This is a genomic window from Paenibacillus sp. JT31N7 (assembly GCF_059692095.1).
This window is the reverse complement of record NZ_JCAUAT010000003.1, coordinates 286,712-344,382: the sequence shown is the minus strand read 5'-3', so window position 1 is coordinate 344,382 and position 57,671 is coordinate 286,712. Positions and strand designations below refer to the sequence as shown.

General features: G+C 52.9%; 48 protein-coding genes and 2 pseudogenes (1 of these 50 cut by a window edge). 12 read left to right on the top strand and 38 right to left on the bottom strand.

The window, feature by feature from the left end; genetic code table 11:
• The 7 genes and pseudogenes from AC58P5_RS16155 to glgB form a co-directional block, all read right to left on the bottom strand.
• Positions 1 to 23, bottom strand: the 5' end (the start) of a protein-coding gene (locus tag AC58P5_RS16155) for an NUDIX hydrolase (protein ID WP_497388173.1). It extends 595 nt beyond the left edge of the window; the window shows 23 of its 618 coding nt (coding positions 1-23); the start codon lies at positions 21 to 23; its stop codon lies beyond the left edge, outside the window.
• 132 nt (positions 24 to 155) lie between these two features.
• Positions 156 to 1,409, bottom strand: coding sequence for a hypothetical protein (locus AC58P5_RS16150; RefSeq protein ID WP_497388171.1), 1,254 nt, complete (start codon positions 1,407 to 1,409; stop codon positions 156 to 158).
• 269 nt (positions 1,410 to 1,678) lie between these two features.
• Positions 1,679 to 3,367, bottom strand: a pseudogene (locus AC58P5_RS16145) (glycoside hydrolase family 13 protein); the annotation flags it as partial.
• Positions 3,368 to 3,598: 231 nt separating this feature from the next.
• Positions 3,599 to 5,020: pseudogene (gene glgA, locus AC58P5_RS16140) on the bottom strand (glycogen synthase GlgA); the annotation flags it as partial.
• 108 nt (positions 5,021 to 5,128) lie between these two features.
• Complete coding sequence (gene glgD, locus AC58P5_RS16135; RefSeq protein ID WP_497388169.1) at positions 5,129 to 6,238, bottom strand: glucose-1-phosphate adenylyltransferase subunit GlgD; 1,110 nt, start codon at positions 6,236 to 6,238, stop codon at positions 5,129 to 5,131.
• Positions 6,239 to 6,245: 7 nt separating this feature from the next.
• Positions 6,246 to 7,394, bottom strand: a complete 1,149-nt coding sequence (locus tag AC58P5_RS16130) for a glucose-1-phosphate adenylyltransferase (RefSeq protein ID WP_497388167.1) — start codon at positions 7,392 to 7,394, stop codon at positions 6,246 to 6,248.
• Positions 7,384 to 9,333: a 1,4-alpha-glucan branching protein GlgB gene (gene glgB, locus AC58P5_RS16125; protein WP_497389096.1), complete on the bottom strand. Its 1,950-nt coding sequence runs from the start codon at positions 9,331 to 9,333 to the stop codon at positions 7,384 to 7,386. The genes AC58P5_RS16130 and glgB overlap by 11 nt, the downstream gene beginning before the upstream one ends.
• Before the next feature lie 251 nt (positions 9,334 to 9,584).
• Between glgB and AC58P5_RS16120 the strand changes: the two genes are divergently transcribed.
• Positions 9,585 to 10,451 carry a class I SAM-dependent methyltransferase gene (locus AC58P5_RS16120; protein WP_497388165.1) on the top strand — a complete coding sequence of 289 codons (867 nt, stop codon included), beginning with the start codon at positions 9,585 to 9,587 and terminating at the stop codon, positions 10,449 to 10,451.
• A gap of 3 nt (positions 10,452 to 10,454) precedes the next feature.
• Positions 10,455 to 11,192 (top strand): RluA family pseudouridine synthase, encoded by a 738-nt coding sequence (locus tag AC58P5_RS16115; protein ID WP_497388163.1) that lies wholly within the window; start codon positions 10,455 to 10,457, stop codon positions 11,190 to 11,192.
• Here the strand turns inward: AC58P5_RS16115 and AC58P5_RS16110 are convergent.
• Positions 11,157 to 11,561, bottom strand: a complete 405-nt coding sequence (locus AC58P5_RS16110; RefSeq protein ID WP_497388161.1) for a MarR family winged helix-turn-helix transcriptional regulator — start codon at positions 11,559 to 11,561, stop codon at positions 11,157 to 11,159. The genes AC58P5_RS16115 and AC58P5_RS16110 overlap by 36 nt on opposite strands.
• Before the next feature lie 457 nt (positions 11,562 to 12,018).
• Here AC58P5_RS16110 and AC58P5_RS16105 point away from each other — a divergent pair, with 457 nt between their 5' ends.
• Positions 12,019 to 12,186: a hypothetical protein gene (locus tag AC58P5_RS16105; RefSeq protein ID WP_497388160.1), complete on the top strand. Its 168-nt coding sequence runs from the start codon at positions 12,019 to 12,021 to the stop codon at positions 12,184 to 12,186.
• A gap of 18 nt (positions 12,187 to 12,204) precedes the next feature.
• Here AC58P5_RS16105 and gyrA read toward each other — a convergent pair whose 3' ends face one another.
• The 5 genes from gyrA to AC58P5_RS16080 are packed head-to-tail and all read right to left on the bottom strand — an operon-like array spanning position 12,205 to position 19,513.
• Positions 12,205 to 14,667, bottom strand: a complete 2,463-nt coding sequence (gene gyrA, locus AC58P5_RS16100; protein WP_497388158.1) for a DNA gyrase subunit A — start codon at positions 14,665 to 14,667, stop codon at positions 12,205 to 12,207.
• A gap of 24 nt (positions 14,668 to 14,691) precedes the next feature.
• Positions 14,692 to 16,665 (bottom strand): DNA topoisomerase IV subunit B, encoded by a 1,974-nt coding sequence (parE, locus tag AC58P5_RS16095; protein WP_497388156.1) that lies wholly within the window; start codon positions 16,663 to 16,665, stop codon positions 14,692 to 14,694.
• 48 nt (positions 16,666 to 16,713) lie between these two features.
• The gene (locus AC58P5_RS16090; RefSeq protein ID WP_009675515.1) at positions 16,714 to 17,706 is read right to left on the bottom strand and encodes an ABC transporter permease; all 993 of its coding nucleotides are present in this window, start codon (positions 17,704 to 17,706) and stop codon (positions 16,714 to 16,716) included.
• Positions 17,699 to 18,688 carry an ABC transporter ATP-binding protein gene (locus AC58P5_RS16085; protein ID WP_497388154.1) on the bottom strand — a complete coding sequence of 330 codons (990 nt, stop codon included), beginning with the start codon at positions 18,686 to 18,688 and terminating at the stop codon, positions 17,699 to 17,701. Before AC58P5_RS16085 ends, AC58P5_RS16090 begins: the two co-directional genes overlap by 8 nt.
• Positions 18,689 to 18,703: 15 nt before the next feature.
• Positions 18,704 to 19,513 carry a GDSL-type esterase/lipase family protein gene (locus tag AC58P5_RS16080; RefSeq protein WP_497388152.1) on the bottom strand — a complete coding sequence of 270 codons (810 nt, stop codon included), beginning with the start codon at positions 19,511 to 19,513 and terminating at the stop codon, positions 18,704 to 18,706.
• A gap of 256 nt (positions 19,514 to 19,769) precedes the next feature.
• On the opposite strand from AC58P5_RS16080, the gene AC58P5_RS16075 reads away from it, so the two are divergent.
• A complete protein-coding gene (locus AC58P5_RS16075; protein WP_497388150.1) occupies positions 19,770 to 20,453 on the top strand; it encodes a hypothetical protein in 684 nt (227 codons plus the stop codon).
• Between the two features lie 71 nt (positions 20,454 to 20,524).
• Here AC58P5_RS16075 and AC58P5_RS16070 read toward each other — a convergent pair whose 3' ends face one another.
• The 11 genes from AC58P5_RS16070 to leuC all read right to left on the bottom strand — a co-directional run bounded on the left by AC58P5_RS16070 (position 20,525) and on the right by leuC (position 38,048).
• Positions 20,525 to 21,661 carry an acyltransferase gene (locus AC58P5_RS16070; RefSeq protein ID WP_497388148.1) on the bottom strand — a complete coding sequence of 379 codons (1,137 nt, stop codon included), beginning with the start codon at positions 21,659 to 21,661 and terminating at the stop codon, positions 20,525 to 20,527.
• A 210-nt stretch (positions 21,662 to 21,871) separates the two neighbouring features.
• Complete coding sequence (locus AC58P5_RS16065) at positions 21,872 to 23,722, bottom strand: ABC transporter ATP-binding protein (RefSeq protein ID WP_497388146.1); 1,851 nt, start codon at positions 23,720 to 23,722, stop codon at positions 21,872 to 21,874.
• Positions 23,715 to 25,499, bottom strand: a complete 1,785-nt coding sequence (locus tag AC58P5_RS16060; RefSeq protein ID WP_497388144.1) for an ABC transporter ATP-binding protein — start codon at positions 25,497 to 25,499, stop codon at positions 23,715 to 23,717. The genes AC58P5_RS16065 and AC58P5_RS16060 overlap by 8 nt, the downstream gene beginning before the upstream one ends.
• Before the next feature lie 350 nt (positions 25,500 to 25,849).
• Entirely contained in the window at positions 25,850 to 29,635 is a 3,786-nt protein-coding gene (locus AC58P5_RS16055; RefSeq protein WP_497388142.1) for a dynamin family protein, read from the bottom strand.
• Positions 29,636 to 29,824: 189 nt separating this feature from the next.
• Positions 29,825 to 30,103 carry a hypothetical protein gene (locus AC58P5_RS16050; protein WP_009675599.1) on the bottom strand — a complete coding sequence of 93 codons (279 nt, stop codon included), beginning with the start codon at positions 30,101 to 30,103 and terminating at the stop codon, positions 29,825 to 29,827.
• Between the two features lie 29 nt (positions 30,104 to 30,132).
• Positions 30,133 to 30,792 (bottom strand): endonuclease III, encoded by a 660-nt coding sequence (nth, locus tag AC58P5_RS16045; RefSeq protein ID WP_497388140.1) that lies wholly within the window; start codon positions 30,790 to 30,792, stop codon positions 30,133 to 30,135.
• A 154-nt stretch (positions 30,793 to 30,946) separates the two neighbouring features.
• Positions 30,947 to 33,634, bottom strand: a complete 2,688-nt coding sequence (locus tag AC58P5_RS16040) for an S-layer homology domain-containing protein (RefSeq protein ID WP_497388138.1) — start codon at positions 33,632 to 33,634, stop codon at positions 30,947 to 30,949.
• Positions 33,635 to 33,672: 38 nt separating this feature from the next.
• A complete protein-coding gene (locus AC58P5_RS16035) occupies positions 33,673 to 34,257 on the bottom strand; it encodes a GerMN domain-containing protein (protein ID WP_497388136.1) in 585 nt (194 codons plus the stop codon).
• Between the two features lie 21 nt (positions 34,258 to 34,278).
• Positions 34,279 to 35,685 (bottom strand): N-acetylmuramoyl-L-alanine amidase family protein, encoded by a 1,407-nt coding sequence (locus AC58P5_RS16030; RefSeq protein ID WP_497388134.1) that lies wholly within the window; start codon positions 35,683 to 35,685, stop codon positions 34,279 to 34,281.
• A 297-nt stretch (positions 35,686 to 35,982) separates the two neighbouring features.
• A complete protein-coding gene (gene leuD, locus AC58P5_RS16025) occupies positions 35,983 to 36,591 on the bottom strand; it encodes a 3-isopropylmalate dehydratase small subunit (protein WP_497388132.1) in 609 nt (202 codons plus the stop codon).
• 35 nt (positions 36,592 to 36,626) lie between these two features.
• The gene (leuC, locus tag AC58P5_RS16020) at positions 36,627 to 38,048 is read right to left on the bottom strand and encodes a 3-isopropylmalate dehydratase large subunit (RefSeq protein ID WP_497388130.1); all 1,422 of its coding nucleotides are present in this window, start codon (positions 38,046 to 38,048) and stop codon (positions 36,627 to 36,629) included.
• 130 nt (positions 38,049 to 38,178) lie between these two features.
• Here leuC and AC58P5_RS16015 point away from each other — a divergent pair, with 130 nt between their 5' ends.
• From AC58P5_RS16015 to AC58P5_RS16000, 4 genes are all read left to right on the top strand, one after another.
• Complete coding sequence (locus AC58P5_RS16015; protein WP_497388128.1) at positions 38,179 to 39,093, top strand: LysR family transcriptional regulator; 915 nt, start codon at positions 38,179 to 38,181, stop codon at positions 39,091 to 39,093.
• 100 nt (positions 39,094 to 39,193) lie between these two features.
• Positions 39,194 to 39,454 carry a GlsB/YeaQ/YmgE family stress response membrane protein gene (locus AC58P5_RS16010; RefSeq protein ID WP_497388126.1) on the top strand — a complete coding sequence of 87 codons (261 nt, stop codon included), beginning with the start codon at positions 39,194 to 39,196 and terminating at the stop codon, positions 39,452 to 39,454.
• A gap of 79 nt (positions 39,455 to 39,533) precedes the next feature.
• On the top strand, positions 39,534 to 39,899 hold the full coding sequence (locus AC58P5_RS16005; RefSeq protein WP_369995602.1) for a YtxH domain-containing protein: 366 nt from the start codon (positions 39,534 to 39,536) through the stop codon (positions 39,897 to 39,899).
• A gap of 126 nt (positions 39,900 to 40,025) precedes the next feature.
• On the top strand, positions 40,026 to 40,355 hold the full coding sequence (locus AC58P5_RS16000) for a DUF5665 domain-containing protein (RefSeq protein WP_326053215.1): 330 nt from the start codon (positions 40,026 to 40,028) through the stop codon (positions 40,353 to 40,355).
• A gap of 408 nt (positions 40,356 to 40,763) precedes the next feature.
• Here the strand turns inward: AC58P5_RS16000 and AC58P5_RS15995 are convergent, their stop codons facing one another.
• From AC58P5_RS15995 to AC58P5_RS15970, 6 genes are all read right to left on the bottom strand, one after another.
• Positions 40,764 to 41,078, bottom strand: coding sequence for a hypothetical protein (locus AC58P5_RS15995; protein ID WP_497388124.1), 315 nt, complete (start codon positions 41,076 to 41,078; stop codon positions 40,764 to 40,766).
• Between the two features lie 147 nt (positions 41,079 to 41,225).
• Positions 41,226 to 42,167 carry a magnesium transporter CorA family protein gene (locus AC58P5_RS15990; protein ID WP_497388122.1) on the bottom strand — a complete coding sequence of 314 codons (942 nt, stop codon included), beginning with the start codon at positions 42,165 to 42,167 and terminating at the stop codon, positions 41,226 to 41,228.
• A 93-nt stretch (positions 42,168 to 42,260) separates the two neighbouring features.
• Positions 42,261 to 43,040, bottom strand: a complete 780-nt coding sequence (locus AC58P5_RS15985) for a sigma-70 family RNA polymerase sigma factor (protein WP_497388120.1) — start codon at positions 43,038 to 43,040, stop codon at positions 42,261 to 42,263.
• Complete coding sequence (rsbW, locus tag AC58P5_RS15980) at positions 43,037 to 43,486, bottom strand: anti-sigma B factor RsbW (protein WP_497388118.1); 450 nt, start codon at positions 43,484 to 43,486, stop codon at positions 43,037 to 43,039. The genes AC58P5_RS15985 and rsbW overlap by 4 nt, the downstream gene beginning before the upstream one ends.
• Positions 43,487 to 43,506: 20 nt before the next feature.
• Positions 43,507 to 43,842, bottom strand: coding sequence for an STAS domain-containing protein (locus AC58P5_RS15975; protein WP_009675595.1), 336 nt, complete (start codon positions 43,840 to 43,842; stop codon positions 43,507 to 43,509).
• A 148-nt stretch (positions 43,843 to 43,990) separates the two neighbouring features.
• Positions 43,991 to 44,449, bottom strand: a complete 459-nt coding sequence (locus AC58P5_RS15970) for a DUF948 domain-containing protein (protein ID WP_497388116.1) — start codon at positions 44,447 to 44,449, stop codon at positions 43,991 to 43,993.
• 195 nt (positions 44,450 to 44,644) lie between these two features.
• On the opposite strand from AC58P5_RS15970, the gene AC58P5_RS15965 reads away from it, so the two are divergent.
• Complete coding sequence (locus AC58P5_RS15965; protein WP_497388114.1) at positions 44,645 to 45,106, top strand: Dps family protein; 462 nt, start codon at positions 44,645 to 44,647, stop codon at positions 45,104 to 45,106.
• Positions 45,107 to 45,146: 40 nt separating this feature from the next.
• Positions 45,147 to 45,305 (top strand): hypothetical protein, encoded by a 159-nt coding sequence (locus AC58P5_RS15960; RefSeq protein ID WP_009675476.1) that lies wholly within the window; start codon positions 45,147 to 45,149, stop codon positions 45,303 to 45,305.
• Between the two features lie 376 nt (positions 45,306 to 45,681).
• On the opposite strand, the gene AC58P5_RS15955 is transcribed toward AC58P5_RS15960, so the two are convergent.
• The 7 genes from AC58P5_RS15955 to AC58P5_RS15925 form a co-directional block, all read right to left on the bottom strand.
• Positions 45,682 to 46,311, bottom strand: a complete 630-nt coding sequence (locus tag AC58P5_RS15955) for a hypothetical protein (protein ID WP_497388112.1) — start codon at positions 46,309 to 46,311, stop codon at positions 45,682 to 45,684.
• A 107-nt stretch (positions 46,312 to 46,418) separates the two neighbouring features.
• Positions 46,419 to 46,811, bottom strand: coding sequence for a general stress protein (locus AC58P5_RS15950; RefSeq protein WP_497388111.1), 393 nt, complete (start codon positions 46,809 to 46,811; stop codon positions 46,419 to 46,421).
• A 14-nt stretch (positions 46,812 to 46,825) separates the two neighbouring features.
• Positions 46,826 to 48,007 (bottom strand): glucose-1-phosphate adenylyltransferase, encoded by a 1,182-nt coding sequence (locus AC58P5_RS15945; protein WP_497388109.1) that lies wholly within the window; start codon positions 48,005 to 48,007, stop codon positions 46,826 to 46,828.
• 345 nt (positions 48,008 to 48,352) lie between these two features.
• Positions 48,353 to 49,537, bottom strand: a complete 1,185-nt coding sequence (locus AC58P5_RS15940) for a response regulator (RefSeq protein ID WP_497388107.1) — start codon at positions 49,535 to 49,537, stop codon at positions 48,353 to 48,355.
• A 46-nt stretch (positions 49,538 to 49,583) separates the two neighbouring features.
• Positions 49,584 to 50,453, bottom strand: coding sequence for a CheR family methyltransferase (locus tag AC58P5_RS15935; RefSeq protein WP_497388105.1), 870 nt, complete (start codon positions 50,451 to 50,453; stop codon positions 49,584 to 49,586).
• Positions 50,454 to 50,537: 84 nt separating this feature from the next.
• Positions 50,538 to 54,218 carry a response regulator gene (locus AC58P5_RS15930; RefSeq protein ID WP_497388103.1) on the bottom strand — a complete coding sequence of 1,227 codons (3,681 nt, stop codon included), beginning with the start codon at positions 54,216 to 54,218 and terminating at the stop codon, positions 50,538 to 50,540.
• Between the two features lie 50 nt (positions 54,219 to 54,268).
• Positions 54,269 to 55,408, bottom strand: a complete 1,140-nt coding sequence (locus AC58P5_RS15925; protein ID WP_497388101.1) for a SpoIIE family protein phosphatase — start codon at positions 55,406 to 55,408, stop codon at positions 54,269 to 54,271.
• Between the two features lie 454 nt (positions 55,409 to 55,862).
• On the opposite strand from AC58P5_RS15925, the gene AC58P5_RS15920 reads away from it, so the two are divergent.
• Together AC58P5_RS15920 and AC58P5_RS15915 are read left to right on the top strand one after the other, a co-directional pair.
• The gene (locus AC58P5_RS15920) at positions 55,863 to 56,300 is read left to right on the top strand and encodes a YflT domain-containing protein (protein ID WP_009675603.1); all 438 of its coding nucleotides are present in this window, start codon (positions 55,863 to 55,865) and stop codon (positions 56,298 to 56,300) included.
• 80 nt (positions 56,301 to 56,380) lie between these two features.
• Entirely contained in the window at positions 56,381 to 56,545 is a 165-nt protein-coding gene (locus AC58P5_RS15915) for a DUF1328 domain-containing protein (RefSeq protein ID WP_042228371.1), read from the top strand.
• A gap of 99 nt (positions 56,546 to 56,644) precedes the next feature.
• Here AC58P5_RS15915 and AC58P5_RS15910 read toward each other — a convergent pair whose 3' ends face one another.
• A complete protein-coding gene (locus AC58P5_RS15910) occupies positions 56,645 to 57,460 on the bottom strand; it encodes a carbon-nitrogen family hydrolase (protein ID WP_497388098.1) in 816 nt (271 codons plus the stop codon).
• Between the last annotated feature and the right edge of the window lie 211 nt (positions 57,461 to 57,671).

Genomic DNA, 57,671 nt, shown 5'->3' with positions numbered 1-57,671 from the left:
CATTCCAGCCATTTGGCGCTCATGTTGTTGTCCCTCCTTCTTGTATCGTTGATCTAGCAAAAAAAGACGAGCACCGGGTTATCAGGTGTCGTCTCGCAAGTAGGTCTATTTTAGCATGGCAGCTCTTCAAATAAAAATGAACCTTTCGTTCCGCTTTACCCGGAAACCGCTGTATTCATTTCCGGCTCTGCAGGCTGTTTGGCGGGTTCTTCGGCATCATTCTCGGGAATCCACCAGTCGTCCCAGGTACCGTGAACGTGATACCAGGTTATCCCTTCGGGAGACGTCCACTTTTCGAAAGCTTTGACGGTCTGCGGGGCAAAAAAACCCTTCATGTTGTGGATGCGGCTCCAGTCCGGATACTTGTACGTTGCCGAACGCGGAGTGAGCAACACGTCTTCGTCTGCCGGAATAATGCCGGCAGGCCGCACTTTAAGCGCCAGCCCGGGATTGACCCATAACGCTTCGGATTCCGTACGGATGTGCACCCACTCAAGCTCTCCGTCTTTCCACGTTTCAAAAGCGTCGTAACTGCCCGGAGCAACCCCGGCAAACTCTTCATTCTCGTAATAAGTAGGCTTGCCGAACCCTTTTCCGCCGGTCGGTAGCTCCACTTTCCCGGTCGTTTCCTGGACGCCTGCCAGCTCACCCTCGGGTAAAATCCAGCGTTCCCCTTCCGGAAGGGAAACTTTATACCAGGTCGGACTGCCGTCACCGATCGTAGGCGGAAGCTCCCACAAGGCCGTCACCGGATACCTCCCGGGTTTCAGCGATCCCGTTTTGGCCGAACCCGTGTAAGGCAGCTCGAAGCTGTCCGTATCTTTGAAAAGGTCGACGGTAGTGGAGACCGCTTTTTCCTGAACGGCTTCCTTATAAAAGCTGTCGTAGATCCACTTGTCTCCCAGCCATGTCTGAATGCGGGTAAATTTTACCGTCTGTGGAGGCCCGAAGTCCGCTCCATCCCATTCGAGCGTTCCCGTGACATTTACCTGCTGCGGGGAAATGACCGTTCCGCTGGCCGATTCCTGCAGAGGCTCGTCGTACAGCTCCTGCTTATCCACCAGAGTGATCGTCCCGGTTTCTGCCTTGTACTTGCCGGGAATGACCGTTTCCGGATCGGCTTTGATCCATTTCTCCCCCTGCCATGTTTCTATAAGGTATCCCTTTTCTTCCGGATTCTCGGCCGTGTCCCACTGGCTGTCTCTCTTCGCAATATGGACGGTCTGAAGAGGAGCGAGGCTGCCCGCAGGCTTGGTGAACGTTTCGTCTTCGTACAAAATCGTCTCCCGGATCAGCGTCACGTCCCACGGAACGTTTATCATCATAGCCTTCGCCCGGACTGGAGCCAGAATGGAGGCGGAACTTGCGAGCAGCAGAAAAGCCGCACCAGTCATCAGCCACTTTTTCAACGGTATTCCTCCTCCTTCAATGGATATTTATCCAGAACATTCTTAAGAATCTTGAAAATGGCCGGATGCCCCGTGCGCCACAACCCGCTTGTTCATCCCGGGTGGCGCGGCTTGAGGCAAGCCTTAATCGACGCGATTGCGCTCATGGAACACGCGATCTATGCGAATCCCCTCCACCTTTTTCTGTTAAAAAGCACCTGAAACCGCCGAGGTCTCAGATGCTTTCAACAGGATGCGGAAGCGGTTTACGCAGAGTAGCAAGGCGCCTCCTAGACAGCCTTCAGCAGATAGACCCTGGCTTCATAGGGACGAAGCCGAAGCTCCGCGTCCAGACCGCTCGTCTCGCTTCCTTCCCCAACGGGGTAGTTGGCGATCAGCAGCTCACCGCCGCCTCCCGCCAGAAGCGGGTAAGGGCTCGCAAAGGAAGCCGTTTCTCCGGTAAAGTTCAGCAGGACGAACAGCCTGTCGTTTCCGAGCGTGCGGGTATACGCGTAAATGCGCTCGTCTTCCTCGGCCACAATCTCATAGCTGCCGTACACGATCACCGGATGAATTTTGCGGAGCGCGATCAGCTTCCGGTAATAATGAAAAATGGAGTCCGTATCGGCCAAGGCCGCTTCCGCGTTAATCTCCGTATAGTTCGGATTGACGCAAAGCCACGGCGTTCCGGTCGTAAAGCCGGCGTTCTCCTCCGCGCTCCACTGCATGGGAGTCCGGGCGTTATCCCGCCCTTTGACGCGGATCGCGTTCATGACCTCGTCGTGATTGCCGCCGCCTTCCGTAACGCGTTCGCGGTACATGTTCAGCGTTTCGACGTCCCGGCAATCCTCAATCCCTTTGAACGGTACGTTCGTCATGCCGAGCTCTTCGCCCTGGTAAATGTAAGGCGTCCCTTGCAGCGTATGAAGGAACGTCGCCAGCATTTTGGCCGATTCGACGCGGTATTCGCCGTCGTTGCCGAACCGGGAAACCATTCTCGGCTGATCATGGTTGTTCAGGTACAAGCTGTTCCATGCGCGTCCGTGCAGACCCGTCTGCCAGCGGCCGATCGTCGCTTTCAAATCCTTCAGCTTCCAGGCGCACGGGTCCCACTTGCCGCCCCAGCCGCTGTCCAGCTCCATATGCTCGAATTGGAACACCATGTTGAGCTCGGTGCCGTCCTCATTCGCATAACGCGCCGCGTCGTCGGGGGTGACGCCCGGTGTTTCGCCGACCGTCATGATGTCGTAACGGGAAAGCACCTTTTCGTTCATCTCCCGCAAAAACTCGTGAACCCTCGGACCGTTCATAAAATAGTCCCCGCCCCACGCATACCGGTCTCCGCCTGCGCTGGGAAGCCCTTCTGTTTTGGAAATCATGTTGATGACGTCCATGCGGAACCCGTCGATTCCCTTATCCAGCCACCATGTCATCATGTCGTAGATTTCCTCGCGCACTTTTGGGTTCTCCCAGTTCAAATCCGGCTGCTTGCGGCTGAACAAATGTAGGTAGTACTCGCCGGTTTGCTCGTCATACTCCCATGCGGGACCGCTGAAGATGCTCGTCCAGTTGTTCGGTTCCTGTCCGTCTCGGCCCGGCCTCCAAATATAATAATCCCGGTAGTGATTCTCTTTGGACGAACGGGATGCCAGGAACCAGGCATGTTCGTCCGACGAATGGTTCACGACGAGATCCATAATAAGCTTCATGCCTCGGACGTGCACTTCCGCGAGCAGCTTTTCCCAGTCGGCCATCGTTCCGAAGTCGTCCATAATCCCGCGGTAATCGCTGATATCGTAGCCGTTATCGTCATTCGGCGATTGATAGACCGGAGACAGCCAAATGACGTCGACACCGAGCTCCTTTAAATAATCCAGCTTCGAAATGATTCCCGGAATGTCTCCGATTCCGTCTCCGTTGCTGTCTTTAAAGCTGCGCGGATAAATCTGGTAGACGACGCTCTCTTTCCACCAGGCTCTGCCTCCGGGAACCTCGCCGCCGTCGTCTTCTCCCGCCTCGCCGACGGAAGCGGACTTCGGTCCGGAGGAGGTCCGGCCGCTCGCCGTTACCGGAGCCGCTTCCCTCAGCTGTGCCGCATGAGCCGCAGCGACCCGGAGCTGGGCTTCCTGTTCGCCGCGCCGCCGCGCCGCCTCCTGCCAGGCTCTCTGGCGCTCTTTCGCTCCATCCGCCGCCTCCCGGATGAGTTCCTGATACAGCGACTTGTACTGCAGAGCCGATTTTTTCCAGCTGAAATCGGTCTTCTTGATATTCGCCATCAAGTTGCGCCAGGCGTCTTGGTCATGGAGATAGAAATGCACGGCACGTCTGACCGTATGCAGCATATCGTGAGCGTTATACGAGTTGAAGCTGAAGCCCGTGCCTTCGCCGGTAAACTCATTGTAAGGCTCCACCGTATCTTTCAAGCCGCCCGTCTCGCGGACGATCGGCACCGTCCGGTAACGCATCGCGATGAGCTGTCCGATTCCACAGGGCTCGAAGAGCGACGGCATTAGGAAGAGGTCCGAGCCGGCGTATACCTGACGGGCAAGCCCGTCGTCGAAGGCGATGTACGCGGCCAGCTTGTCGGGATGCTGAGCCGCCGCCTCGCGGAACAGCTGCTCGTATTCGTGATCTCCGGTTCCCACGATCACCCACTGGGCATCCAGGGACAGCAGCTCCGGCAGCACGTGACGGATCAAATCGATCCCCTTCTGCTGCACCAGCCGGGTCACGAGCGAAATAACCGGCACGTCGTCGCGGACCGGCAGTCCCAGCCGCTGCTGAAGGTGCGTTTTATTCAGCCGCTTTTTGGACAAGGAGTCCCGGTACGTGACAGCCAGATGGGAGTCGGTCATCGGATTAAAAAGATCGTAGTCGATGCCGTTGACGATGCCCAAGGTCGCCGCGCTGCGGTAGCGGAGCAGGCTGTCCATATGCTCACCGAAGAACGGCGTGCGGATCTCCTCCGCGTAAGTCGGGCTTACCACCGTAATGCGGTCGGAATACAGCAGTCCGCCTTTCAGGAAGCTGCCGCCGTCGTACATTTCGAGCTGCTCCCCGTTGAAATAGCCGGCGTCCAGACCGAACAGATCCATCATCGTCTCTTTGGAGAAAAGCCCCTGGTAACGCAGGTTGTGTATCGTAATGACCGTTTTGATATCTTCATAGAACGGATAGTACGGGCTGTACTGCGCTTTGAGCAAAACCGGAATCATGCCCGCCTGCCAGTCGTGGCAGTGAATCACATCGGGTTTGAAACCCAGGTGCGGAAGCGAGTCGATTACGGCCCGGCAGTAAAACGCGAATCTTTCCGCATCGTCGCCGTATCCGTAATGCCCGCTTCTGCGGAAATAAAACTCGTTGTCCACGAAATAAAACGTGACGCCTTCGTGTTCCAGGGTTTGTATGCCGCAATACTGCGAGCGCCAGCCCATATTTACGCGGAACGTGACGAGGTTCGCCGTCTCCATCTTGTCTTTGAATACTTGGGGAATCTCGTCATATTTGGGCAGAATGACCCGGACATCCGCTCCGTTGCGTTTAAGTTCTTTGGGCAGGGACCCGATTACATCTCCCAGTCCGCCCGTCTTGGCGAAAGGCGCCGCTTCCGAAGCCGCAAACAAAATGTTCATGCACGTCTCCACTCCCGTCTTCTAAGTTTCTTCTACATTTCTATTTGAAAAAGCCAAACCGGAAGCGCTCGCGGCGTCCGGTTACGGCTTTTGATTGTCAAACCCGTTTTAGATGACCTTCATTTTCGCCGCGATGAACGGCGCCCGGACATCCCCGGTCAATACACGTCCCCGGCTGATGAACACGTCCTTGTCGAGAATGGCGTTCTCGATCACGACATTTTCTTCAATGGAGCAGTTCTGCAGGATAATGCTGTTTTTCACGACAGCCCCCTTGCTGATTTTCACACCCCGCGACAAAATGCTGTTATCGACCTTGCCTTCAATGACGCAGCCGTTGGCGATCAGGGAATTGCGCACGCTCGCGCTCGCCTCGTAACGGGCAGGCGGTTCGTCCTTTACCTTCGTGTAGATGAGATCCTTGCGGAAGAACAGCTCCCGCAGCACGGACGGGTCCAGAAGCTCCATGCTATGCCGGTAGTAGCCCTGGATCGAATTCACGATCCCGAGATAGCCGTCATGGCGGTAGCCGACCACGTTCAGCTTGTCGACGTTCTTCATGATTCCGTCCCGGACCAGATGATCGTAGCCCTGTGCCAGGCAGGTCTCCACCATGTCCAGAAGCAGCGACTTGCTCATGATATACATTTCCATAGACACGTTATCCGTACGCAGACGTCCGGTCTGGTCCTCTATGACCGTCACTCTGCCGTCCGGACGTACCGCAAGGCGGCGGTAGCTGCCCGAGTATTCTTCTTCCGCCTCTTTATAAATGACGGTCACATCCGCTCTCATATCTTCATGATAGCGGACGGCGTCTTCGAAATTAATGTTGCATACCATATGGCTGCGTCCGATGATGACCAGCTCTTCCCGGCCCCGGTAGAAATAATCGCGGTGGGAGTAGAACTGGAACAAATCTCCCCGCGACATGCCCGCCGGATCGTCCTGGACGGACGGCAGTACGAACAGGCCGCCTCTCTTGCGGTCGAGATCCCATTCCTTGCCTGAACCCAGATGATCCATCAGGGAACGGTATTTGTGCTGGGTGAACACCGCCACGTTGCCGATAGAGGAGTTCACCATGTTGGATAAAACAAAATCGATCAGCCGGTACCGGCCTCCGAACGGAACCGAGGCCGCACAGCGGTGAAGCGTAAGCTCTTCCAGATCGTCCGGCTCGTTCACCAGATTGATAACGCCCATTACATGCTTCATGCTACCCTCATCCTTTCGATTCCGTAGTCGCCCGTATGTGTTCTCCTGCGCCGATCAGCACGATTTCTTCCCCGTCTCCGACGGACGCCCCGTCATCCACGACCGTATTTTCCCCGATGATCGCTTTGCGGATGGTGACATTGCTGCCGATTCTCGCTCCAGGCATGATAACGGAATCCCGGATCACGCTGCCTTCGCCGATATGGACGCCATAGAAGAGCACGGAGTGGTCCACATCCCCGAACACGGAGCACCCTTCGTTCACGAGTGAACGGCGTACTTTGGCCCCGTTCGAAATAAACTGGGCAGGCTGATAAGGCGTCACGGAATAGATGCGCCACGATTTATCGTTCAGGTTCAACTGGGTCGGATCGTCCAGCAGGTCCATGTTCGCTTCCCACAAGCTCTGTATGGTGCCGACATCTTTCCAGTAGCCCTGGAACGGGTAAGCTACGAGGTTCGCCCCTTCTTCAAGCATCGCCGGAATGATGTCCTTGCCGAAATCTTTGCTGGAGTCCGGATTCTCTTCATCCTGAATCAGATATTTTTTCAGCGCTTTCCAGCTGAACATATATACGCCCATGGATGCGAGGTTGCTTTTGGGTTCTTTCGGTTTTTCCGCGAACTCCGTAATTTCGCTGTCTTCGTTTACGCTCAGAAGCCCGAAACGCGACGCCTCTTCCCACTTGACCTCGATCACCGCGATCGTGGCGTCGGCCCCTTTCGTTTTGTGATACGTAAGCAGCCGGTCGTAATCCATTTTATAAATATGATCCCCCGAAATGATCAGCACGTACTCCGGCTCATAGCGGTCGATAAACCCGATATTGCGGTAAATCGCGTTCGCCGTCCCCTGGTACCAGTCTCCGCCGCCCTGCTCCATGAAAGGGGGCAGCACCGTTACGCCTCCGTTTTTACGATCAAGGTCCCAAGCTCCGCCTATGCCGATATAAGAGTTGAGCACGAGCGGCTGGTACTGGGTAAGCACCCCCACCGTGTCGATGCCCGAGTTGGTGCAGTTGCTGAGCGTGAAATCGATAATGCGGTACTTTCCGCCGAAATGAACGGCAGGTTTCGCGAGCTGCTGGGTGAGCACACCAAGTCGTTTGCCCTCTCCTCCGGCAAGCAGCATGGCAATACATTCTTTACTTCGCATCTTTCGATTTCCCCTTTCGTCGCGAGGTTCGTTCGGCTTGTGATCGTTTCAGATAAACTGCGGCAAGCGGCGGTACGCGAAGCGACAAGCTGTGGTCGAAACCGTGCGCCGGAACCGCTTCGCTCGCGAGCGGCTGCCGGTTAGCCTGGCCCGATCCGCCGTAAGCTTCGTCGTCGCTGTTGAAGATTTCCGTATACGTCCCCGTTCCGGGAACGCCGATCCGGTAATCCGGATGGACGACCGGCGTGAAGTTGCACACGACGATGACATCGTCCTTGGGCTTCTTGCCCTTGCGGATAAAAGCGACGACGCTTTGGCTGGAATCGTCGGGCGAAATCCACTGGAACCCGTCGTGGCCGTGATCGTTCTGCCATAAGGCAGGCTGCTCCAGGTAGAACCGGTTCAAGGCCCGGACATAGGTCTGCATTTTGCCGTGCAGCTCATAGTCCAGCAAAAACCAGTCCAAATCCTCCAGGTCCTTCCATTCATCGAACTGGGCGAATTCGCCTCCCATGAACAGAAGCTTTTTCCCCGGATGACCGGACATATAACCGTAAAGCACGCGGGTATTGGCGAACTTCTGCCAGTAGTCCCCCGGCATTTTATGCAGAATGGACCGCTTGCCATGCACAACTTCGTCATGCGAAAGCGGCAGCACGAAATTTTCGTTGAATGCGTACATAAACGAGAAAGTGATCAAGTTATGATGATGTTTCCGGTGAATCGGGTCCATTTTCATATAGTTCAGCATGTCGTTCATCCAGCCCATGTTCCACTTGTAATTAAAGCCGAGCCCGCCCGCATCGGCAGGCGCCGTGACTTGAGGCCAATCGGTGGAATCCTCGGCCATCATCAAGGCGTTCGGATAGGAGCCGAAGACGACGGTATTTAATTTTTTCAGAAATCGGATCGCGGCCGGATTTTCGTCTCCCCCGCGCTCGTTCGTTACCCACATGGACTGCGGCTTGCCGAAATTCAAATACAGCATGCTCGCTACCGCATCGACCCGGATGCCGTCAATGTGGTATTTGTCCATCCAGAACATCGCGTTGGAGATGAGGTAGCTGTGGACCTCCGGCTTGTTGAAATCGAAAGCCAGCGTCCCCCACTCCGGCTTTTCGGCCAGATTGGGCTGATCCGGTTCGTACAGCGGTTGTCCGTCAAACTGGCGCAGGCCGTGGGCATCCTTGCAGAAATGACCCGGCACCCAGTCCATGATGACGCCGATGCCCGCCTGGTGACAGCGGTCCACGAAATACATAAAGTCTTTCGGTTCGCCGAACCGGCTCGTCACCGAAAAATAGCCCGTCGCCTGATAGCCCCAGGAACGGTCGAAGGGATGCTCCGCAAGCGGAAGCAGCTCGATATGGGTATACCCCATTTCGGTCACGTAGCTGACAAGTTCGTCCGCCAGCTCGCGATAGGAGAGGAGCTCATCCTCTTCGCGGTTTTTCTTCTTCCAGGTTCCGAGATGAACCTCGTAAATGTTTAAGGGCTGATCGTATGCCGGTTTACGGGCGCGCTGGCGCCGCCAGTTCTGGTCTCCCCACTTGTAACCGTCCAAATTATAAAAGCGGGAAGCGGTGCCCGGACGAAGCTCCGAATAGACGGCATAAGGATCGGCTTTCAGGATGATCCCGCCGTCCGGTGTGCGGATTTCATATTTGTATAGGGAGCCTTCCGCCAGACCGGGAACCGCAAGCGTCCAGATGCCGCCTGATTCAGGCACGGTCTCCATGCGGTGGTTTTCTCCATTCCATTCGTTAAAATCGCCGACGACGCGCACTTCTCGGGCATGAGGCGCCCAAACGGTAAAGCGTACGGCCGTTGTTTTACCCCTTTTCTCTGCGTGTGCCCCGAATAGGCGATAACTGTGATAAGAAGTTCCTTCATGGAACAAGTAGATGTCTTCGGAGCCGGGGATCTGTTTACCCGCCATATGCTTCAACCCATCCCCCTCTTGTATAGTCATCTTTTTGTACCCGATTCGGCACTCCGTGAAACGAAAAGGCGCTTTATCGGGCACACTCCTTATATTGGCTTCCATCAAGGGATGTTGTACAATAGATGCTTAGAAGAAAACGGTGTTAAAAACCGCAAGTTATACCGGCATCCGCCCGCGGACGGATTGCTGTTTTTGAATGAGGAACCGCTGTACATTTTGACGCGAGGAAAGAAGGAAATGAACCGATGTATGTAGCTAATCGCTGGAACGACTATGAACTCCTGGACACCGGCGGAGGAGAAAAACTCGAACGCTGGGGTTCTTATGTATTGCGGCGTCCCGACCCGCAAATTATTTGGCCGCTGACGGCCGAAACGGCAAGCTGGAAGCAGGCCGAAGGACATTACCGGCGCAGTTCTTCCGGAGGCGGCAACTGGGACTTCCGCCAGACCTTGCCGGAACGCTGGACGATCTCGTATGACAATAAACTCCGGTTTCATATCAAACCGACCGGGTTCAAGCATACGGGCCTCTTCCCCGAGCAGGCCGCCAACTGGGACTGGATGATGGACAAAATTAGCAAGGCCGGCCGGCCCATTAAAGTATTGAATCTGTTTGCTTATACGGGTGGAGCTACCGTCGCCTGTGCCTATGCGGGCGCTTCGGTCGTTCATGTCGACGCTTCGAAAGGCGTTGTGCAGTGGGCCAAAGAAAACCTTGAGCTGTCCGGCCTTACAGACCGCCATGTGCGATTCATTACGGACGACGTATTCAAGTTCGTTCAGCGCGAGCAGCGCCGCGGCAACAAATACGACGCCATCATCATGGACCCTCCGTCCTACGGGCGGGGACCCAACGGGGAAACCTGGAAGCTTGAGGACGATTTGTATCCGTTCATCGAGACATGCATGACGATCATGTCGGACAACCCGCTGTTCCTGCTCGTCAATTCGTATACGACCGGCATCTCTTCCACGGTGCTGAAAAATATTTTGACCCTGGCGATGCACAAGCGTTACGGCGGACATATCACCGCAGGCGAAATCGGGCTTCCGATCACCGCAAGCGAGCTGATGCTGCCCTGCGGGATTCTCGGCCGCTGGGAGGCGTAAGCCATGGCTGGACCGAAGCATGCGGCGGACGGGGAGGCCATTCCCGTCCTCTACGAAGACAATCACGTGCTCGTCGTGGAAAAGCCTGTCAATATGCCGACGCAGGAGGACAGCTCGCGCGATCCCGATCTTCTGAGCGTGCTCAAGGAAGACCTGAAGCGCCGGCATCATAAGCCGGGCAACGTCTTCCTCGGGCTCGTGCACCGGCTGGACCGCCCTGTCGGCGGCGTTATGGTGTTCGCCAAGACGTCCAAGGCGGCTTCCCGCCTCTCCGACAGCGTGCGAACACGGACGTTCGACAAGACGTACGCGGCCGTCGTACGCGGCAGACCCAAGGAGCCGCAGGGCTCTCTGCGGCACTGGCTGCTCAAGGATACGCGGACAAACACCGTATCCGTGGTCAAACCCGGCAAGGACGGCGCCAAAGAGGCGCTCCTTGACTACCGGGTGCTCGGCAGCGCCGAAGGGCTCAGCCTCGTCCTGGTGCAGCTGCACACGGGCAGGCCGCATCAGATCCGCGTACAGTTGGCGGCCATCGGCTGCCCTCTGTACGGGGATCAGCGGTACGGTGCCGGAGCGAATGAACCGGGGCAGCAGCTTGCCCTCTGGTCGGCCCGGTTGTCCTTCCCGCACCCGACGCAGCAGGAGACGCTGACCTTCCGGTCGTTTCCTCCCGAGCGCCACCCCTGGTTCTTGTGGCAGGAGCTAATTCGCAACCTTCCCGAGCAGGTAAACGAGTAGCTGCTGATTGTGGGAGGAAATGCGGCTGAGATACGCGTCCAGCACTTCCTCGCGGATCTGCAGACCGCGCTCCCGCTCGAATTTCCCTTTGTCCGTCACGTCGACCCAAACGACGCGGCGGTCTTTTTCATCCCGGCTCCGGGTAATAAGGCCCGCCCGTTCCATGCGGTCCAGGAGAGTCGTCACGGCCGCCGGCGTCGTAGCCAAATATTCAATAAAATCGGAAGGCTTCATCGTGCCGTTCGCCGCAAGCAGCTCCAGCACGTGAAGCTGGCCTTCCGTAATCGTCGGTGCAAGCTGGTCTTCCATATTGGATTTGAGCTCCTTGGAAAGCTTCGTCCACAGTTTCGCAAATTCTACCGAATACAATTGCAATCACTCCTCCGATTCAAGGCTCATCCACTCTTCTATCCAAGTATATCACGTGTCCAATGGCGAAATATAGGTTAATGCCGTTAATACTTTAAGACAATAAAACGGGCATTTCGCGTCTTTTCGCTAAGTTACGGGCTCCGCGGACGGAAAAGTTGTCCGAATTGCGAGAACCGGCGTCTGCGTCTTTAGCCTCGTTTTTGCACTTCTTTTTTTCTCGCGTCCACTAATTCAACTTCACAAAATTAAATAATAAACCAAAATAAAGATGTATACATGACTTCAAAACAAGATAGATCGATAATTCTGTTCAAGCTAACCGGGTAACCCGACTCTTTCAAATACCCTTGAGGAACTTGGTGGACGAAAATCCCCTGCTGCCGCAAGCCTGTCCTGCACATTTCTGGGCGGATGCACATATGCTGTAAGTAAACGGCAGAAAGAGGGATTGCCCGTGAACATAAAAAAAAGCGCGCTGGGACAGCGCGCACTTGATCTTGGTTTATTGAAGGACCCGGGCTGGCTGGATCGTCTGGACGAACAAGTGCCCTTGTGGGTCGTACTGGAAATCGCATTTCAGCTCATGGAAACGATGGATCCGCCTACCACCAGCTATGATTGAAACTTAAAGGGAGATGTGTCACGCGTTCGGCGGACGTTTATCCAGGCTTGCGTTCTTGACAAGGGCGGCAAGGCTTTCGCCTTTGGAAACCGGCACAAGCTGCTTTCCAATCGATTTACGATCATCAAGCGGGGCCTGGTTGGTTTTGAAAACAGTTTTCTCTCCGCTGCTGTTCCAGGCAGTAATTTCGTAGTCCTGTTTGAAATAGAACATGCCGACCAGCTCGCTGCCGTTAGATTTCACGCGCTTGCCTTCCTTAAATTCAAACGTGCCGATCCCTTTGCCTCCGCGTCCCTGCAGCGGATAATCCACCAGCAGTGTACGTTTGGCATAGCCGAGATCGGAGATCACGAGCACCTCGCCCTCATCTCCGTATACCCAATCCGCCGCAACCACTTCGTCGCCTTCCCGCAGCTGAAGCCCGCGGACTCCCGCCGCGGCTCGACCCATCGGATTGACTTCCTCCTCGCGGAAACGGATGCTCATCCCCTGCTTCGTCGCCAGCATGATATCCTTCGTTCCGTCGCTAAGCTGGACATGCAGAATCTCGTCGCCGGCTCCTACTTTACAAGCGACAATGCCGCTGGAGCGGTTCGTGTAATACTCCTTAAGGTCGGTCCGTTTGACCTGCCCTTTACGGGTAATGAAGACGAGCGATTTGCCTTCTTCGTTAAAATCCTTCACGGGGATCATGTCCACGATCCGGTCATCTTTCGCTATCGGAATAATGTTCACGATGGCGGTACCGTTGTCTTTCCATTTGTACTCCGGAATGAGATGGATGGGAAGAAGGAAATACTGCCCCTTGTTTGTGAAAATGAGCAGGCTTTCGATCGTATTGACTTCCTTCAGATGGCGGAGATAATCGCCTTCCTTAAGTCCTGTATTGTCGACCGTGCCACCCGATCTTGTATAAGAGAGCATACTTGTCCGCTTGATATACCCTTCATTGGACAACGTAACGAGAACGTCCTCCGGCGTCACCATCACTTCCAGGTTAACCTTGATTTCCTCAACCTCGTTCTGGATATCCGACCGGCGCTCAATGCCGTACTTGGTACGGATTTCGTTCATTTCGTCCTTGATCACGCCGAGAAGCTTCTTCATGCTTCCCAGAATGCCGCGCAGATGATTAATCGTTTTCTGCACGTCCTTCAGCTCTTTTTCCAGCGAAGTAATTTCCAGGTTGGTCAGCCTGTAAAGCTGGAGAACCAGAATCGCATCGGCCTGGCGCTCTGTGAAACCGAACAGGTTGACGAGATTTTTCTGGGCATCGAGACGGTTTTTGGACGCTTTGATGGCCGCGATGACTTCGTCCAAAATGTTCAGCGCCTTGACAAGCCCTTCCAGAACGTGCGCACGGTCTTCCGCTCTCTCGAGATCGTACTGGGAACGGAACGTGACGACTTCCTTCTGGTGCTCGATGTAGGCCGACAGCATGTCTTTCAAACCGAGCTGCTTCGGCGTCTTGTTCACAATAGCCACCATATTGAAATTATAGGTGACCTGGAGATCGGTCTTTTTCAGCAGATAAGCCAGAATCCCTTGGGCGTCGGCTTCTTTCTTCAGTTCTACGACGATACGCATGCCGTCTCTTCCGCTCTCGTCGCGGACTTCCGCAATACCTTCGACTTTTTTCTCCAGACGGATATTTTCCATGGCGGTAACCAGTCTCGACTTCACGACCTGGTACGGAATTTCCGTCACCACAATCTGCTGCCGGCCCGCTTTAAGGTCCTGAATCTCCGTCTTGGAACGCACGTAAATCCGTCCCTTGCCCGTATTGTACGCATCCCGGATGCCTTCCTCGCCCATGATGATGCCCCCCGTCGGAAAATCGGGGCCTTTCATATAGCGCATCAGCTCTTCAATGCCGATTTCCGGCGCATCGATCAGCGCTGTGCACGCATCGATCACCTCACGCAAGTTATGCGGCGGAATCTCGGTCGCGAATCCGGACGAAATCCCGCTTACGCCGTTAACAAGCAGGTTCGGATAACGGGAAGGAAGAACAACGGGTTCTTTGGTCGTATTGTCGAAATTATCTTTAAAAAGAACGGTCCTCTTCTCGATATCCCGAAGCAGTTCCATCGCAATGGGCGATAGCCTTGCTTCGGTATACCGCATAGCGGCGGCCGGATCGTCGTCGATCGAACCCCAGTTGCCGTGGCCGTCGACGAGCACGTGGCCCATTTTCCAAGGCTGTGCCATACGCACCATGCCCTCGTAGATGGGACTGTCACCGTGAGGATGATAGTTACCCATAACATCCCCGACCGTCTTCGCTGACTTCCGGTACGGTTTGTCCGGCGTATTCCCGGAATCGTACATCGCATACAAAATCCGGCGCTGCACGGGCTTAAGTCCGTCACGGACATCGGGAATCGCCCGGTCTTGAATAATATATTTAGAGTAGCGGCCGAACCGGTCCCCTACTACTTCTTCCAGAAACGCGGGTAAAAACTGTTCCAAACTACTCAACTCGGTTCACCTCTAGACGTTCAGTCACTCTTCGGATTCGGTAAAGTCTACATTTTCGATAATCCAGCGTTTGCGCGGATCGACTTTGTCGCCCATCAGCGTCGATACCCGGCGCTCCGCCTTGGCCGCATCCTCAATCTGCACCTGCAGCAAAGTACGGCTTCCCGGGTCCATCGTCGTTTCCCACAGCTGGTTCGGGTTCATTTCTCCCAGTCCTTTATAGCGCTGCAGTTCGACGCCTTTGCCCAGCTCCTTATGGAGCGCCTGCAGCTGATCATCGGTCCAAGCGTAGTGTACCGTGCTGTTTTTGCCTGCTTTCTTGGTCACTTTAAATAGCGGCGGCTGCGCGATATAGACTTTGCCGTTATCTATTAAAGGTTTCATGTACCGGTAGAAAAACGTCAGCAGCAGCACCTGAATATGGGCGCCGTCCGTGTCGGCATCGGTCATGATAATGATTTTGCCATAGTTGCTCTCCTCGATGGCAAATTCGGAGCCGACTCCCGCGCCGATCGTCGCAATGATTGCCCTATATTCGTCGTTCTTGAGAATATCGGCAAGCTTCGCTTTCTCGGGGTTGAGCGGCTTCCCTTTCAGAGGCAGAATCGCCTGATGCTTCGAATCGCGGCCCTGCTTGGCCGATCCGCCTGCGGAATCGCCTTCCACGATGAACAGCTCGTTGCGCGCGTAATCTTTCGACTGTGCCGGCGTCAGCTTGCCTCCAAGGTTGGAGCTTTCGCTGCGGCCTTTCCTGCCGCTGCGCACTTCCTCGCGCGCTTTGCGGGCCGCTTCGCGGGCTTTGGCCGACTGGATCGCTTTTTTCAGCATGCTTTGGGCGATTTGCGGGTTTTCCTCCAGGAATACGGCCATTTTCTCCGAAACGATAGCGTCCACGGCGCTTCTCGCCGACGCGCTGCCGAGCTGGTCTTTCGTCTGGCCCACGAATTCGACCTCGCCCATCTTGATGTTGATAACCGCCATCATGCCTTCCCGCAGGTCGGTCCCGTCGAGATTTTTTTCTTTTTCCTTCAAAATGGCGGTTTTCCGGGCATATTCGTTCATCGCCCGCGTATAGGCGATTTTAAAACCGGTTTCATGGGTCCCGCCGCCGCGTGTCGGAATCGAGTTCACGAACGAAGCGATCGTTTCCGTGTAGCCGTCGTTATACTGGAGCGCGACCTCCACTTCGATGTCGTCCTTCTCGGATGCGAAGTGGATCACGTCGTGCATGACCGATTTGCCTTCGTTGAGGAACTTGACGAACTCGCTCGCTCCGCCGTCGTATTTGAACGTTTCGGCCTGATCCGTGCGCTCGTCTTTCAAAATGACCTCCAGCCCGGAGTTCAGAAAAGCGATTTCCTGAAGCCGTTCGGCAAGGGTATCGTAGCTGATCGCAATGCCGTTCTGGAAAACACGGCGGTCCGGCTTAAAGGTAACGCGCGTACCTGTTTTGTTCGTGTTCCCCGTCACCTCTAGCCCCGTTCTCGGTTCCCCTACATGCTCTACGCCCTTCTCATCGACCCAATATTCGAAACGCTGTTTATGTATCTTGCCGTCTCGAAAAATCGTGACTTCCAGCCACTCGGACAGAGCGTTCGTTACGGAAGCGCCCACGCCGTGAAGGCCGCCGGATTTCTTATATCCGCCACCGCCGAATTTACCTCCGGCATGAAGGATCGTAAATACAACCTGCGGCGTTGGTATGCCGGTCTTATGCATGCCGGTCGGGATCCCCCGGCCGTTATCCTGTACGGTGACGGATCCGTCTTTATGAAGCGTCACGTCAATTTTGGAACCATGCTTCGCGAGGTGTTCATCGACCGCGTTATCGACGATTTCCCAAACCAGATGATGCAGTCCCGAAGTACTGGTGCTGCCGATGTACATGCCCGGCCTTTTGCGGACAGCCGTCAGCCCCTCCAGTACCTGAATCGCATCGGCATCGTACTCCGCCGGCTGGTTCGGTTGATTCGTCATCATCTCTAGCTGCTCGGTCATCGAAGCGCCTCCTTCTTTCCTTTTTCCATTCCCGAACGGGTTCATACGTTAATTTAAAATATCTTTACGGGTAAATACCCCAAACGAAACAAAAAGTGAGATCACAGCCCAGACCGACAGAACGGCCAGCGAAAACCCGAGGCTCATGCCTTTAATCGGAGGCAGCGCGCCCGTCATGTAATCGGTCAGCTTCAGATTCACCATAAACAAATACTTGGCCGCTTCCCAAGAGGATACCATATTGGTCAGGATCGTGCCCGAAATAAGCACGGCCAGCATAATTCCCATTCCGGCCGCCGTCGAACGGATGAGCACGGATAGCATCAGGGAAAGAATGGCGACCACTATGCCGACGAACCAGACAAGTCCGGTTTCCATCAGCAGGTATTTCCACTGGTCGATGGCATGGACCCCGCTAAGATCCACGTCTCCTCCGCTCGTTTTGAAGCCGACAAAGACCGGCATGTTCCATCCCCCGTACCCGAAAACAAGCCCGGATATGAGATAACTGAGTGCGGCGGTTGACAAAACAACGAGTGAAACGAACAGAATCAGCGTGATCAACTTGCTCATTAGGATTTTCCATCGCTTTACGGGTCTTGTCAACAACAATTTGATGGTGCCGCCCGAATGCTCGGATGAAATGATATCCGCCGCGATGACCATAATGATGAGCGGAATGAACAGCGAGATGGAGTTATTCAGAAATTCTCGGGTGAAAGTGACACCGTTGGGCGATTGCGGATTAATATCATGATCCAGATAATACTGTGATATTTTTATTTGTGCCCGCCTGAACTCTTTCCATTCCTCGGGAACACGGGCGGAGCTGAGACTCCGCTGGTAATCCACGATTTTCTGACGCTCCGAAGCTCTCCAATCCGTCGTACCGAATTGCTTGATTGTATTCTGGGAGACGCGCATTTGTGCATAAGTAAACATAGGAATGAGAGCGAGCAGGATCAGGATGACCACAAGAAAACGCCGTTTTTTAACCATTTTGATGCTTTCATTCTGGACTAGCGCCGCCAAGTTACCCAATTTTCTCACCCTCCGTCAGACTCAGGAACAGATCCTCCAGTGTCGGATGTTTCATTTCGATAGCGTAGATCCGGATTCCTGCGTCCACCAGACCGCGATTTATTTCCGGAATCCGTTCTTCGCTCAATTGAGTGACAATCGTTCCCGCCCTTTCCCCGGCATGAAGCGAAGCTAACGCTGCAGGCTCGTCTTCCTCATCCGACAGCTCTTCGCGCCGGCCGAGCACCGTGACTCCCTGCTGCCTGCCCAGCCATGCCTCAGCTTCGTCAGCCGGATCCACGGACCAGAGCACGGTACTGCCGGACTGCACGATCAGCTCGTCCACTTCTCCAACCGCAATTACCTGGCCTTTGCTGATAATGGCGACACGGTCGCAGAGCTGCTGGATTTCGCTGAGCAGATGGCTGGATACGAACAGGCTCAGCCCGCCTTTGGCAAGTTTGCGGATAAAGATCCGCATCTCCTTGATTCCCTGCGGGTCCAGCCCGTTGGTCGGCTCGTCCAGAATAAGCAGCTTGGGCCTGGCCAGAAGAGCCTGGGCGATTCCGAGACGCTGGCGCATGCCGAGCGAGTAGGTTTTCACCTTATCGTGGATACGCGCATCCATTCCTACCAGCTCGACGACTTCCCTGATTCTCTCCTCGCCCGTATCGGGGAGCATCCGCGCGAAGTGCTCCAGGTTCTCCCAGCCCGTCAAATAGCCGTAAAGTTCAGGATTCTCCACGATACAGCCTACGTACTGCATCGCTTCGTTGTGCTGCTTCTGGACATCGAAGCCGCAGATCGTCACTTTCCCCGAGGACGGCTTAATGAGATCCACGAGCATCCGGATCGTCGTCGTTTTGCCCGAGCCGTTGGGCCCGAGGAAACCGAAAATTTCGCCGCCGTACACATCGAATGAAATGCCCTTGATAATTTCCTTGCCGCGGATGCTCTTTCGGACATCCCGGACAGACAGCACCGGTTCCCGGTCACCAGCCACAGTTCACTCCCCCTGTCATTTCAAAATTTGCGCCATCCGGCTTGCTATCCGCTCATATCCGTCCTGATTCGGATGAAAATGATCCGTAAACAAATATTTGTTCAAATTCTGTTCGAACAAATCGTAAGTGGGCACGAAAACGGCGTTCGGAAACCGGTTCGTCAGCGCGAAAGCCCCGTCGTTAAACTTCTGGACGATCAAGGAACCGGCTTTCTTCGGATCGAGATCCAGAAAGGGGTGATACAGTCCCACGTACATCACCTTCGCATCCGGATTCGCCTTGTTGATATCGGTCAGAATCTTGTCGAGATTGGCCAGAGTAGGCTCGACGCGTTTGGCTGCCGCTTCCGGATTGTAGCCCTGGTCATTGTTTGTGAAAATGTCGCTGCCGCCCTGGAAGATATCGTTGCCGCCAATCGTAAGCAAAATAAGATCCGCCTGCTTCAGCGCATCTGTCGTCTTCTTGCCGTCCCATTCCTTAAGCAGCGCATCGGTGGTGGCACCGGGAATAGCCAGATTATTCAGCACGTAAACGGGTTTGCCTGTCTGTTCCTCCAGCTTTTCCCGGAATCGTCCCACATATCCTTTGCCCGTACCGTCTCCGGTGCCCGCCGTAAGCGAATCGCCCAGGGATACGAGCTGAATTTTATTTTTTCGGTCCAATTCGTTCACGGCCGACGTTTCTTTCGGAGCCGCTGTCAGCTGCTCCCCGCCGGAACCCGGAGAAAGGACATCCTTGACCGCATATCCGAAGCCTCCGGCAAACAGCAATGTGGAAATCAGGCCGGTTGTTCCGACAACAAACCATAACGTTCGCGATTTCATAGGTATAGAGGCCCCCTCGACTTGTCCGTTCGTTCCTACTTAAAAGAGTATCCGTTCGCCCGTCTATTTGCAAATGGGAAGCGGACAAGACAAAGCTGCGCTCTGACATGATTTCTTTATTATAGAACACATGTTCCCTAATTTCAAAGGATATTTCGATCTTCTTGAACTCTTCCTGGAAATATTCTGGAGAATATGGTAATTTAAAAAAGATTTATTTCGTTTTTATCTCTACTAGCAAAGGAAGAACCCATTTATGCGTCTCATAAAAGTACGGAACCGATTGACGGGCTTGTTGATGCTGGCTTTGCTGGCAGGCGGCTGTTCCGCTCCAACTGTTTCGCCTCCGTCCGAAAGCCCTTCCCCGCTCCCTTCCGCAGCAGGCCCGGAACAGTTGATTGTGGAGCCGGCCGATCTATTCGCGGGAGACGCCGACAAATTCAGCCCTTTCCTCGGCAGTTACGCGGGCAGTGTAAGGGTGCGCTACAAAGGCGACAAAAAACAGTTGAGAATTTCCTACAAGGTATGGGAAAACGGGAAGACATCCGAGAATGTGGTCTCTCAAATTTCGCTGCCTATGGGAGGCAGTAATGTGAATCCGCAAAAGGACTACAACGGAGAGTTCATCGTTTCGGTACATGAGGTTAAAGACGATAAAGACGAAAACGTCCTCAAATCCTATGCCGTAACGTACAGCCTTAAGGACCCGGGAGGCTCTTCGACCTCAAGCTTTAACGTACCCGTTAACCGCAAGCACTTTACCCAATCCCACTTATTGAAGCTCCAGGAGAAAATTACGATTCCCGACTCCACCCCGACTGCTGTCTGGGGATTTGCGGCTTCGGACGCCAATGCCGTCACGGTTACTTCCGGAAAATTGCCGGAAGAAGAGGCCTCTAAATCGCCCTACGCTTTTGTTCTCTACCTCACCCTCGATTAAACGTCTGTGCACGCTCACGCCAGAAAAAGAAAATCACGCCCGTACGGACGTGATTTTCTATGCGAGAGCCTTTAGCCGCTCATCGGAACGTTGCCCGGCGAGGCTGGCTTGCTTTTGCCGGGCTTTAATGCACGGGCGGCTTTCCGGTAAAGAACGGCGGCCAGCAGCGATCCGAGCAAAGCGCTCAGGAAGCTGAGCACCACATATAGATCGTGAGCCGCCATACCGCCCGGCGCGGGAATTTTCAGCTTAAACGCCGTTAGAATCATCGGGTGCATCAAATAAATGCCGAACGAGTAAGAACCGAGCGGCAGCATCCATTTCGCGGCGGCCGGCAGCTTGTCCAGAAGCCATTTACCCGCTCCGAGCAGGACCACCGAGATAGAAGTCGCGTAAAACAGCATGGCGATAACATACCAGGTATTCTCAAACATCCGGTTATCGTACCGGTTAAGCAGGAACATCTCCACGTACGTTCCGCCGGACACCAGCATAACGAGCAGGGCCCACGATACGACGCTTTTCATTTTTTGACGGAAGAAATCGTAATACAGTCCTATAAACCCGCCCGTCAGGAAGAAACTGAAATAGGTCGGCGCCAGCGAGGGAGAATGATCGATAACCGCTACCCAGTGGTTGTAGGAATAGAAGCCCAACTGGATCAAAATACCGAGCGGGACCATCGAAACACGGAACCATTTATACTTCGCGAGGAACATCAGCACCGGAAAGATCACATAAAACTGCAGGATAATGATCATAAAATAAAGATGATACCCCGTATCCGCCCACTGGATATCCCCCAGAAACTCCCTCGCATCCAACTCTACGGGCTGCCCGGAAATCCACGGGTTGTATATATAATAAAAAAGAGACCAGATCAGATAAGGGACGACAACGCTCCATAACCGGCGTTTGTAAAATTGGACGGCCGTCTTCACGCTCCAGCTTCCCGAGTATCGATAGAACAGGACAAGCCCGCTGATCAGAATAAAGACGGGTACCGCAAACTGGCAGGCCCGGTTAAGGGTGAACAAAATGATCTGGGACAAACTTCCCTCGTCCGGAACGACCTGCCCCTCCCACGGATACACAGCCGCTTCGGTTGTCGAGTGGATGAGTACGACGGCCATAATGGCGACAGCACGCACGATGTCCATTTCAAAAATTTTCGCTTTACTCATTTTTGTAGTTATCTGGCGGTTCAAACAAATCCTCCTTCACTCGTATTCCATCCAATTAATTACCCTATCACGACTTGCCTCTATCTGTCGAGCGAGGACAATTAACATTATTTTCCTCTAGCAGTATTCGCCGGAATTGCTCACCCATTTTTACCCTCAACAAAAAGAACTCCCGGAGGAGTTCTCTTGATTCGTCTTGATTTATCTTGATTCGTCTTGATTCATGCAGACCGATTAAATCGCATCCTGCAAAAATTTATATTGGGCCTGAATCAGCCCGTAATAAATGCCCTGGTGCCTCATCAGCTCGTCGTGATCGCCGGTTTCCATCATCCGTCCGTGATCAAGGACGATGATCTTATCCGCACCGCGAATCGTAGACAGACGGTGGGCGACCATGAAGGAAGTTCGGCCTTTCAATAACGTTTTTAACGCTTCCTGGATACGCAGCTCCGTCTCGGTGTCGATGCTTGCCGTCGCTTCGTCCAGAATCAGGATAGCGGGGTTCGCAAGCAGCGCCCGGGCGAACGAAATGAGCTGCCGCTGCCCCATAGAGAGCGCGTTCCCCCGTTCCTGGACTTCCGTATCGTAGCCGAAAGGCAGCTTCATGATGAAATCGTGGGCGTGCACCGCTTTGGCTGCCATTTCCACTTCTTCATCCGTCGCATCGAGTCGTCCGAAACGGATGTTGTCGCGGATCGTTCCCGAGAAAATGAACGTATCCTGCAGGACGATGCCGATCTGGGACCGCAGGCTTTGCAGCGTAACGTCCCGGATATCCGTCCCGTCGATACGTACGCTGCCTTGGGCCGGATCATAGAAGCGGCAGAGCAAGTTAATGATCGTGCTCTTGCCCGAGCCCGTATGACCGACAAGGGCGATGCTCTGCCCCGGCTGCACGTCGAGATTAATGTTGTGCAGGGCGGTACGGCCTTTCTCATATTCGAATACGATATTCTCGAAACTGACATGCCCGCGGATCGGCGGCAGCGCGGCCGCGTTGTCCTTCTCGCCGACGGTCGGCTGCTCATCCATAAATTCGAAAATACGCTCGGCCGAAGCCATTGCCACGAGAAGCTGCGAATACATCTGCACCATGCGGTTGATCGGCTCCCAGAAGTTGCCGATATAGCTCGCGAAGGCGACGAGAAGACCGACTGTGATCTCACCGGACTGGATCAGGCTCGCTCCGTACCAGAACAGGATAAAATACCCGATCGCACCCGTAATTTCGATGATCGGCCCGAAGCTCTGGTTCAGCTTGGAAGCCCGGTTCCACGCCAGCTTGTTATCTTCGTTCATCTGCTCGAAGAAACGGATATTTTCCTTCTCCTGCGTATACGCCTGGGTGACCCGGATCCCTTGGATACATTCGTTGAGATGCGCGTTTAGGCGGGACTGCTTGATATTTACCGTCTGCCACGAACGTCTGACCCGTTTGCGGAGCTGGGACGAAACGATAAACATCAGCGGAACCGTAATGATAATCGCCGCTCCCAGTTTGAAGTTGATCGTCAGCAGAATAATCACGATCCCGATAAGCTGGACACAGTCGATCATCATGTTGACCACACCGTTCGTGAACAAATCCTGAAGAGAGTTCACGTAGTTCGTTACTCGCACAAGCACCGAGCCTGCCGGCCGCTTATCGAAAAATTCGAAGGACAGCCGCTGAATGTGCCGGAACAGGTCGTGCCTGAGGTCGTAAATCACGCGCTGGCCGATTACACTCGTATACTTGATGCGGTATTTATTCGCCAGCCACTGGATGATATACACTCCGAGCATTAAAGCGACCATGCCGAACAAAAATTTAGCGTCCCCGCCGACATGAAGCGACGAATCGATCGTCGTACTGATGATAAGCGGGATCGACAGCTTCGTTACCGCTCCGACGATCATCATGACGATTACGATCGGAATAATCTGCTTGCTGTAAGGCTTCATGTAAACGGCAAGCCGTTTAAACTGCCCCCAGTCAAACGATTTCTCGAGCATTTCGTCGTCCTGGTAGACGAACCGTTCGCCGCTCCCGGCTCCTTTGCCGTTCATTTTCTCTTCGGACTGCCGCTGCCGGTTATTCATGGACTGCCGCCCTCCTTTGCTTCACGTCCGCCGCTCCCGCGACATCGGGATGATCCGAATATTGGATGCGGTACGTTTCCAGATAAGGGCCTTCCTGACGGATCAGCTCCGAGTGAGTCCCTCTTTGTACGACGCGCCCTTTATCCAGCACGATAATTTCGTCGGCGTGCTTGAGCGAAGAAATACGGTGGGCGATAATAAACGTCGTCCTTCCCCGCATCACTTCCTTGAAGCCCGCCTGGATTTCCTGTTCCGTCTCCATATCGACCGCACTGGTCGCATCGTCCAGAATAAGAATTTTAGGATCTTTAATCAGAGCGCGAGCGATGGCGATTCTCTGTTTTTGTCCGCCCGAGAGGCCCATTCCCCGCTCACCCACGACCGTGTCGTATCCGAGAGGCATCTCCATAATAAAATCATGGGCTTTCACCAGCTTGGCCGCGCGGATAATCTCGTTCATCGTAACGTCTTTGCGCCCGTAGGCGATGTTGCCCTTGATCGTCGAGGAGAACAGGAACGTTTCCTGAAAAACCGTCGCAATCTGGCTTCTCAGGCTATCCAGCCGAATGTCTTTAATATCCGTACCATCCAGCGTGATCTGTCCGGTTTTCACGTTGTAGGCCCGCATTAGCAGGGAAATAATCGTCGATTTCCCGGACCCCGTTCCGCCCAGAAATCCGATGACGGTTCCGGGAGGCGCGTTCAGGCTGAGGTCATGGATAGCGGCCTCCGCATCCGGATAAGCGAAAGTCACCCGGTCGAAGTGAACATGCCCTTTTACAGTATCGGGGCTCAGTTCAACTGCACGCTCCCCGTCCTTTACATGAACGTACTCATGGAGAATTTCGAGAATTTTTTCACCCGACGCTTTGGATTGCGTATAGTTATTAATGTGAAACCCGATTCCCCACATAGGCCCGATGATATACCAGACTAGGCTGAAAAATGCGACGAGTTCTCCCACGGACAGCGATCCGAGGATAACCATGTAACCGCCTACACCGAGCAGAATAACGGCGCTCAGATTCGCGATCAGCTCCATCACCGGGAAATACTTGGACCAGATCTCCGAGGTAATGACGTTGTTCGCCCGGTATTCCTCGTTGCGGAGTGTAAATTTCTCGACTTCGTAAGGTTCGCGGGCAAAAGATTTCACCGTCCGCACCCCTGTGATATTTTCCTGCACAGCCGTCGTCATATTGCTCATGGAAGCCCGGAGCGAACGAAAGGCCGGATGGATTTTTCCTTCAAAACGGATGGCAGCAAAAGCCAGAAAAGGCATCGTCAGCATCGTCAGAAGCGTCAGTTTCCAACTGATCGAGAACATCATGACCATTCCGAAAAGGACCATAAGAAACACGTTCAAAATTTGCGCAAAGCCAAAGCCTACAAAGTTCCGGATCGCTTCAAGATCGGCCGTCAGCCGGGACATCAGATCTCCGGTCCGGGCCTTGTCGTAGTACTGGAAAGACAAGTACTGAAGCTTCTCGTACATCGCTTCCCGCATGTTGTAGGCGACCCGGTTGCCGAGCCTTCCCCCGCTGAATCCGTGCAGAAACTGGAACAGCGCTTTGACCGCAATTACCCCTACAACCAATAGCGCCAGTACCGGCACCTGATCGTAGCGCTTCACCGCGATAACGTCATCAATGAGATAACGCAGCAGGTTCGGGTACACAAGCCCCAGGGCCGTCGTGCAGATCAAGCAAAAAATAGAAGCGAAAAGCAGCTTCCGTTCGGGCCAATAAAACCGTTTGAGCCCCTTAAAAACTTCCATAGCATCCTCCTGGACATGGGCCAAGTTCACCGAATTTTAAGCAATGCCTTACCTAGCAAACCTTAATGAATCTTAACACCATCCCCGTAGGGCGGCAACGAGTGGAAAAAGGCTGATTTCCCCTTAACCTTTCATTTGTTCACGAATTAGACACCTGAGAGTTGCTATCCTTGTAAATCATCAAATTTCCCATCAATGAAAGCGGTATCATAACAAACCTAACTAAACCCGTTTTTTTCTTTAATCCGTCTTTAAATGCGTGCCGCTGATTCTCCCTTTTACTGTAAAAAAGAAAGACCTTCACCCGGAAATCAGTGAAGGTCTGTTTCTTATAGAAAGTATGAATCCTGTTAATGCCCGGCTGCAATTTCTCCGCTGCGCGCCGGAATCCATTTGGCGAGTTCGTCGCGCTTGGAGGCCAGCACGCCGACGTCCGTCCGCATTTGGAGCGCGTCTCTCATGCCTTCCAGATGCTCGCGGTAGCTCTCAAGGTGTCTTTCTTCCAGTACGAGGAACGTATCGGACAGATGTGCCGCATACAATTCCTTCAGCATCGCTACGGCGCTTTCTACGAACCGTGCGACCGGATCGTTCAGTCTGCCCTCCAGCTCCGCCCTTAGCTTGCTTTTTCCTTCACCCTCGAAGAAATGCTTGGCGCTCTTGAAATGAGAAGCAAGCACTTTATCCGTTACATCCGGAGCTTCCAGCGGCAGCTTGTTATCCGGCGTGTCGAAAGAAACGGATTCGTACGCTTCGAATTCGTAGCTTTCCAGCAGCTTTCGGAGACTGTCCCCCCAAGATTCGTAAGTCCCTTTCGCAAGCTTGTTCAGAAACTGCTCGATCCGCAAACTGGTCGCCAGCACTTCCTGCTGAAGATCGAATTCGATCATCCGCAGGAGGTCGCGCCAGCTCTCGCGCAGGGCGGCTTTAGGGTCTCCGCCCCCTTCCCGGAAGGAAGCCGGGTTGAAGGAGGCGTTGTACAGTTCGCCGAAGCGGTACATCGTCCGCTGCTTCACGTAGTAGAGCAGCTCCTGAATTTCCTTCGCCAGCTCGCGCTGCACAGGCGCGGGGTCCGTATCCTTCAGGAGACGGACGGCCGCTTCCTCGGCACGCTCCAGCGCCTGCAGACGCACCTTGCGCGCCTCTTCTCCCTGCTGCGCTCCTTCGATACGCTCCTGGAGAACGTGCAGAGCCCGCTCAAGCTCCTGGTCGGCGGAACGCAGCGAAATATCCGTCAGCTCCTCCAGCGTGAAGCGGATAAAGTCCCTTTCGAACGGAACAATACCGGAAGCCTCCAGCTTCTTGTCGTCCCGGGACAGCTTCCCTTCGGCGGCCAGATGGCTCGACACCGGGTAAATCCTCGGATGACGGATTCCGTGCTGAAGCAGGTTCGTTTCAATGTGACGGACAACGCCCTGCAGCTCTTCCTCACTTGCGGCCAAATCCGCGGCATTGACGAGAAAGAACATTTTGTCGAGTTCAAAGCTGTCTTTAACCCTTCCGAGCTGCAGCAAAAACTCACGGTCCGCCTGGGAAAAGGCATGGTTATAGTAAGTCACGAACAAAATCGCGTCCGCGTTCTTGATATAGTCGAAAGCGACGCCCGTGTGGCGCGCATTGATGGAATCCGCTCCCGGCGTGTCCACGAACACGATTCCCTGTTCCGTGAGCGGCGTGGAATAATGCAGCTCGATGTACTCGACGAAGCACGATTTGGATTCTTCCGCCACATAGCCGGCGAATGCATCCTCTCCGACTCTCTGCTGCGTTCCCAATAGAGGTGCGGCTTCAGGCCAGCCTTTGGCAACCGCTTTGAGGAACGTAAAATGCGGTTTGCCCTTGGCCGTTACGCTTTCCGGCGTAAGCCCCCGGATTGCGGACAGCGCCTCTTCCATGGCGGCTGCCCGGACGCCCAGCATATCCAGGGAGAATAGCACGTCCTGGAGCATCACTTCCGCCGTCTTCATCTGCACCTTGGCCGTTCCGTGAGGCCAAACTGCCGTAGGCGGCACGATTTTGTTAATCGCCGCGGTCGTCGGATTCGGCGACACAGGCAGTACGCGCTTGCCGATCAGCGCGTTGGTGAAGGACGACTTGCCGGCACTGAAAGCGCCGAACAAGGCGACTGTGAACGTCTTATGCCGCAGACGTTCGGCCTTCTCGCGCAGCGAGCGCACAATCGATCTCATCGACGGCATATCGCCGAGGAGATCCGCCGCCGCCGCGAGATCCTGCGCGCGGCGCTCCGCGCGCTTCGCGCCGCCGAGCTGCAGCCCGCCCGCGGCCGCTTCCGTGGCGCCGGACGCGGCGTTGCCGCCGGCCGGGGCTGCGGACGCTCCGCCAACCGGATCGTTGTGCGGCGCAGCAGCGGCGCCGCCTTCCCCGTCCGCGAGGCTATCACGATCCCCAGGCGCGGTGTGCGCCGCACGCAGGATCGTCTCCATCTCGGACGTGTGCAGCACGCCGCGCAGCTCCCCGGTCTCTTCGCCGCGGTAAGCGGCAAGATCCGGCAGCTCGTAGGCCTTCGCGTGCGGCCAAGAAGCCAGCGCGCGCAGAGATTCCTCGCGGGCCGCCTCCTCGCGCTCGAAGCGATTCAGCTCGCGCAGTGCGCCGAGCCGCTCTTCGAGCTGCCGCAGGTCCGGTGCCAGCTCCGAATCGAGCCGGACCGAGCAGCTGCCGGCAAGGCCTGCGAGCCGGTCGATCATCGCGAGCGCCGAACGGCGCGCGGCCGTTTTCAGCTCTGCGGCGGTCTGGCGCATATACGTCATCGTGTATTCGTTTCCGAACACGGCTTCCGTGTTAACCTGCGAAGCGAGCCACGAAGATGTCACGTCCACGCTGAACGCGTCGATATCGGCCAGCAGCTTCTCTTCGGTCATGCCGATGCCGCTGTATGCCCTGCGCAGCGCATCCCTCAGATGCCAGTCCATCTGGGCGTGAACCTGCTCGGCGTAATCCTCGCGGAATACGTCCAGACGCCGCTCCACCTCCGCCGCCGTCTTTGCGGCCGCTCCGAAAAAGCCGACCTTGAAGCCCGGCTTCCGGCTGAGCAAATATTCATGCGCTTTGTCGCGGGTTAGCGCGGGCGTTACATTCGCATTGTCGATAATCGCCGCAATCTCTTTCCTCAGCGAGTCCGTCAGCTGCCCGGGCAGCGATTGCGCTTCGTTCAGGCGGCGGGTCAGCTCCTCATACTCGGCAAGTACACCGGCCGACTCCTCTTCGTCCACACGCTCGCGCAGAACCGTTTTCTGCGGCTCGCTTTGCTCCCTCAGCCACTGGATATGCTCGCCGATCAAATGATCCGCTGCCGCGTCCACACTCGCTTCGCGAAGCTCCCGCTGCATGCCGATCAATTCCGACAGAAGCCATTTGAGCTTGCCGGATTCGTTGCGGGGATGGTCCGGCCGCTTCATCGTCACGAAGAACATCCCGTCGGGGTAGATGCCCCAGCTGCGGAAAGCTTCCAGTGCGCTTTCTTTGTACGTATCGAAAGAAAGTTCTTCTTCCCTGTGTTTATCGATTTGGTTCACGATCAGATAGAGCGGCTTGCCGCGCTCTTTCATCTGTTTCGTGAAGGCCAGGTTTACTTCCGATTGGACATGGTTATAGTCCATGACATAGAAAACCGCATCGGCCAGATGCAGCGCCGACTCCGTAGCCATGTGATGGGCCCCGTCCGTCGAATCGATTCCGGGAGTATCCAGAAGCACGGCGTGCTCCCCGAGAAAAGGCAGCGGATACGAAATACGAACTTCCTCGATATCCGTTCCGTTGACGCAGTAAGCGTCCAGTTCGCTCAGCGGAATCCGTCGTATTCTCGCCTCTTCCTCGCCTTCGCTCCTCTGAACGACTTCCGCCCCTTCTTCCCCGCTCTCAATGCTTACGATATTCGCGCTCGTCGGAATCGGGCTGGAGGGCAAGAGCCGATGCCCGCATAAAGTGTTGATCAAAGTGGATTTACCCGCCGAGAAATGTCCGCAGAACGCGAGAACGGTTTTCTCGCCGCCGAGCTTGTTTTCCAGTTGAATCAGTTTGCGTACCCGCGCGCCGTCGCCGGCCCCCTTCATTTCTTCCCGAAGACGGTCGAATGCGCGGAGAACCTCGTCCTTTCTTTGCTCCATAAGTCCATTCATTGAGTTTCTAATCTCCCATGCCATTGATATCGGTTTAAGTGTAATCCCGGGTGTGCCGGAAGTCAATTTCTGTTTATACGCAAAAACCCGTCCGTCGCGCACGGAAACAGACGCCGAAATATCAGCGTGTCCCTGCGCGGACAGACGGGTAACCTGCTTGGAAGCCCGGCTCGAGCGGAGCACAGTGGTTTAAGAAACCACTGCACTCTCTTTTTCTTCCGGAAGGAAGATTTCAAAAACATCGCCGTGTTGAAGGATGGTAATGTCGCCTTCTTTCACTTTCATGACAACCACTTCCGGTTTCGTTCTCATTTTTTCGAGATAGTTCTCAGGCACTTCGCCGGATTCGCTGACGATAACGCCTTGAATTTCTTTTTCTTCATTTTCGGAGAGCGGTGTGTTCATGATTGTCTCGTACAAATCGGAAAATAATTCAAAATCTTTCGTGTAAACAGCTATGCATTTCATTTCTACTCATCCCTCACTACACATTCTTTTTAAATAGTTTTGCGTACTTTCTTGATTTTCATACGCCTTTTTCCTTCCGGACAGATGTCAAGCAGCGGGCAAATATCGCATTTCGGCGATTGCGCCTTACAGTGGTACCTTCCGAAAAAAATAAGCCGGTGATGCGTCAAGGTCCATTCCTCGCGAGGCACTTTTCGCATCAATTTCTTCTCGACTTCGAGTACGGAGTCGTCCTTGCCCGCCAGTCCAAGCCGCTTCGACACCCGCTCGACGTGAGTATCGACGGCGATTGCAGGGACGCCGAAAGCATTGGAGACGACTACGTTAGCCGTTTTACGGCCTACACCGGGCAGTTCAACCAATTGTTCGTGCGTGGTCGGAATCTGGCCGTCGTAGCGTTCGAGAATGAGTTGACTCAGCTTCTGGATGTTCTTCGCCTTGTTGCGGTACAAACCGATGCGTCGGATGTCCTGCTCAAGCTCCTCCAGAGGGACGGCTAAATAATCTTCCGGCGTCTTATATTTTTGAAACAGCGTCTGGGTGACTTTATTCACGGTTTCATCTGTACACTGGGCGGAAAGAAGCACCGCAATGGTTAACTCGAACGGATTCGAATGGTTCAATTCGCAGTGCGCGTCTGGAAACATCTCACCAATCGTGTCCAAAATGTGCCTTACCTTCTGATTCATGAGTACCTCTTCTTCAATTCCCCGTTTTCCTTTTACAAGTGTAGCGGAATGTTTGTCAGGTTGCAATGGAAGGATGCCAACAAATGCGAACATTTTTCAAAAAGTTTTGGACAAAGAAAAAACCGCCCTCGCGGAGAGGACGGTCAGGCAATCCTTACTTTTCCATTTCGATGATTTTGTTATCCACGATGTAAACCGTTACCGTCTCCCCTTTGTTGAAAGAGGAAGCGGTGAGGGTTTCGGTGCCTTTGTGATAGTAGGCGCTGCGGTGAATATTGTAACGCTCGGTAGAACCGCCCGCATCGAACTGGATTTGGTTCACCGCGTACTCGTAGCTGTTGAACGTCTTGGTCATGGCAGCGGCTACCTGTACGTTGATTTTTCCGTTCGACTGCTTGATCACTTGGACACGATCTCCGGCTTTTATCGCATTCAGGCCGATGAGGGTCGTACCGTTCTTAACCACTGCATCCGTTCCGATGGTATACAGCTGGATTTTGCCCGTAGGCTCCTGAATGGTCAGCGTGCCGTTAACGGAATCCACATTCGTCACTTTTCCGCGGGAAGGGGCTACAATCTCCGCTTTAACGACGCTTCCGCCTTTATAGGTCACATACAGGTAGTCATCCGGTAAAATATCGGCGGCTACGGCAGATGTACCGTCACTTTTGACGATCTTGGTGTCTTTCAGAGTAAACGTCAAGCCGTTGTTAAGATCGTCTACGGCCGTAACCTGCTGGGAACTGTTTACATACTGAACCTTCACGAGTGTGGAACGGTCGACGACTACTTTCGTTACGCCCGCCTGATTGTAATCGAGGGATGCCGTTACCAGGTCCCCGATTTTAAGATCGGCAAGGGTTGCGCCGCTTTTGTTCGGAATTTCTACGGCCGGCGAGTACATTTTGAATGTAAACGACTGTCCGTTGTTCGCACGGATCGACATTTCATTGGCCACCGTGTTGATTTGCGTAATCGTACCGCTGACGTCAAGAGAAAGCTGAATCGCCGTCACCTTGTTTTTCGATACTTTCAGGTCGACTTTCTTTCCTTCAGTGAAAAGGGAAGCGAAGCCCGGATAGTTTTTAAACGACATCGACGTGCCGCCGTACGTAACGACCGTATTGTCCGAAATCGTGTAGGCGCCAGCCGTTCCGTCCGCATGCTGAACATTCACCTGGTTGTATTTGGAGTCGAAACGGATAAACGTAGCGAACAAAAGATTGGAAATCGAACGGTTCGTCACGGTGATTTTCACGATCTGATCGTTCGCGATATCCATGGTCAACTCGTCATTTTCATCCAGATCATACAGACTTGGGGAACCTACGCCGTCGATTACCACTTGAACGTTCGCGGCTAATTTGCCGGCTCCGAAACTGCCGTCCGTTTCCTTGTAGAAGATACCCGTTTTATCACTGCTCAGGCTGGAGAAAATACCTTTAACCGTTTTGCTAACGCCGGTTCTCGTTTTGATTTTGACCTGCGTGATTTGGCTGTTCTCAGTCGTGTAGGAGATGGCGTCTCCCGCTTTGATCGCGGTTTTGTCCACGAGGCGGTTATCCGCATCTACGATTGTCGGATTTTTGGCCAACGTGTACGACTCCGATTGTCCGCTCGTCAAGTCCACGACCGCTACGGTGTCGCCGTTCACGCTTTGTACCGTACCTTCGGACGTTTTGTTCACGGGTACTTCGCGGACGACGACTTGGCCGTATTCCTTGCTTCCTGTGATGGAGTTGCGGCGAAGCTCCAGCTTGCTGCCCACGACGAGCGAAGACAGGCTGATTTCCTGGCCTTTGGCGTCGAGCACCAAAGCGCCGCTGCCGATTTCGTACGCTTCGAAATTGTCCAGCGTAAGCTTGCGGTCCTTCACGTTCAGCAGCGTTCCCGTAACTTTCTCGGAGCGGTCTTCGTCTTTGAGAACCTCGGCATAATAAGCCGTTCCGCCCTGCTGAACGAGGGAAACCTGGTACGTGTACGCGAGCTCCGAGGAATGGATCGGATTATCGTTTTTGGTTCCGTAGAAAACGGATTCCGGCGTTAATTTGTAAGAAGTGGTTTTCCCCTTCTCGTCAAAAATGCTGATTTTATCCGCGCTTACATGATTCACGTATCCGCGAACGACGCGGGAAGACAGATTCTTGCTTTGACGCTCGGCCCGGCTGAGGAACGTAGCCATCTGCGCGCGGGTAACTTCCCCTTTCGGACGGAAAGTTCCGTCTTCAAAGCCGTCTACGATTCCCAGGACGGTAGCCGCGCTGATGTAAGGCTTGGCCCAACTGGAAATGCTCTTCAGATCGGTAAATGCCGGAGTGTCGTCCGCAAGGCCGTTAGCCGTTTCCTGCTGTCCGATCGCCCGGATCGTCAGCTTCGCCACCCATTCGCGGGAAGCTGGCTTACTGCCCCAATTTTTCGAGCCGTCTTTTTCTTCATCTACGGAAATCAGTTTCTTCTCAATGGCGGCCGCTACATATTTCTGGGCGTAAGTATCCACCTTCAGCGGGAGATTGTAAGAAGTACTCTCACTGATGCTGGATTCAAGTCCGAGTGTGCGGACGGCCATAATGATAACATCCTGTTGGGATACGGAAGCTTCCGGACGGTAATTGCCTTTCTCGTCGCCCTCGACAATGCCTTCAAGCGCGAGTTTCGTAATATGTCTCAGTGCCCAATGTGTATTTACGACATCCGGAAAATTCTTTTTAAGCTCCGCTGCAAGGGTAGCTTGTGTAGATGTCGAAGTGTCGGTCGTCTTGTTGTCCGCATAAGCCGGACTTAAAGAAATGCTGGAGGCGATCAAAGCGCCTGCCAGCAACATTGCGGTTTTATTCGTTTTCATGCTTGCCCGTGTTCTCCTCTCGATTGCACGTTCTCTCTTTATTTGCGTTTAATCGGGTAAGGCAGATCCATATGGCCCATCAGGGATTCCACCTGTCCGCCGTCTTTAGTAATATAAATGGCTTTCACTTCGGGGAACTGGAACACCGTCTTCTTCAGGGCATCCAGGAAAAACTGTTCTCCGCCGGATCCGAGCTGAGCGCCTTCGCCCAATTTCAGATCCATTTTGAGCTCGTCCTTCTCGAATTTAACCGATTGGAACGTGACGTCTTTAAAAAGCGGTACAGCTTGTGCATCGTCGCTTTTCTTCAAAGCTTCCAGGGCCGATTTATACTTGTCCCCTTCGGTTTTATAAGAAATTTTGACGTTCTTCTCTACCAGCTTCGTAAGGTCAGGATCGCTGTAATAAGCTTTAATCTCAGTTTGTTTAGCCTCCGGTGAAGGAGATGGTGACGGCTTTACGGAAATAGTCGGCTCAGGTGAAGGGCTCGCGGTTTGCACCGGCGCCGGTGTGGAACCTCCGTTATTGCTTGCTAGAGGCTGCTGCTTCTGGCCGCAGCCTGAAGCGACCGCCAACACCAGAGAGCTTACCACGATCCCCTGTACCCATAGTTTTTTCTTCATGCTACACCCACTCCTTGCTTATTACGAAATCTTCAAATACTCTTTGATGGCAGCCACGAATGAAGCGGCGACTTTGTCCTGGAAAGCGGACGTGTACATCAGGGCTTCCTCCTGCGCGTTGGATAAAAATCCGACTTCGGCAAGTGCTGCCGGCATCTTCGTTTCTCTCACAACGTGAAGGTCGCCTTCTTTTACTCCCCGGTTTTTAAACCCGGTTGCTTCGAGCAAATGCTTCTGAACGACGTTCGCGAAGGCTTTGCTGTCCGCACGCTCGTAATAGAAAGTTTCGGTACCGCCTGCTGTCGGAGTCGCTTTGTTCGCGTGGATCGAAAGGAACAGGTCGGCATCCAGGTTGTTGGCGAACTCCGAACGGCCTTTCAGTGTAACAAAAGTGTCCGTCGAGCGCGTCATATACGTCTGGATGTTCGGTTCTTTCTCCAGCAGCTTCGCTACTTTATTCGCTACGGCCAGTACAAAATCCTTTTCTTTCTTATTGGTCAGGGAAACCGCGCCTGAATCCGTTCCGCCGTGACCTGCGTCAATAACGACTTTGTATTTGGTTTTACCCGGTTCCGGAGCTTTCAAAACTCCAACGAGCAGATTTGCCTGTCCCGCTGCGGCGCTGATCGTAAGATCCGCTTTCGCTTTCATGTCAAGCGTAATTCTTACGGTTGCCGGATCATTGTCGAAGTTCGAAAATCTTACCTTCTCTACCATCGGATGAAGGGAAGGGACTTCGCCGACATTGTTGACGAGTTTGCCGGCAAGCGAAGCGTCAAGTTCCGTACCCGGCAGATCGATGACGATCCGGTCCGGCGAGGTAAGCTTGAATACGTTCGCTTGAGGGGACTTCTTGTCCGTTCCGACCAGAAGCTGGTCCTTGGTCAGTTGGATCGTTTTCACAAGCACCTTGTCGGATACCTGGCCGGGATTCGGCGGCGGTGTCGGAGTCGGCGTTGTGGGCGGCGTTCCCGCACCGGAGCCTTGTCCGCTCTTCGCGAAAATTTGTACTGTGTTGGTTTCTTGGACCCATTTGAAATCGTAGCCGATTTTCTGTCCGACGAACCTAACGGGAACAAGCACATTGCCCTTCACGTTCATCGGGGCGACCTCAAGTTGTTCCGCCCTGCTTCCGTTGACGACCGGATTGCGGTCACCTACCGTAAGCTGGATCTTCATGCTGTCGCGAACAATAGTCGCGGTCTGCTTCGACTGATCCCAGGTCACCTTGGCACCGAGTTTCTCGAAAATTTGCCGAATCGGAACCAACACATTACCATCCACGTTGAGCGGGTCCACTTCGGTTGTCAGCGTCTTGCCGTCCAGCACGATTTTAGCGGTTGGGGGGGACGTTGCACCGAAAGCCAATGAGGGCAGGAGCAAAGCGATCATGAGCAGCGTGGCGACAGTGGACCAAAATTTCATCATACACCTCTTACACTTATTTTTCAGCGTTCGTCTCTTCTCGCCGAGTTGTCCGCCTCATCTCTATTCTACCAAATTATGCTACGGTCGGACAACGAGAGCATAGATTCGACGGCGCCGAACATAGAGTTAGACGCAGGTTTAATGCCAAAAGTTGCACTATATCGCCTAATAACCTTGTATATCGGCTTTTTTGAGGTAGTTTGATAGATTTAAAGAGATATATTGGAAAAGGGGAAAACGGCAAAAACCGTTCCCTATGGAAGGGAACGGCTATTGGAAAAGAGGCGGACACGCCGTTTACAGATTCAGTGCAAGGCGGTCTTGATGCTGCACTTCGTAAGCGGAAATTTTATCCGCATGCTGCAGCGTCAGCCCGATATCGTCAAGCCCTTGAAGAAGGAATTGGCGGCGGTGTTCGTCAAGATCGAAATCGATTTTCAGACCGTACTCGTCGGTCAACGTCTTGTTGTTCAGATCGACATTGAGCTTGTAGCCTTCGTGCTTCGCCGTACGCTGGAACAAGTCCTCCACCTGTTCTTCGCTCAGCTTGATCGGCAGAATGCCGTTTTTGAAGCAGTTGTTGTAGAAAATATCCGCGTAAGAAGGCGCGATGACGACTTTGAAGCCGTAATCGAGAATCGCCCAAGGCGCGTGTTCACGGGAAGATCCGCAGCCGAAGTTCGCACGCGAAATGAGCACGGATGCACCCTGGTAACGGGGCTTGTTAAGGTCAAAGGTCGGAATTTCCTGGCCATCCTCGGTGAATCTCCACTCGAAGAACAGAAATTGTCCGAAGCCGGTGCGCTCGATACGCTTCAAAAATTGTTTAGGGATGATAGCGTCTGTATCTACGTTGACACGGTCAACGGGTCCGACCAGTCCGGTATGTTGTTTGAATGCTTCCATGATTGATTTCCTCGCTTCCTGTTATCTCGTTCTGGTTACGCTTCCTGCGGCACATTGTACGTCCAGCCGCGCACGTCCGTGAAGCGGCCTTCGATTGCCGCTGCGGCGGCCATCTCCGGAGAAACAAGGTGCGTTCTGCCTCCGCGGCCTTGACGGCCTTCGAAGTTGCGGTTCGATGTAGACGCGCAGCGCTCGCCCGGGCTGAGTACATCCGGATTCATGGCGAGGCACATGCTGCAGCCCGCATCGCGCCATTCGAAGCCCGCTTCGATAAAGACTCTATCGAGGCCTTCTTTCTCGGCCTGCAGCTTAACGCGGCCCGAACCGGGAACGACGATGGCGTTGACGTTCGGATTGACTTTGTATCCGCTCGCTACGGCCGCGGCACGTCGCAGATCCTCGATGCGCCCGTTCGTGCAGGAGCCGATGAACACGCGGTCGACGGCAAGCTCCGTCATCGGTGTGCCGGGCTCAAGGCCCATATATTCAAGCGCCTTCTCGGCCGCTTTACGCTCATTCTCCGTTGCCATTTCCTTCGGGTTAGGCACGCTGCTCGTGACACCCGTGCCCATGCCCGGGCTTGTGCCCCAGGTAACCTGCGGTACGAGAGAAGCGGCGTCGAAGTCAACGACGAGGTCGTAGGACGCGCCTTCGTCCGTGGTCAGCAGCCTCCAGGCTTCGACTGCCTGGTCGAATGCCGCAGCCTGCGGGACATACTGGCGGCCTCGCAGGTATTCGAACGTCGTCTCGTCCGGAGCGATCAATCCCGCTCTCGCACCTGCCTCAATCGACATGTTGCAGACGGTCATACGCTCTTCCATGGACAATCCGCGGATCGCTTCGCCCGTATATTCGATGACGTAGCCTGTCGCAAAGTCCGTTCCGTACTGGGCAATGATGCCCAGAATAAGATCCTTTGCGGTCACGCCAACAGGCAGGGCGCCGTTCACGCGGACTTCCAGCGTCTTCGGCTTCGCCTGCTGCAGCGTTTGGGTAGCGAGCACGTGCTCGACTTCGCTTGTGCCGATTCCGAACGCCAGGGCGCCGAAAGCACCGTGCGTGGATGTGTGGCTGTCGCCGCAAACGATCGTCTTACCCGGATGAGTCAAGCCGAGTTCAGGGCCCATAACGTGGACAACGCCTTGATCCACATGGTTCAAGTCGAACAGGGTAACGCCGAAATCGCGGCAGTTCTGCGAAAGCGTGTCGATCTGCTGTTTGGAAATCGGGTCCTTGATGTTAAAACGGTCTTTTGTAGGCACATTGTGGTCCATTGTGGCAAAAGTCAGCTCCGGACGGCGCACCGGGCGTCCGCTGAGACGGAGTCCTTCGAAAGCCTGCGGAGAAGTTACCTCATGTACGAGATGAAGATCGATGTACAGGATGCTCGGTTTTCCTTCTTCCTGGTAAATCACGTGGTTGTTCCAAATTTTTTCGAATAATGTTTTTTTGCTCATATCGCTCACCCCAGATAAAGATTCCGTTAATGTAATTGATAATCTTATGCTATCATTTCTTTCTTCATTGTTCCAAGATATAATAACTATAACCTTCATAGGTAAAACCAATAATCAAAGGAGCCTTCATATGGAACTTCGCCAGCTGCAGTATGCCGTACAAATCGCACTGGAGCGCAACTTCTCACGGGCGGCCGAAAAGCTTCATATCGCCCAGCCTTCGCTCAGCCAGCAGTTGTCCAAGCTCGAACGCGAAATAGGCGTTCTGCTTTTCCAGCGCAGTACCAACTCGGTAGAGCTGACTCATGCCGGTTCTATTTTTGTAGATAAAGCCCAGGCCATTCTCGATTCGCTCGAGCAGTTGAAGCAGGAGATGGAAGATATCTCCCAGATGAAGAAGGGCAAGCTCGTTGTCGGAAGCATGCCGATCACCGGCTCTACGATCATGCCCTATGTGCTGCCTGTCTTCCAGGCCGCCTACCCGGATATCGAAGTCGTTCTCGTGGAGGAAACTTCCGCCAATCTGGAGAAACTGACGACCAGCGGGCAGACGGATATTTCCCTGCTCGCTCTCCCCTTGCAGGAAGGTTCGCTCGTCTACTCCCCCCTGCTTGAAGAAGAAATCGTCATCGCCTTTCCGCCAAACCATCCGCTTGCCAAGCGTCACATGGAAAACGGGGAGACGGTCACGATCTCCGAGCTGGAAAACGAAGCGTTTATCGCGCTCAAGAAAGGCCAGGGGTTCCGGAAAATCAACGTCGCGCTGTGTCAGGAAGCCGGCTTCACCCCGAATATCGTCTTCGAGAGTTCCAACATGGAGACGGTACAGTCTCTTGTCGCCGCTGGAATGGGCATCGCCTTCGTTCCTTATCTGATCGCCAAAAGAACCCGCAGCGAGCTGTCCCCTATTCACCTTCCGCTCCGGAATCATCCCTCCCGGACTCTGGTTATCGCCCACAGGCGGGGGCGTTATCTGTCGAAGGCGGCGGACGCCTTTATCGAGACGATTCAGGCGGTCATGAAGGATCAAGGCAGCTTCGAATAAGCGGACAAACGGATTTGTTTCATCTCCATTTGTTTCATCTTCTTCTCTGCCGGGTAGAAAAAAGTACGGCAGAATCAACGAGATAAAGGGGAGTGGAACCATGATAGGCTTCATTATTACCATTATAATGGCCGTAGTCATCGGGATTATCGGCGACGCGATCGTCAGAAGCAATATGCCGGGAGGCATACTCGGATCCATGGTGGCCGGTTTTGTCGGAGCGTGGCTCGGTTCTTTGCTTCTCGGCAGCTGGGGTCCCGAAATCGGCGGCTTCGCTGTCATTCCAGCTATTATCGGTGCAGCGTTATTCGTTTTCCTGATCGGCCTTGCCAGCCGCGCTTTTCACCGCACCAATGCTTAACCCGCGGAAACACTTCACATTTCTATAAATGTATCTTGTGTTTTAAAAAAATGATATTCAGGTAAAGGAGATGGATCATATGTCTAACGAATCCAAAGGTAATGGTGTATTGCTTGGTACTCTGGTAGGTGCAGGTGTAGGCGCGATCACCGCCCTTCTTCTTGCCCCTAAAACAGGCCGTGAAATGAGAGAAGACCTCTCGGTCAAATATTCCGAATGGATGGCGAAAGGTCAAGAACTCGCCTCCGACGCCAAAACGAAAGTTGCGGATGTTGCCAGCCGCGTGAACGAACAGACCAGCAATCTGGTCGACCGTTCGAAGGATTTGGTAAGCAGCGCAGCGAATTCCACGAACCGCGCTCTCGATAATGTGAAAGAAATGAAAGAAGAGCGTACGGACCAGATGCTCAACAGCATGGACCAGTCCAATAAACCGATGAACTAAACCGCTTCGGAACCCCCCATTGGAATTGTTCCGAGCATCGGCAGCCAGCTTCTCTGCGGAGAGCTGGCTGTTTTGGCGAAAGCCGCCCAGGAGCCGTTCAAACTGACTGAAAGAGGTGCATTCCGTATGAGACATTCTTCTCCCACCCGTGAGCGCCGAGTCCCTGGAGAGGTACCGATTCCTTCCCAGGAACCGAGCCGGAAGGAATTGGCGCTGGAACGCCTTGCTACCATCCTGGAACGCTCCGAGTATAAAGATGTGATCGAAAATTATCTCAATCCGCGCAAACGGATCATTACGAATTTCACTGCCGGCCTGGCCAGAGGCCTCGGCCTGACGATCGGTACGACGGTTGTAGTCGCTCTACTCGGCTGGATCGTTTCCCAATTCCTTTCCATGCCGATCATCGGAGAATTTATCGCAAAGCTCGTATCCTACGTGGATATGTATAAATAAAAACAGAAGACTGCCAAGCCGGCTGCCGGCTCAGGGCGGTCTTTTTGTTTGCGGCTACGATTGTATAGGTATCCATCCTGCCTTCCCTTTACACTGTTAAGTCAGTTTCGTTCTTAGTCCGTTCTTGGTCCGTTCTTGGTCCGTTCTTGGTCCGTTCTTGGTCCGTTCTTGGTCCGTTCTTGGTCCGTTCTTGGTCTTCTTGGTCTTCTTGGTCTTCTTGGTCTTCTTGGTCTGTTCTTGGTCTTAGTCCGTTCTTGTCCTAATTCCGCTAGGATTCTTCGAACTCCCCCTCTCTCTGCTCTGCGTCATCGTCCGGTCAGCCGTTGACCGTCGCTTCCCCACTTCCCAGCTCAACAAAAAACAGCCCGGGGCAGATGGCCTGCCCCGGGCTGTCGTTATTTTCCAACCTTACACAAAGAGTGCATTCACTTGTTCGCTCTGCATCTCTTCATTCAGGATTTTGCTGACCGGAATCGGATTCTTATCCGGCTTCACCAAGAAGGTCTCCTGCAGATAAAAGCCGTTTTCTTTCGCTTTAGCATAGGTTTGACAGAAATGATCGGCTGCACGGACTGCCCGATAAAATTCTGAATACGTTTCCAAAATATTCCCATTGCCAAGCGGGTTCGTACTAGCACGTATACAAAGCTGATAAGTTGCTCCGTCAACTTCACGAACCAGAATCTCGCTGCCTTCACAGTCGATCGTATATTTGACTGTCATAAGACTCACCGCCTTCATTATAGTGGGAATTTATTTTAATTGGGTATGGTTAATAATTACCCATGTTTCCCACTAGTTGAAACCGTTTTTTCTGACAACCGCCCGCCATCTACAATGCCGGCTCGGCCCCTTGCGCGGCCCGGCCGTTTATTTCAGATTGGACGTTTTGCTTTTACCCTTGATAATATCGCCTGTCCAACCCTTCCAATGAAGCCAGCCGAGAACAACCACAGGAAGAGCGACGATAAGACCCAGGGCCAGATAATAACCCGTTGTCCATTTCAGCTCCGGCATATTCTCGAAGTTCATGCCCCATATCCCCGCAAGCATCGTAGGCGGCGCAAATACGGCCGTAAAGACCGTCAAAGTCTTCGTAATCTCATTCCCCCGGTAGTTTGCAATACTCGTATCCAGAGCCAGAAGAGCCTCTACCTCTTCCGTATAGAGCTTCAGCCGCGTCATAATCCGCTCCATTTTAATGCATGTTCTGCGGTGCTCCAGTCCTTCTTCCAAGTTCTCGACAAACAGCTCTTTGGTCGTCATCATCGTATCTTTGAGCGGACGCACCCATTTAGTCATATCGAGCAGCTCGTGCCGGCGGTCAAGAATCCTATCCAGCAGCTTGGAATTGTTTCTTTTTCTCATATGCTCTCCGACCTGGCGCATCCTTCTCTCATAATCCGTCAGAACATGCAGCAGCCGCTCCGCGATGTAACCGAGGATAACGAAAAGGCCCTCTAACGCATTCTCTGCGTTCAACGTCTGCTCACGAATCAGGTCCGGATCAAAGGGAGCCAGCAGCTCTTCATTGAAATTGATCGTAACCAGATGCTTTTCATTCACAAGAAAGTGGAAAATAGGAGTGCCTTCCCGGCATTTGGAATCAAAATCGTAATAGAAAGCTCCCTCCAGCAGCTCGCTTCCTTTATTGCGGTACAAACGGGCTTCAAACGGTTCCGCTGCCGCTTCTTTCACGAGCGGCTTCAACTCTTCGGGAAGCTTGTCGATCGCTACATTGAGGTTACCGTCACGGTCATGCAGGTCGTGCCAAACCCAATTAGATGAAGATTCCAGCTCTTTATCTTCCATGTGTACCCTTCCTTTACCGATATATTGTCATTAAAAAAGAACACGCTGTAACAACGTGTTCTTTTCTGCAGGTACTATTGCTGCATGAACGAATCAAGCTCCTTCACCAGGCTTGTTTTTCTCGAAATATTTGCGCAGCTTATCCAGCGCTCTGCGCTGAATACGGGATACGCTCATTTGAGAAACGCCAAGATCCTGAGCGATGGTTCTTTGCGAATACCCATCCACGTAAGCCAGCATCAGGACTTTCTGCTCCTCAGGCTTGAGGTGGCTTAGCGCCTCCTGCAAATCGAGTTTGTTGTCGACATTAAGATACTCATCCACCTGAGTACCCAATACATCGCCAATTGTTGACCCGTTCTCTTCCGTTGAAAGCGGCATATCCAAAGACACATAATGATAGCATTCCCGGCCAGCCAATATTTCAATCGTTTCCTCGACAGTCAGACTCAGTTCTTCCGCAATTTCATTGACATTGGGAGAGCGTTCCAGCCGCATCGTCAGATGATCGATTGCCTGCTGGATTTGAAATCCTTTTTCTTTAATCCGTCTCGGAACCTGAATATACCAGGACTTGTCACGAAGATAATTCTTCATGTGGCCGATAATGCTTTTCATCATATAAGCATCAAACTGCACACCGTGAGAAGGGTCAAACTGCTTAAATAGCTTCAGCAGGGAGATTTGCCCGATTTGAATCAGATCTTCATACAGATCCGGACGGTTGCGGGACATCTTCGCTGCAGCCATTTTCACAGTAGACTCGTATTGAATAAGCAAAGAGGTAGCGATATCATTGCATTCAGTTTCCTGATACTGTCGAATCAGCTCATGGATATGCTCCATCTCTTTCCTCTCGGATTGTAATTTCATACCATTTCCTCGCTTTTGCTTACCATCTTCGTTAAGATAACAACAGTCCCCTGATCCCCTTTCACTTCTACATGGTCCATCAGGGCTTGCATGAGATAGAGTCCGAGACCGCCGCTGCTCACTTCATCCAGAGATTTGTTGTGCAAGGAGTCGGCGGAGCCTACTTTCGTAACATGGTCAAAGCTGAGACCCTGATCCTGTACGGTAATTTTAATACCGCCGTCCAAATTTTCGAAATGAACTTCCATTTTGCCGCCCTGGCCCGGCTCGTAAGCGTGAACCACGACGTTGTTGCAAGCCTCCGAAACGGCGACTTTCATATCTTCGATATCTTCATAAGAGAACCCCATCTTGGAGCTGATACCATAGAGCGTCAAACGGACGAGATCAATGTATTCAGCTTCAGCAGGCAGCGTTAAACTCACAGTACGATTTTTGGATTCCATAGACCCTTTTCTTTCCTTTCTTAGTTCACAGTATTCGCTACAGCCGACAAAAACGGTGTCAACCCCGTAAGGTCAAACAGCTTTTGGACCTTGGGAGGGATATTCTCAACCGCAAAAGGCGCCTTTAAAGCGTGACGGGTTTTGATAATCGTAAGTATAACTCCGATTCCCGTGCTGTCGATGTATGTCAGTTCTTTAAGATTGAGAATAAGTTTGCGTCCCACATCTTGCACAAACGGGTCCACGTTTGTATTAAACTCGGATGCCTTGGAAAGATCCAGCTCTCCGATCAAAGAAATGATGTTATCATCATCTGTAATTTGTTTTTCCATTCTGAATTTGTTCTCTTGCACCATTTATTTGTCCTCCTTAGTCAATGACCCACCATTAATAAAATTGCTGCACATACTACTTACTTTACCCGGCATAAATCCAAGTGAAACAGCTTTTTATCTTTCTTGTTTTTACCAGCCCGCCTCGGGCTATTCTTTGTAAGGAGCCGTCTTACTTGACGGCTACGCTTTTGCTGTTTGTCGTGCGGTTCTGCTTCAATCTCTTCCACATATCGACCGCAACCGGAACCAGAGGTGCGATGCGGTTCACGATGCTTTTCGGAGAGTTCAGCTCTTTCTCCACCTTGTTTCTCATTGTATTCGTTACGGTAGCCGAAGTCTGGCGTACGGAAGTCGTAATCTCGCTTACCACATCCCCGACATTTTTAATGGTATAAAAGGTTTTGTCGAGCGCGTGCAGCTTGTTGCGTACGTCCAGGCTAACCTCATTGGTATGACGAAGCAGTTCGTTTGCTTCCTGGCTTACCACCGTCACCTGCTGCTGAACTTGCTGAATGGTCTGGTTGGTCTGGGCAACGAGATCGGTCACCGACCGCAGTGTCTTTACCAGAAAAACGACGAGCACCACAAAGGCAATCGCAATAACCGCTAAACTAATTTGCCATATCATAAGCTATTCCCTCCCTTATACGTGAACCTTGCTCATGAAACCCGCCGGATCGACCGGTTCATCTCACTTTTACCACCTGACGGGCACTTTGAAACACCTGATTTCCCGCTATAATTTGCCTTGTTTCGCCGGATGAAGCTGCGGGTAATGAGCTTGTAGACACAACTATTCAAAAGTTAAAGGGAGGAAATAAACATGGCTAAAACATCTACAGCTAAAGAAAAACAAACCGTAACTTTACTTAATAAACAAGTGGCAAACTGGGGTGTCATGTACGTCAAGCTCCATCAGTTCCATTGGTACCTCAAAGGTCCTTCTTTCTTCGTTCTTCACGTAAAATTCGAAGAACTCTATAAAGAAGCCGACCTTTACCTCGACACCATTGCCGAGCGTATCCTCGGACTTCAAGGAAGCCCGCTTTCCACAACGAAAGAATTCCAGACGAATTCTTCTATCAAAGAAGTTTCTCCGGAGCGCAATGCCGGCCAAATGGTAGAAGAGCTTATCCAGGATTTCCGCACCATTACGGAAGAATCCAAGGAAGCGATCGAAACCGCCGAGAACGAAGGCGACCACGGTACGGCCGATATGCTGACTGAAATCTGCACCAATCTTGAAAAACACATTTGGATGCTGGAGTCTTACATAAACGACTAAGACTAACGCAATTGATCTGGTGAAGGAAGGAGGGTTACCCATGGATCAAGACAAGAATGTCGACATCGAGCAGAGGCACATTGAGAAAAGATCAGATTCGAGCGCCGTCGCTTCTACTTTTATCAAATATGCGGCCTATCTCATCATTTTCTTTGGTTTCCTTTACTTCCTCGTTAAATATGTATTCCCTAAATTTTAATAGATTTCCTTCAATCAGCCTTCTTAGAGGGCTGATTTTTTGTGTCTTCTAATATGCAGGCTCTCTCTTACGCCGCGCATGGGAGCGACCGCCGTCACTAGATGCCGTACCGCGCCGGAGAGCTGCACGCAGTGCGAAGCGGGCTCTACTACTCTCCCCGCTCTTTCTGGGAGTGGTTATGGGTAGGATCCCGTACACCAGATCCGCTAAGCCGTCGCCTTCTTTTCCTGATGCACAGAGTTTCGCTGGATCAGCATACAACATGTCCGTTTTATTCACCACAGGCTCGGTCTTTGGTTTCACTTCAAATAGAAACAACAAAAAAGCCCGCATGGCGCGAGCCTTTCTCATAGATGGGATTCGGATCAGATAACCTTTATTCCGTAACGCTGGGAAAGAATTGAACCGATTTCAACTGACCGCTGTCAGAGTCTACGAACAGTTTCAACGCTTGATTGTCCTGCGTGTAAACCAAACCGTCCTCGGCCACCCAGTAGGGTTCTCCCAGCGTTTTTTCGAGAGCTTGCAAATTATTCGCCACCTGCTTGCCGTCGATCGTAATCTGCTTATGCTTGGGTGTAACTTCTACATATTCCACCCCGTATTCACCTACGGCAACGCTGCAATCGGGATACTCGAGAATTTTCGTATCTCCGAAAAATTCATCCTTCCGGACGGATGTCGGCTCTCCCTTCCGTTTGACAATCGTATTCACATCGTCGGACAGAGAGATGCCGTTTATGCGTTCCAGCTTGACAGAGCCGGACGTCTCTGCAGGCGTTTGTTCGGCCAGAACTACCGCCGGCTTTACCGTCACCGTTTCGTTAGCGCTCATGTAGCCCGCTATATTCGTAATGGCGCCTCCAGCACCAAGAACCAAAGGAGGAGCCGCCTGAGAAATGAGTCCGTCATCCGCACCCGCGGACGCAGGCACCTCAAGTCCTTGAGCGCCGCTGAAAAGCAGCGCACCGCCGAGCAGCACCATCGTCAGTGATTTCTTGTTCATCTGGAGTCCCTCCTAAGACGTATTGGGGTCATGAGCGGCTAAGGGATGTTTAACAGAGTCCGAAAGTGTTCGTAAAACGTAAACCGGTCAGATGCCAGATCGCGTGATTACTGGCCAGCCGCAGATGCTTCGACCGCTTGATCGGCATAACTGGCATCATAGGCATAAATAAACTGGCTGGGCACCGCCACAACAACAATACGGCCCCGGGAAATTTCCTCTTCATAATAAGGAATCGCACTGCCGGCCAGTCCCAGCGAGATAAGCTTGGAGCGAATCGCCCTGCCGCTGCCGCGGAAAATAGTGGCCATCGTATAAGCCATTTGTTCTGCGGAAAAGCCGATACGACTCGTATAACGCGGTCTGAGCATCTCCTCCGTGTCTACCGTCTCATCGGACAGCACGTGAATGCAGTGCGGTTCGCATCCGGCGGTCTGAAGCTGACGAATGACATCCCGGATTTCCTTTTCGCTGTCGACGACAATTATGGAATGATTCACCTGAATATCCCCCCTTAACCGATACGCTGCTCGAGACGAGGCAGGTAAATTTTCGGAGCTTTGTCGTTGATCTTGTAAAGCACCTCATGATCGCCGACCACACTGATCGTTTCGGCATCCATCTTGCCTACCGTTACACCGTCGCACAATACGCTTCCCTCGCCGATAATGGCTTTATGGAGCTTCACGTTGTTCCCTATCCGGACATTCGGCATGATCACGCAGTCCGTCAGAACGCTGCCTTTGCCTATATAAACTCCATGAGAGATTACCGAGTTCTGAACTTGACCGTATACGGCGCAGTTATCGCTGATCAGGGAACGGTTCACTTTGGCCGTACGATCCACGTGCGGCTTCACGTTGGCAATCTGGGCCGTATACATCGGCCATTCCAGCTCGCTCATCAGCGGAGAACCGTTCAGCAGGTCCATCTGTGCCTGCCAGAGGCTGTCGATCGTGCCTACATCCTTCCAATAGCCTTCGTAGGAGAAGGAATGAACGCGTACGCCTTCCTCTACCATCATCGGAATGACATCCTTGCCGAAATCGTGCGAGGATTGCGCCGACAAATCATCGCGCTCCAGTACTTTCTTCAGGAAATCCCAGTTGAATACGTAAATTCCCATCGAGGCCAGATTGCTTTTCGGTTGAGCCGGTTTTTCATCAAACTCGACAATGCGGCCTTCCTCGTCCGTGTTCATAATTCCAAATCGGCTCGCTTCATCCCAGCCTACCGGCTTAACCGCGATCGTCGCGACCGAACCGAGCTTTTGATGCTGTTCGATCATTTTGCTGTAATCCATTTGGTAAATGTGATCGCCCGAAAGCACCAGTACATATTCCGGATCGTGCTTTTCGATAAAATGGCGGTTCTGATATACCGCGTTTGCCGTTCCCGTGAACTTGTTGCCGATTACATGCTCCTGGTTCGAGCAAAGCACTTCAACGCATCCTTTGTCCGTATCGCCGAGCCAAGCTTCGCCTGTTCCGATGTGTTGATGAAGGGATTCCGGTTTGTATTGGGTTACTACACCGATCGTATCCACGCCGGAGTTGCGGCAGTTGCTGAGCGCATAATCGATCATTCGATAGCGGCCTGCGAAATGAACCGCCGGTTTCGCCGTATTTTGAGTCAGGGCACCAAGTCGGCGACCTTCACCTCCTGCTAGTAGTATAGCTACACTCTGTTTTCTCATCTCTGTCACCTGATCCTTTCGTAGTTGTCGATTTTCTTTTCTATTTTTCTATAAGAAAGATTGCTTGTTTATATAGCCGCAAGTAAAACTTGTCTATCTTTAAATACCCCGTGCGGAGAATTCATAATCACCTTAATTTGATTTGCCCGGTTTTATTTGTACAATCTGTAAATGTATTGCTTCCACGGGGTCAGCCCGGTTTATATCTCTTCTCTCTATTTCCCACCCGCCTCTATGCCTCGGCAATACCTGTACTTACACCGCTCCCCGTCCCTTTGAAACAATAAAAAAGACAACAAAAAAAGCCCCGCAAACCGCATTGTGCGCGTGTTTACGAAGCTTTTATCAAGTGCGGAGTTCTTCCGCCTGTATGGTAAAAACAAATTCGGTGCCCTGCCCCTCTTGCGAATAGACTTCCATCTTGCCGGACATCAGCTCCACAAGATTTTGGCAAATGACTAGGCCTAAACCGGTTCCCCCGTATTTCCGTGTCATGGAGGAGTCAACCTGTGTAAAAGGCTGGAACAGCCGGTTTCTTTTCTCGGCCGGAATGCCGATTCCCGTATCGCGGACCCGGAATTGAAGAATAATCCGGCTGCTGTCCCCTGCTTTTCCCAGATTGGTCACTTTAACCTTAATGCCGCCCGTCTCCGTGAATTTAACCCCGTTACCGATCAGATTAATGAGCACCTGACGGAGTTTCAGCTCATCCCCGATGAGATGGGACGGAACGTTCTCCGCAATTTCCCGCTCCAGTTTGAGGTCCTTCTTGCGGCATTCGCCGTAGAACAGATCCATCGTTTCTTCCATGCAGACGTCCAGATCGAACGGTTCGGTATTCATCTCCATTTTGGAAGATTCGAGCTTGGTGAAATCGAGAATCTGATTGATAATATGCAGCAGCGCGGCACCGCTCCGCGAAATGGTATCGGCGTATTCCCGCTGTTCATCCGAAAGCTCCGTTTCGAGGAGCAGATCGGTCATCGCCATGACCCCGTTCATGGGCGTACGGATTTCGTGGCTCATCAGAGCAAGGAACTCGGATTTGGCCCGGTTGGCGGATTCCGCCGCTTCCTTCGCTGTCAGCAGTTCTTGTGTCCGCATATTCAGCAGCTCCGACTGGTGCTGGAGCTTTTTCTGAACGAGATACAAGTTCACGAATCCTTCGATCTTGGCTTTCAGTGTATGGGGCACGAACGGTTTAACGATATAATCAATGGCACCGACGGAATAAGCCGCGAAGACATGCTCCTTCTCGTGGGAAGCCGCTGTTATGAAAATAATCGGGATATCCTTCGATTTCTCCCGTGATTTGATCCAACGGGCCGTCTCGAAACCGTCCATGCCCGGCATCTGAACGTCCAGGACAATCACGGCGAAATCGTCGTGCAGTAAACATCGAAGGGCCTCTTCACCCGAGCCCGCTTTTACCAGATGGTAGTTCTCTTCCGCAAGAACGGCTTCAAGGGCCAACAAATTCTCGGGCTGATCATCCACCATCAGTATTTTAATCGGTTCATCCAAGTTCACTTCGAGAAACCCCTTCCTCCAACTCGTCTCCTCATCTTATGCAGCGTCACTGCACCTTGCGGTAAATTTTGTCGGCTGTACTGACGGCTTCGTAAGCGGACGCGTGCTTGGTGAAAGTGATCGTTTCTTTATCGCCCAAAATCAGAAAACCGGACGGTCCCAGGCTTTCGTATATGAGCGTATGCACCTGGTTCTGAAGCTGCGTATTGAAATAAATCAATACATTCCGGCACAAAATCACATGGAATTCGTTAAATGAACGATCCGTAACCAAGTTATGCTGGGCAAAAACAATATTATCACGCAAAAAGGAATGAAGCGTAACGGAATCCTTCGAGGCCGTATAGTACTTCGAGAAAGCTTCCTTGCCTCCGGACTGCAGGTAGTTCCTCGTATAATCTTTCATGTTGCGCAGCGGGTAGATTCCTTTCTCCGCCTTTTTAAGCACATCCTCATTTATATCCGTCGCGTAAATCCGGGTACGATCGTAGAGTCCCTCTTCGTGCAGCATGATCGCCATGGAGTACACTTCCTCTCCCGTGGCGCAGCCCGCATGCCAGATGCGAATAGCCGGATACTGGCGGAGCAGGGGAACCACCTTCTGCCGGAAGGTGAGGAATATCTCGGGATCGCGGAACATCTCGGTTACGTGAATCACCAGGTCCGACAGCAGCCGCTCCAGACATTCCCGGTCGTGCAGGACTTTCTCCTGCAGGCCGGAGACGGTCGACAGCTTCTCCGCCAAGATGCGGTGCCAGATCCTGCGCCGGATGGACGGGTACGAATAATTACGGAAATCGTTCCCGTAAATGCGGTAAATGCCCTCCAGCAGCAGGCTGATCTCGATGCGTTCATGCTCGGCCTGCTGACCGGAAAAAGTCGGCAGTTGATCTATATGATTAAAATTCAAATCCAATTGTCTCTCTCCTTCTCCTCCGAATCGACCCTGTTGGCACATCTGAGATGTTTCTCATCAGAGGGTTCGCATTTGCTCCTTCTCTTACTTAAACAACCAAACGCGAATTAGAGACATTAACTGATCATTATTTATCGGTTTTGTTATATAATCCGACGCACCGGCCTGAATACACTTCTCCCGGTCATCCCGCATGGCCTTCGCCGTCAGGGCGATAATCGGCAGATTATCAAACTGCGGCATGCTGCGAATCTCTCTCATCGCCTGATAACCGTCCATCTCCGGCATCATAATATCCATCAGAACGAGATCAAGGTCGGGTTCTTTTTCAAGGATGGACAGAGCCTGGCGTCCGGTCTCCGCAAACAGAACTTTCATGTTGTACCCTTCCAGCAGATTGGAGAGCGCAAATACGTTGCGGATATCGTCGTCGACGAGGAGGACCTTCTTGCCCGAAAATACCGCTTCACTGCTGTGCAGACGCTGCAAGATCTGTTTCTTCTCTTCCGGCAGGGTTTCTTCGACCCGGTGCAGGAACAGCGCCGTTTCATCGAGAAGCCGTTCAGGCGATTTCACGTTCTTGATGATGATGGACTCCGCATATTTCTTAAGTCTCATCTCGTCTTTCTTATCGTATTCTTTTTCCGTGTAAATAACAATCGGCAGGCGGCGAAGCTCTTCCTCGGCTTTGATCCGCTCCAGCAAATCGAATGCTGATTGATCCGCCAAGCCGATATCGAGCACCATGCAGTCGAAATGCTGCTCTCTGAGCTTCACGATCGCATCATCCGACGTTGTCGCCACTTCGATAATGACATCGTCGTGACGGATAAGCTCGATCAAATTGTTCAGCTGGATGGGATCGTCCTCTACGAGCAGGAGCTTCCGCAGATTCTGATCGATGAACCCTTCCAGCTCGATAAAGGCCTGCTCCAGCAAATCCTTGCTGGAAGGCTTGCGCATGTAGGCTATCGCGCCCATCGAGAGCCCCTGGTGCACTTCGTCGACAACCGACATCACGTGTACGGGGATATGCCGGGTCTCGGCATTATTCTTGAGCTGGACGAGAATCGACCAGCCGTCGACGATCGGCAGCTGGATATCCAGGATGATGCCGTCCGGTTTATACTCTTTCGCCATCTGGAGCCCGATATCCCCCTGCATCGCGACCAAAGCTTTAAATCCGCGGCTGCGGGCCATATCGACGAGCACGTTCATAAAGTGCACGTCGTCTTCGACGATCAGCAGCACTTTATCGTTCTCGGTAATGCTGCCCCGGTCGTCCTCCACCTCGCGTTGGGCGGATTTCGGAGCCGGTTTAACCGGCACGGGCGCAGGTGCCGCCGGAAGCTGCGGTTCTGCGGACGCGCTTGGAAGCGGCAGGGCCTGCTGCTCCTGTCCCGCGGCAGCCGCCTCCGCCGATCCTCCTGCGCGTTCGGAATACTGCCGGTGCGGGATGAACAGCGTGAATGTGCTGCCTTCCCCTTCCCGGCTGCAGATTTCGATCGTACCGCCAAGAAGGCTCGCCAGCTGTTTGGAAATGGACAGGCCGAGTCCCGTTCCTCCGAACTGCCGGCTCGTCGTTCCGTCGGCCTGCTGGAACGCTTCGAAGATAATCTGCTGTTTCTCTTCCGCGATCCCGATGCCCGTATCCTTGACGGAGAAAGCAATTTGCGGCTCTCCCTCCCGGACGGGATAGAGATGCAAATGTACGGAGCCCTGGGACGTGAATTTAAAGGCGTTGGACAGCAGATTCCGCAAAATCTGCTCCAGCCGCATGCTGTCCGTGTAAAGCATCCGCGGCACGCCGTTGTCGATCGTGATTTCAAAGCCCAGCGATTTCTTCCGGGCGACTTGTTCGAACGAACGCTGGATCGTTTCCATGATATCCGGCACGAGAACATACTCGGTCTGGACCTCGACTTTCCCGGCTTCCACCTTGGAAAGATCGAGAACATCGTTGATCAATTTCAGCAAATCGGAGCCTGAAGAATGTATGGTCTCCGCGTATTCCACCTGCTTGTCGTACAGGTTGCTGTCTTTATTCTCCGCAAGCATCTGCGAAAGAATAAGCATACTGTTAAGCGGCGTCCGCAGTTCATGCGACATATTGGCCAGGAATTCGGATTTGTACTTGGAAGCCATGGCCAGCTCGAACGCCTGCTTCTCCAGCGCTTCCTTCGCTTCCTCGATCTGGCGGTTAGCCAGCTCTGTCTCTTGAACTTGGATCTGGAGCTGCTTCGTCTTGCGGAGCAGCTCTTCGTTATTCTGCTCCAGCTCTTCCTGCTGGGACTGCAGCAGCTCTTCGGACGCCTTCAGCGTCTTCGTCTGCTCCTCCAGCTTCTCATTGGAAGTGCGCAGTTCTTCCTGCTGGGAAATGAGCTCTTCGGACTGGCTTTGGAGCTCCTCCGTCAAGGCCTGCGACATGCGCAGGAGCTCCTCGACCCGTTCGCGGGAACGGATCCGGCCAATGGAGACCGCGAGGTTCTCCGTCAGTTGCTCCAGCAGGTCCAGTTCTTTCTCGCTCAGCATTTTCAATCCCGCAAATTCAACGACCGCTCCGATTTCTTCCTCGGACACGACCGGCTCCACAACGAGATACTTCGCGTCCAACTGTCCGAAAGAAGATTGGATAGTCAGATACTTATCCACTTCGTCCTGGACCATAATCCGCCGGCCGTCGGCGGCCGCCTGGCCGACAAGACCCTGTCCGAGCGCGAACTCAGGAAGAAGATTATCCTCGGGATCTTTGTCGAACGCGTAAGCGGAGGAGAGGACGAGCCTTTGTCTCATGCCTTCCCGCTCCAACAGATACACCGCTCCGAACGTGGCGCCGATCATCCGGGATGCTTCCGAGATAAAGCGGTTCGTCAAGTCGTGCATGTTTGTCTGATCCTGAAGGAGCATGCTCATATTCGCCACGTTTGACTTCAGCCAAGCCTGGTCTTCGTTCAGCTTATTGAATGTCCGTTCGTTGTGCATCAGTTCTTCCAGGCCGTCGGCCATCGTATTGAAGACATCGGCCACTTTGCCGAACTCGTCGGTCGTCGTCACCTCAACGCGGTAACCCGGATCGAACCGGCCGTTGCCGAAACCTTTGATCATGCCGGTCAGCAGGGCCAGCCCGCGGGACAAGCTGCGTATGATCCAGTACATGATCCCCAGGCCGATCACGAGAGCGGCCACCGTCAGCACAATCGTCATGAGCAGCGTTTTGCTGTTGGAAGTTTTAAATTCGTTAATCCCTTTTTGTACGTTATCGTCCAGATATTGCGTTAAGTGATCCACACTCTCCGTTACCTGATCCTGATAGGTTACCCCGATATCGGTTCTCAGTTTGTTCGCTTCCGCTACCTTGCCGCTCTCGTAAAGCCCGATGGCCTGATTCAGGTAGGTGATAAAACTTTCGGTGCTTTTGACCGTCTCATAGGTAAGCTGCTTCTCCACGTCCGAATCGGCGGATTTCTGAAGGGCGGTCACCCCTTCTTTCAGCTTTTCTTTGTAAGTGTTCGCTTTGGTCAGATTTTCTTTGGCCCCAAGCTGATTGGGATCTGGGTTAAGCAGCAAATTCGCCATATATTTGGCGATCGTATTTACGTCCGAACGGGCCGTGTAGGCCACTCGTGTCTTGTTGTAGCGGTTGACAAACGCGCTGTCGAGGCTCTCGTCGATACTGCTTATCCGAGTCGTTCCGATTCCCGCGAGAACGAACATCAGGATAAACAAAAGCCCGAAACCCGCCATGAGCTTTGCTGATATTTTCATATAAGACTTCCCTCTCCCCTTTATTCCTGTCTCTAGTAAACGGCCTTTTCTCAGGGAATATCGATCCAGATCAGACAAATATCATCCATATGGTTGTTCTGGACTTCTTCGTCCAGCAGATCGTCCACTACCGCGTGCAGCCCCATATCCCCTTTTTCCTGAACAGCCGTGATGAGCCGTGTCGGCAGCTCCGTGTCGGCCTCTTCTATTTCCTCGAGAAGTCCGTCGGTATAAAGCAGAATCCGCGATTTCCCCGTGTAGGTGATGCGGCCGGGCTTGATATCCATTTCCTCGAAAAATCCGACCGCACAGGTTCCGTTCGTAAGCGGAACGGCCTCACCGCTGCCGTTCATCAGAAAGCCCGGCGGGTGGCCGGCATTTACGTAGTCGATGGTTTTGTTCTTCGTATCTATCAACATATAAATGGCCGTGAAATAGTAATTCAAATGATTCTGGTCATTATGCAGCCGGTTCATGTACCGGTTCAGTTCCGCAATCACAAGCTCCGGCGTCACAAACTTGGTAATCGTATCCCGGAGGACCGAGGAGATAAACATGCAGACGAGCGACGAAGAGATGCCGTGCCCCATAATATCCAGCAGCATAACCCCGTAGCGGTCTTCATCAATGGGATACCAGTTGTACAAATCCCCCGCGAGTTCATAAGAAGGGTTATAGTACGCTTCGATCCGGATTTTCTCGGTTTCGATCGGCAGGCTGAGTACGCTGCTTTGAACGTTCTTGGCCAATTGCAGCTCGGAACGGATCCGGTTGTCGTTCTCTTTGTGCCAGTCTTTCTCGTATTTGAGCCGCAGGGCGGATTTAATTCGGGCCACCAGCTCGATTTTGTTGATAGGCTTGGTTACGTAATCGATCGCTCCCGCTTCCAGAGCCTCCGCCAGCTTAATGGAATCTCCCATGGCCGTAATAATGATAATCGGAATGTCTTTCAGTTCCTCGATCTGCTGCAATCTTCTGCAGGCTTCGATCCCGTCGATTTCCGGCATCATCAGGTCCATCAAAATTAAATCGATTTGTAAATCCGAGGAACTCGGATTGTCGATCTTCAGCATATCAAACAGTTCCATAGCAGAAGAAGCCCGGTGCATGTTGGAGTAGCCCGCGCTTTTCAATATTTTTTCGATCACAATAAGGTTGACCGGATTATCGTCTACAATCATGATGCTCATTCCATGTTCTCCTTTTATAGTGGAATTCTTCTATCTGTGATTCCTTGATCTACTTGGGAGTATTTTGTAACCAAAGCCGTCAGCGTCCACTTTCTTTCCGCAAACACGGGTAAAGCGGGAACGCATCGGTCTGGGGAATAAATCTACTACCGCACACTTTGTCTCCCGCCGGTATTTTTAGAGATTGTCCTGCGCCTGAACACAAAGGTAGCTGCACATCTATCCTATTATATAAAATATCCTATTTAAAAGTAACCCCGAAAACGACTCTTGAATCAGGCAATATTTGATAGCTCATACACAGCTGAATTTGTCAAGAGATTTGTTTCAACGAAAAGAGGGGCGGTTAATAAGAGTCATGAACGACAGGCAAACAACCTGAACAACGAAGTCGCCGCGGCAACTGCTAAAAGATAAGAAGGCTGCGGCTTAAACGATAAGGAGGAGAATGAACATGGAAACCAAAGTGAGACTAGCCGCTAACGAAGAACAAGCTCTGCGCGAGGTAAAAAACTTGCAGGCCGAAGGCTTTAACTTGGATGAAATTTACGTAATGACACACGATAACGATCGTACCGAAGGCGTTGCGGAAATGACGAACACGAATGAAGTCGGTGTAGCGGAAGAAGGCCTGATGACGGCAGCCGCCAACCTGTTCCGTTCGAAAGGCGACAAGCTGCGTGCCAAAATGGAGTCGCTTGGCCTGAGCTCTTCCGAAGCGGATACCTACGAGAAGGAGCTTGACCGCGGCAAAATCCTCGTGATCGCTTATGCGGATCGCGACGGTGACGGCTATCCTCACGACGGTCGTCTTCGCGAAGACGAAACGACACTCCCGCCTACGGGCATTTACATGAGCGGCCGCGACAACCAGAACAGCAATCTGTTCTAAAAAAGGCGCAAGCCCTGCCATTCAGCCATTAACGATTAGCATATAACCGTATCAATCAATCATTTAAAGGAGGGTTTCTCATGTTAAAATGGGCTATGATTTTTCTGATCATCGCAATCGTAGCGGGTATTTTCGGATTCTTCGGAATCGTCAGCGCCGCAGCCGGTATCGCCAAAGTCCTTTTCTTCCTATTCCTTATCCTGTTCGTCATTACGCTGATAACAGGTCGAAGATCTTCCGTATGACATCTGATTCCAGCTTCAATCTAACGACCGTCTCCCTTTAAGAGGGAACGAAAAAAACGCAGTCCTTCTTCTCGAGGGGCTGCGTTTTTTGGCATTCGATTATTCGTATACGGCAGGACGGCGGTCGGCGAATACGGGGATTTTAGCGCGTACGGAGGCCACTTCCGCCAAATCGACTTCGGCAAAAACGATTTCTTCCTCTTCCCCGCCTTCGGCCAGCACCTGCCCCCAAGGATCAATCACCATGGAATGACCGAAGAAAGAAGTTCCCTTGCTTTCTCCTACACGATTGCAGGAAACGACGATCATCTGATTCTCGATGGCGCGCGCCATCAGCAGAGTACGCCAGTGGTGAAGCCGCGGATGCGGCCACTCGGCGGGCACGAAAAGCATCTGCGCCCCGTCCAGAGCGAGCTTGCGGGTGAGCTCCGGGAACCGGATGTCGTAACAGATTATGGCTGCGGCCGGAATTCCCTCCAGATCGAAACTTCCCCTTAGACTGCCGGCGGCAAGGCTCAAATGCTCGTCCATCAGCTGGAACAGATGAATCTTGGAATATTCGAGGATCTCTTCCCCGTTCCGGTTAAATCCGTAGACGGTGTTTTTTACTTCCTCGCCCTTCTTCTCCGCTACGGAACCTCCGATAATATGTACGCCGTGCTCTTTGGCAAAAGAGCCGAGCATCTCCCGGGTTATGCTGCCCTCAGGATCGGCAAGCTCATGAATCCGGTCCAGGGCATAACCCGTGTTCCACATTTCGGGAAGCACGATAATATCCGGTTTTTGCGCGCTTCCGACCGCTTCCAGAAGAAGCTTTTCTACTTTCCGCCGGTTGATTTCCGGCTCTCCGATTGTAATATCCATCTGAATAAGCGCAAGACGGACTTTATTCGGAAACGATTGCTGATTATCCACTTGGGCACCTCCTAGTTTAGTCTGCCGGGTAAGTCAGTCTGCTTTCATGATAGAGGATCGCCCCCCAGAGATCAATTCTTTTCTTCCTATCCTTGTTTCGTCAAAAAGGGACCGTAGTCTCTTTCGTTAAGCCTTCGGAAGGAAAATACTGGTCACGCGGCGAAATTCAAGGTTAACCATCATCCAATTAAGTACCGATAAGGAGAGATAC

What these genes read in the sequence shown, in the direction of transcription:
- AC58P5_RS15965 (WP_497388114.1), top strand. Translation starts at nt 44,645, where the DNA reads ATGGCTAAAACATCTACAGCTAAAGAAAAACAAACCGTAACTTTACTT.
- AC58P5_RS15945 (WP_497388109.1), bottom strand. Translation starts at nt 48,007, where the DNA reads ATGAGAAAACAGAGTGTAGCTATACTACTAGCAGGAGGTGAAGGTCGC.
- AC58P5_RS16120 (WP_497388165.1), top strand. Translation starts at nt 9,585, where the DNA reads ATGTATGTAGCTAATCGCTGGAACGACTATGAACTCCTGGACACCGGC.
- AC58P5_RS16030 (WP_497388134.1), bottom strand. Translation starts at nt 35,685, where the DNA reads ATGATGAAATTTTGGTCCACTGTCGCCACGCTGCTCATGATCGCTTTG.
- AC58P5_RS16035 (WP_497388136.1), bottom strand. Translation starts at nt 34,257, where the DNA reads ATGAAGAAAAAACTATGGGTACAGGGGATCGTGGTAAGCTCTCTGGTG.
- AC58P5_RS15960 (WP_009675476.1), top strand. Translation starts at nt 45,147, where the DNA reads ATGGATCAAGACAAGAATGTCGACATCGAGCAGAGGCACATTGAGAAA.
- AC58P5_RS16040 (WP_497388138.1), bottom strand. Translation starts at nt 33,634, where the DNA reads ATGAAAACGAATAAAACCGCAATGTTGCTGGCAGGCGCTTTGATCGCC.
- AC58P5_RS15975 (WP_009675595.1), bottom strand. Translation starts at nt 43,842, where the DNA reads ATGGTGCAAGAGAACAAATTCAGAATGGAAAAACAAATTACAGATGAT.
- AC58P5_RS15925 (WP_497388101.1), bottom strand. Translation starts at nt 55,408, where the DNA reads ATGAGCATCATGATTGTAGACGATAATCCGGTCAACCTTATTGTGATC.
- AC58P5_RS16055 (WP_497388142.1), bottom strand. Translation starts at nt 29,635, where the DNA reads ATGAATGGACTTATGGAGCAAAGAAAGGACGAGGTTCTCCGCGCATTC.
- AC58P5_RS15915 (WP_042228371.1), top strand. Translation starts at nt 56,381, where the DNA reads ATGTTAAAATGGGCTATGATTTTTCTGATCATCGCAATCGTAGCGGGT.
- AC58P5_RS16115 (WP_497388163.1), top strand. Translation starts at nt 10,455, where the DNA reads ATGGCTGGACCGAAGCATGCGGCGGACGGGGAGGCCATTCCCGTCCTC.
- AC58P5_RS16130 (WP_497388167.1), bottom strand. Translation starts at nt 7,394, where the DNA reads ATGCGAAGTAAAGAATGTATTGCCATGCTGCTTGCCGGAGGAGAGGGC.
- AC58P5_RS16010 (WP_497388126.1), top strand. Translation starts at nt 39,194, where the DNA reads ATGATAGGCTTCATTATTACCATTATAATGGCCGTAGTCATCGGGATT.
- AC58P5_RS15985 (WP_497388120.1), bottom strand. Translation starts at nt 43,040, where the DNA reads ATGAAATTACAATCCGAGAGGAAAGAGATGGAGCATATCCATGAGCTG.
- rsbW (WP_497388118.1), bottom strand. Translation starts at nt 43,486, where the DNA reads ATGGAATCCAAAAATCGTACTGTGAGTTTAACGCTGCCTGCTGAAGCT.
- AC58P5_RS16075 (WP_497388150.1), top strand. Translation starts at nt 19,770, where the DNA reads ATGCGTCTCATAAAAGTACGGAACCGATTGACGGGCTTGTTGATGCTG.
- glgD (WP_497388169.1), bottom strand. Translation starts at nt 6,238, where the DNA reads ATGAAGCATGTAATGGGCGTTATCAATCTGGTGAACGAGCCGGACGAT.
- glgB (WP_497389096.1), bottom strand. Translation starts at nt 9,333, where the DNA reads ATGGCGGGTAAACAGATCCCCGGCTCCGAAGACATCTACTTGTTCCAT.
- AC58P5_RS16050 (WP_009675599.1), bottom strand. Translation starts at nt 30,103, where the DNA reads ATGAAATGCATAGCTGTTTACACGAAAGATTTTGAATTATTTTCCGAT.
- AC58P5_RS15970 (WP_497388116.1), bottom strand. Translation starts at nt 44,449, where the DNA reads ATGATATGGCAAATTAGTTTAGCGGTTATTGCGATTGCCTTTGTGGTG.
- AC58P5_RS15990 (WP_497388122.1), bottom strand. Translation starts at nt 42,167, where the DNA reads ATGGAAGATAAAGAGCTGGAATCTTCATCTAATTGGGTTTGGCACGAC.
- AC58P5_RS16065 (WP_497388146.1), bottom strand. Translation starts at nt 23,722, where the DNA reads ATGAATAACCGGCAGCGGCAGTCCGAAGAGAAAATGAACGGCAAAGGA.
- AC58P5_RS16080 (WP_497388152.1), bottom strand. Translation starts at nt 19,513, where the DNA reads ATGAAATCGCGAACGTTATGGTTTGTTGTCGGAACAACCGGCCTGATT.
- AC58P5_RS16000 (WP_326053215.1), top strand. Translation starts at nt 40,026, where the DNA reads ATGAGACATTCTTCTCCCACCCGTGAGCGCCGAGTCCCTGGAGAGGTA.
- AC58P5_RS16060 (WP_497388144.1), bottom strand. Translation starts at nt 25,499, where the DNA reads ATGGAAGTTTTTAAGGGGCTCAAACGGTTTTATTGGCCCGAACGGAAG.
- parE (WP_497388156.1), bottom strand. Translation starts at nt 16,665, where the DNA reads ATGACCGAGCAGCTAGAGATGATGACGAATCAACCGAACCAGCCGGCG.
- AC58P5_RS16005 (WP_369995602.1), top strand. Translation starts at nt 39,534, where the DNA reads ATGTCTAACGAATCCAAAGGTAATGGTGTATTGCTTGGTACTCTGGTA.
- leuC (WP_497388130.1), bottom strand. Translation starts at nt 38,048, where the DNA reads ATGAGCAAAAAAACATTATTCGAAAAAATTTGGAACAACCACGTGATT.
- AC58P5_RS15995 (WP_497388124.1), bottom strand. Translation starts at nt 41,078, where the DNA reads ATGACAGTCAAATATACGATCGACTGTGAAGGCAGCGAGATTCTGGTT.
- AC58P5_RS15955 (WP_497388112.1), bottom strand. Translation starts at nt 46,311, where the DNA reads ATGAACAAGAAATCACTGACGATGGTGCTGCTCGGCGGTGCGCTGCTT.
- leuD (WP_497388132.1), bottom strand. Translation starts at nt 36,591, where the DNA reads ATGGAAGCATTCAAACAACATACCGGACTGGTCGGACCCGTTGACCGT.
- AC58P5_RS15920 (WP_009675603.1), top strand. Translation starts at nt 55,863, where the DNA reads ATGGAAACCAAAGTGAGACTAGCCGCTAACGAAGAACAAGCTCTGCGC.
- AC58P5_RS16015 (WP_497388128.1), top strand. Translation starts at nt 38,179, where the DNA reads ATGGAACTTCGCCAGCTGCAGTATGCCGTACAAATCGCACTGGAGCGC.
- AC58P5_RS15930 (WP_497388103.1), bottom strand. Translation starts at nt 54,218, where the DNA reads ATGAAAATATCAGCAAAGCTCATGGCGGGTTTCGGGCTTTTGTTTATC.
- nth (WP_497388140.1), bottom strand. Translation starts at nt 30,792, where the DNA reads ATGAATCAGAAGGTAAGGCACATTTTGGACACGATTGGTGAGATGTTT.